The sequence below is a fragment of the Aporhodopirellula rubra genome (assembly GCF_014192335.1).
Lineage (GTDB): Bacteria > Planctomycetota > Planctomycetia > Pirellulales > Pirellulaceae > Rhodopirellula > Rhodopirellula rubra.
Genome location: NZ_JACHXU010000027.1, coordinates 57,672 through 115,342 on the forward strand (window position 1 = coordinate 57,672; position 57,671 = coordinate 115,342).

The 57,671-nt window shown below is 56.1% G+C and carries 37 protein-coding genes and 1 pseudogene (2 of these 38 cut by a window edge); 16 read left to right on the top strand and 22 right to left on the bottom strand.

Annotated elements, in window-relative coordinates; genetic code table 11:
- On the top strand, positions 1-882 hold the end of the coding sequence (gene cysN / locus FHS27_RS26315; protein WP_184308681.1) for a sulfate adenylyltransferase subunit CysN. The gene continues 1,062 nt to the left of window position 1, outside the view; the window shows 882 of its 1,944 coding nt (coding positions 1,063-1,944); its start codon lies off the left edge, out of view; it ends in the stop codon at positions 880-882.
- Positions 879-3,092 carry a M3 family metallopeptidase gene (locus tag FHS27_RS26320; protein WP_184308683.1) on the top strand — a complete coding sequence of 738 codons (2,214 nt, stop codon included), beginning with the start codon at positions 879-881 and terminating at the stop codon, positions 3,090-3,092. The genes cysN and FHS27_RS26320 overlap by 4 nt, the downstream gene beginning before the upstream one ends.
- A gap of 117 nt (positions 3,093-3,209) precedes the next feature.
- Here FHS27_RS26320 and FHS27_RS26325 read toward each other — a convergent pair whose 3' ends face one another.
- The 5 genes from FHS27_RS26325 to FHS27_RS26345 form a co-directional block, all read right to left on the bottom strand.
- Positions 3,210-5,066, bottom strand: a complete 1,857-nt coding sequence (locus FHS27_RS26325; protein WP_184308685.1) for a phospho-sugar mutase — start codon at positions 5,064-5,066, stop codon at positions 3,210-3,212.
- A 210-nt stretch (positions 5,067-5,276) separates the two neighbouring features.
- Entirely contained in the window at positions 5,277-6,203 is a 927-nt protein-coding gene (locus FHS27_RS26330; protein WP_009095125.1) for an ABC transporter ATP-binding protein, read from the bottom strand.
- Positions 6,204-6,517: 314 nt separating this feature from the next.
- Positions 6,518-9,265, bottom strand: a complete 2,748-nt coding sequence (locus tag FHS27_RS26335; RefSeq protein WP_246420969.1) for a hypothetical protein — start codon at positions 9,263-9,265, stop codon at positions 6,518-6,520.
- Entirely contained in the window at positions 9,259-9,585 is a 327-nt protein-coding gene (locus tag FHS27_RS26340; protein ID WP_009103384.1) for a DUF6793 family protein, read from the bottom strand. Before FHS27_RS26340 ends, FHS27_RS26335 begins: the two co-directional genes overlap by 7 nt.
- 307 nt (positions 9,586-9,892) lie before the next feature.
- Positions 9,893-11,581 carry an RNA polymerase sigma factor RpoD/SigA gene (locus FHS27_RS26345; protein ID WP_009103382.1) on the bottom strand — a complete coding sequence of 563 codons (1,689 nt, stop codon included), beginning with the start codon at positions 11,579-11,581 and terminating at the stop codon, positions 9,893-9,895.
- Positions 11,582-12,109: 528 nt separating this feature from the next.
- Between FHS27_RS26345 and FHS27_RS26350 the strand changes: the two genes are divergently transcribed.
- On the top strand, positions 12,110-15,340 hold the full coding sequence (locus FHS27_RS26350; RefSeq protein WP_184308687.1) for a [protein-PII] uridylyltransferase family protein: 3,231 nt from the start codon (positions 12,110-12,112) through the stop codon (positions 15,338-15,340).
- A gap of 53 nt (positions 15,341-15,393) precedes the next feature.
- Positions 15,394-16,473, top strand: coding sequence for an ABC transporter ATP-binding protein (locus FHS27_RS26355; RefSeq protein WP_315854703.1), 1,080 nt, complete (start codon positions 15,394-15,396; stop codon positions 16,471-16,473).
- 147 nt (positions 16,474-16,620) lie between these two features.
- Here FHS27_RS26355 and FHS27_RS26360 read toward each other — a convergent pair whose 3' ends face one another.
- From FHS27_RS26360 to FHS27_RS26380, 5 genes are all read right to left on the bottom strand, one after another.
- Positions 16,621-17,910, bottom strand: coding sequence for a beta-ketoacyl-[acyl-carrier-protein] synthase family protein (locus tag FHS27_RS26360; protein WP_184308689.1), 1,290 nt, complete (start codon positions 17,908-17,910; stop codon positions 16,621-16,623).
- 6 nt (positions 17,911-17,916) lie between these two features.
- Entirely contained in the window at positions 17,917-18,423 is a 507-nt protein-coding gene (locus FHS27_RS26365) for a 3-hydroxyacyl-ACP dehydratase FabZ family protein (protein WP_009103373.1), read from the bottom strand.
- A 4-nt stretch (positions 18,424-18,427) separates the two neighbouring features.
- Positions 18,428-18,817 (bottom strand): acyl carrier protein, encoded by a 390-nt coding sequence (locus tag FHS27_RS26370; RefSeq protein WP_009103371.1) that lies wholly within the window; start codon positions 18,815-18,817, stop codon positions 18,428-18,430.
- Between the two features lie 35 nt (positions 18,818-18,852).
- A complete protein-coding gene (locus FHS27_RS26375) occupies positions 18,853-19,377 on the bottom strand; it encodes a 3-hydroxyacyl-ACP dehydratase FabZ family protein (RefSeq protein WP_184308691.1) in 525 nt (174 codons plus the stop codon).
- Positions 19,378-19,472: 95 nt separating this feature from the next.
- Positions 19,473-20,939, bottom strand: coding sequence for an aminotransferase class III-fold pyridoxal phosphate-dependent enzyme (locus FHS27_RS26380; RefSeq protein ID WP_184308693.1), 1,467 nt, complete (start codon positions 20,937-20,939; stop codon positions 19,473-19,475).
- A 255-nt stretch (positions 20,940-21,194) separates the two neighbouring features.
- On the opposite strand from FHS27_RS26380, the gene FHS27_RS31225 reads away from it, so the two are divergent.
- The 3 genes from FHS27_RS31225 to FHS27_RS26400 all read left to right on the top strand — a co-directional run bounded on the left by FHS27_RS31225 (position 21,195) and on the right by FHS27_RS26400 (position 25,335).
- The gene (locus tag FHS27_RS31225; RefSeq protein WP_246420971.1) at positions 21,195-22,133 is read left to right on the top strand and encodes a hypothetical protein; all 939 of its coding nucleotides are present in this window, start codon (positions 21,195-21,197) and stop codon (positions 22,131-22,133) included.
- Between the two features lie 18 nt (positions 22,134-22,151).
- Positions 22,152-23,636, top strand: coding sequence for an MBOAT family O-acyltransferase (locus tag FHS27_RS26395; protein ID WP_184308695.1), 1,485 nt, complete (start codon positions 22,152-22,154; stop codon positions 23,634-23,636).
- A 91-nt stretch (positions 23,637-23,727) separates the two neighbouring features.
- Complete coding sequence (locus FHS27_RS26400; RefSeq protein WP_184308697.1) at positions 23,728-25,335, top strand: sugar porter family MFS transporter; 1,608 nt, start codon at positions 23,728-23,730, stop codon at positions 25,333-25,335.
- Between the two features lie 135 nt (positions 25,336-25,470).
- Here the strand turns inward: FHS27_RS26400 and FHS27_RS26405 are convergent, their stop codons facing one another.
- Entirely contained in the window at positions 25,471-26,697 is a 1,227-nt protein-coding gene (locus FHS27_RS26405) for a DUF1559 family PulG-like putative transporter (protein WP_184308699.1), read from the bottom strand.
- 307 nt (positions 26,698-27,004) lie between these two features.
- Between FHS27_RS26405 and FHS27_RS26410 the strand changes: the two genes are divergently transcribed.
- On the top strand, positions 27,005-28,252 hold the full coding sequence (locus FHS27_RS26410; RefSeq protein ID WP_246420973.1) for an MFS transporter: 1,248 nt from the start codon (positions 27,005-27,007) through the stop codon (positions 28,250-28,252).
- A gap of 28 nt (positions 28,253-28,280) precedes the next feature.
- Here FHS27_RS26410 and FHS27_RS26415 read toward each other — a convergent pair whose 3' ends face one another.
- Positions 28,281-29,627 carry an MFS transporter gene (locus FHS27_RS26415; RefSeq protein ID WP_184308701.1) on the bottom strand — a complete coding sequence of 449 codons (1,347 nt, stop codon included), beginning with the start codon at positions 29,625-29,627 and terminating at the stop codon, positions 28,281-28,283.
- A 795-nt stretch (positions 29,628-30,422) separates the two neighbouring features.
- Between FHS27_RS26415 and FHS27_RS26420 the strand changes: the two genes are divergently transcribed.
- Positions 30,423-31,334 (top strand): helix-turn-helix domain-containing protein, encoded by a 912-nt coding sequence (locus FHS27_RS26420; protein ID WP_184308703.1) that lies wholly within the window; start codon positions 30,423-30,425, stop codon positions 31,332-31,334.
- Between the two features lie 34 nt (positions 31,335-31,368).
- On the opposite strand, the gene FHS27_RS26425 is transcribed toward FHS27_RS26420, so the two are convergent.
- The 6 genes from FHS27_RS26425 to FHS27_RS26450 all read right to left on the bottom strand — a co-directional run bounded on the left by FHS27_RS26425 (position 31,369) and on the right by FHS27_RS26450 (position 41,074).
- On the bottom strand, positions 31,369-33,189 hold the full coding sequence (locus FHS27_RS26425) for a sodium:solute symporter family protein (protein ID WP_184308705.1): 1,821 nt from the start codon (positions 33,187-33,189) through the stop codon (positions 31,369-31,371).
- 46 nt (positions 33,190-33,235) lie between these two features.
- Entirely contained in the window at positions 33,236-35,338 is a 2,103-nt protein-coding gene (locus FHS27_RS26430) for a family 20 glycosylhydrolase (protein WP_184308707.1), read from the bottom strand.
- A gap of 88 nt (positions 35,339-35,426) precedes the next feature.
- A complete protein-coding gene (locus FHS27_RS26435; protein WP_184308709.1) occupies positions 35,427-36,215 on the bottom strand; it encodes a glutamine amidotransferase in 789 nt (262 codons plus the stop codon).
- A gap of 339 nt (positions 36,216-36,554) precedes the next feature.
- Entirely contained in the window at positions 36,555-36,842 is a 288-nt protein-coding gene (locus FHS27_RS26440; RefSeq protein ID WP_184308711.1) for a hypothetical protein, read from the bottom strand.
- A gap of 96 nt (positions 36,843-36,938) precedes the next feature.
- Positions 36,939-39,314, bottom strand: coding sequence for a sulfatase-like hydrolase/transferase (locus FHS27_RS26445; RefSeq protein ID WP_221225408.1), 2,376 nt, complete (start codon positions 39,312-39,314; stop codon positions 36,939-36,941).
- Positions 39,315-39,451: 137 nt separating this feature from the next.
- On the bottom strand, positions 39,452-41,074 hold the full coding sequence (locus FHS27_RS26450; RefSeq protein ID WP_246420975.1) for a sulfatase-like hydrolase/transferase: 1,623 nt from the start codon (positions 41,072-41,074) through the stop codon (positions 39,452-39,454).
- Positions 41,075-41,134: 60 nt separating this feature from the next.
- Between FHS27_RS26450 and FHS27_RS31230 the strand changes: the two are divergent.
- Positions 41,135-41,345: pseudogene (locus FHS27_RS31230) on the top strand (hypothetical protein); the annotation flags it as partial.
- A 589-nt stretch (positions 41,346-41,934) separates the two neighbouring features.
- On the top strand, positions 41,935-43,335 hold the full coding sequence (locus FHS27_RS26455; protein ID WP_184308715.1) for a Gfo/Idh/MocA family protein: 1,401 nt from the start codon (positions 41,935-41,937) through the stop codon (positions 43,333-43,335).
- A 131-nt stretch (positions 43,336-43,466) separates the two neighbouring features.
- Here FHS27_RS26455 and pgi read toward each other — a convergent pair whose 3' ends face one another.
- From pgi to FHS27_RS26470, 3 genes are all read right to left on the bottom strand, one after another.
- Positions 43,467-45,095 (bottom strand): glucose-6-phosphate isomerase, encoded by a 1,629-nt coding sequence (pgi, locus tag FHS27_RS26460; RefSeq protein ID WP_184308717.1) that lies wholly within the window; start codon positions 45,093-45,095, stop codon positions 43,467-43,469.
- Between the two features lie 145 nt (positions 45,096-45,240).
- Positions 45,241-46,236, bottom strand: coding sequence for a universal stress protein (locus tag FHS27_RS26465; RefSeq protein WP_184308719.1), 996 nt, complete (start codon positions 46,234-46,236; stop codon positions 45,241-45,243).
- Between the two features lie 36 nt (positions 46,237-46,272).
- On the bottom strand, positions 46,273-47,631 hold the full coding sequence (locus FHS27_RS26470; protein ID WP_184308753.1) for an ArsB/NhaD family transporter: 1,359 nt from the start codon (positions 47,629-47,631) through the stop codon (positions 46,273-46,275).
- 257 nt (positions 47,632-47,888) lie between these two features.
- Between FHS27_RS26470 and FHS27_RS26475 the strand changes: the two genes are divergently transcribed.
- From FHS27_RS26475 to FHS27_RS26490, 4 genes are read left to right on the top strand one after another with little or no spacing between them, the layout of a single operon-like run.
- Positions 47,889-48,413, top strand: coding sequence for a sigma-70 family RNA polymerase sigma factor (locus FHS27_RS26475; RefSeq protein ID WP_315854704.1), 525 nt, complete (start codon positions 47,889-47,891; stop codon positions 48,411-48,413).
- Positions 48,410-50,119, top strand: a complete 1,710-nt coding sequence (locus FHS27_RS26480; protein WP_184308723.1) for a LamG-like jellyroll fold domain-containing protein — start codon at positions 48,410-48,412, stop codon at positions 50,117-50,119. The genes FHS27_RS26475 and FHS27_RS26480 overlap by 4 nt, the downstream gene beginning before the upstream one ends.
- On the top strand, positions 50,106-53,165 hold the full coding sequence (locus tag FHS27_RS26485; RefSeq protein ID WP_184308725.1) for a DUF1553 domain-containing protein: 3,060 nt from the start codon (positions 50,106-50,108) through the stop codon (positions 53,163-53,165). Before FHS27_RS26480 ends, FHS27_RS26485 begins: the two co-directional genes overlap by 14 nt.
- Before the next feature lie 5 nt (positions 53,166-53,170).
- Positions 53,171-54,619, top strand: coding sequence for a DUF1501 domain-containing protein (locus tag FHS27_RS26490; RefSeq protein WP_184308727.1), 1,449 nt, complete (start codon positions 53,171-53,173; stop codon positions 54,617-54,619).
- A gap of 115 nt (positions 54,620-54,734) precedes the next feature.
- Here FHS27_RS26490 and FHS27_RS26495 read toward each other — a convergent pair whose 3' ends face one another.
- Complete coding sequence (locus FHS27_RS26495) at positions 54,735-57,209, bottom strand: PSD1 and planctomycete cytochrome C domain-containing protein (RefSeq protein ID WP_184308756.1); 2,475 nt, start codon at positions 57,207-57,209, stop codon at positions 54,735-54,737.
- A gap of 316 nt (positions 57,210-57,525) precedes the next feature.
- Here FHS27_RS26495 and ahcY point away from each other — a divergent pair, with 316 nt between their 5' ends.
- Positions 57,526-57,671 carry the start of an adenosylhomocysteinase gene (gene ahcY / locus FHS27_RS26500; RefSeq protein ID WP_184308729.1) on the top strand. Its footprint extends 1,195 nt past the window's final position, so 146 of the gene's 1,341 nt are visible here — the first part of the coding sequence; its start codon is at positions 57,526-57,528; the stop codon falls past the right edge of the window.

Genomic DNA, 57,671 nt, shown 5'->3' on the forward strand with positions numbered 1-57,671 from the left:
CACACCACGCAAACGTTGCCGGGTAACATCCAAACGTTGAAATACCGTGTCGACGTCAATACGTTGCACCGAACTCCCGCCCCGACTCTTGAACTGAACGAAATCGGACGCGTGGCGATCGAGTTGTCCGCCCCGATTCACATGGACCCTTATCGACGCAACCGATCTACCGGTGCGTTTATCTTGGTCGATCGGATCACAAACTCCACCGTTGCCGCGGGGATGATTCTTGATCGCGGTGCGACCGGGAAAACGCGTTCGGTATGGGATGATGATATTGAGGCCGCGTCGGGTGACGAAGAGACGGAAGTCTCGGCCGTTTCGGCTGAAGAGCGAGCGGCACGGTTCGGTCAGAAACCCGCCACCGTTTTGCTCACCGGATTGACCGGCAGTGGAAAGACTTCCATCGCCAAAGCAGTCGAGCGGAGACTGTTCGATGCGGGCCGCGCCGTTGCCGTGATCGATGGCGAGCAATTGCGTCGTGGACTTAGTCTCGATCTCGGATTCACCGCCGAAGACCGGAGCGAGAATCTGCGTCGTGGTGGGCACCTCGCTCACACGCTCAACGAAGCCGGATTGATCTGTTTGGCGTCGATGGTCGCGCCTGCTGAAGGCGTTCGACAAAAGGTCGGTAAACTGATCGGGGACACGCGCTATCTTGTGGTCCACGTCGCCACGCCTTTGGAAGTTTGCCGCGAACGCGATACCAAAGGTCAGTATGCGAAAGCGGACGCGGGTGAGTTGTTGAACTTCCCTGGTGTCACTGCCGAGTATGAGCCACCTTCCTCGCCGGACCTCGTTGTGGATGCCTCGGCGTCGTCGATCAGCGAATGTTCCGACGCGATTATTGAGTTGCTGAAGGCTCGCGAGTTTATCAAATGAAGCATCGTTCTCTCGCCACTCTCTTGATGATATCGGCCGGTGCCGTTGCATCGGCCGCGCCACCCGCCTCATCCGATCCAACCGAGAAGCCCGTGACTGTCACGCCCGAAACCGTGAAAACCTCTCCGCTGTTGACTCCTTGGACTGGTCCGTACGGTGGGGTCCCGCCGTTCAAGAGTGTGCGTGTTGACGAATTTTCAGCCGCATTTGATCTCGCGATTGAACAAGCGAACCAGGATATCGAGGCGATCGCAAATAATCCTGAACCACCCACGTTCGAGAACACGCTCTTGGCTCTCGAAATGGCAGGCGAAACGCTTGACCGACTCGAAACGGTGTTCGACGTTCACGCTTCCAATTTGAACGTCGGGCCGATTCCCGATATCGAAAGGGCCGTCAGTCCCAAGCTTTCTGCTCATGCTGACTCGATCACCCAAAACCGAAAGCTGTTCGCGCGAATCGAATCGATCCACAGCGACGTCTTCGAAAAGAAAACGGTCGAACTGAACGATGACGCTCGGCGATTGCTCGATGAAACCCACAAGGATTTCATCCGCATGGGCGCACGCCTGTCCGAGGCAGACAAAGCGAAATTGTCGCAAATCAACTCGCGACTCGCTCGACTGTTCACCGACTTCAATCAGAACGTGCTCGAGGAAGAAAAGGGGCACGTCACGTGGATCGATGATGAGAGTGGTCTCGCCGGATTGTCCGAATCGGCGATCGAGTCGATGGCGGCTGCTGCCAAAGAGAAAGGCGGCAAGTCGGCGTACGCCGTGACTAACACGCGGTCGTCGATGGACCCGTTTTTAACTTATGCCGAGAATCGCGATTTGCGAGAAAAGGTATGGCGTAATTTCTACTATCGCTGTGACAACGGCGGTCAGTACGACAACAAGAATATCATTCGTGAGATTCTGCATTTGCGTGGTCAGCGCGCCGAATTGCTCGGCTATCCCACGCACGCGCATTGGCGGATGGAATCCACCATGGCGGCCCAGCCCGAAGCGGCGATGGAATTGATGATGAAGGTTTGGCATCCTGCGATCGCACGGGTTGCTGACGAAGTCGCTGATATGCAGCGAATCGCTGACGCCGAAGCGTCCGCCGCGGGGACTCCGAAGATCAAGATCGAACCTTGGGACTATCGCTTCTATGCGGAGAAGGTCCGCAAGGAGAAATACGATCTCGACATGGCAGAAGTACGCCCCTACCTGCAGCTGGACAAAATGCGTGAGGCGATGATGTACTGCGCCGAACGTTTGTTCGATTTGCAGTTTGAACGCGTGTCAGGTCTGCCGACATTCCACCCCGACGTGACCGTCTACGAAGTCACGCGAGGCGGCGAGCACGTCGGGTTGTTCTATCTCGATCCGTTTGCCCGTGAAGGAAAACGAAGCGGCGCCTGGATGACCGATTATCGCGAGCAATCCGGAGTCGGGCTCTCCGCAGACGACCGCAGTATTCCTGTTAGCACACCGATCGTATCAAACAACAGTAACTTCATTGCGTCATCAGGGGACGGTCCGATTTTGATCTCCTGGGACGATGCGACGACGCTGTTTCATGAGTTCGGCCACGCTCTTCATGGGCTGTCCAGTCGTGTGCGGTACCCTTCGCAATCCGGCACCAACGTCGCTCGCGATTTTGTGGAGTTCCCGTCGCAAATCCTGGAACACTGGCTGTCGACGCCGGACGTGCTGAGCAAATTCGCGACGCATTATGAAACCGGCGAGCCGATGCCGGCGGACTTGCTCGAGAAGATTCAACGCTCGGCCAAATTCAATAGCGGATTCGAAACAACCGAGTATCTCGCGTGTGCGATTCTCGACATGAAGTTGCACGAAACCGATGCGAGTGAGATCGACATCAGGCAATTCGAGTCCGAACAACTCGCCGCGATTGGAATGCCGAGCGAATTGCCGATGCGGCACCGGTTGCCTCACTTCAGCCACCTGTTCAGCAGCGATGCGTATTCGGCAGGTTATTACAGCTACCTATGGAGCGACGCGTTGACGGCGGATGCTGCGGAGATGTTCGAGCAGTCCGGCGGTGGTTACTTCGACGAGACCGTTGCCGGGAAGTTGCGAGATCATGTACTTAGCGTCGGTAACACGATCGATCCGGCCGAAACGTATCGTGCGTTTCGTGGACGTGACGTCGACACGGCGGCGCTACTGAGAAAACGCGGCTTCGGATCGGCTGAGTAAGCTACGAGTAACCGTGTATGTCGCAATCGGACCGTGATCACGGTCCGATTTTTTTTGGGCATTGCCGTTTTTCGCGACGCCGACCGAAATGTTCGGCGACGCGATTTTCGGCTCGTTTTAGGTGACGCTGACGCGGGCGAAGTCGCGAACGTCGTTTTCGATCGCACGAATACGATCGGCCAGTTTCGTGGACGCGGCCTCGAGGTCCTGCGATTCCGCAGCGTCCAAACGTGTGAAGATGTAGAACTTCACTTTCGGTTCGGTGCCGCTCGGCCGAACGGCGACGTAGTTCCCCTCTTCCTCCATGTCCATGATGATCAGGTTTCCGACCGGGCCTTCGAGCGGCGCGGTTTCGGGGGATTCTGAAATCGTGGTAACGGTCTGGTTTTGGTAGTCGCGGACTTGTTTGATCGCCATACCACCAAGGCTCTTCGGCGGAGCTTCGCGGAACGCTTTCATTAGCGACTTCATCGCCGCCATGCCTTCGCTGCCTTCCATGAAGACGTTGATCAGGTTTTCGCTGTGGTAGCCGTAACGCTGATACAGTTCCCCGAGGTAGTCGTGCATCGACTGCCCTTTGGCTTTCAATTCGGCCGCCAATTCGCTAGCCAACATGCAGGCGACGGCGCCGTCTTTGTCGCGTGCGTAAGAACCGACGAGATATCCGTGTGATTCTTCACAGCCGTAGAGGAAATCTTCTGGGCCTTCGCGGTCCATGGCTTCGGCGATGTACTTGTATCCGACCAGGAGGTCGCCGACACAGCGAGCGCCGTGTGCCGTCGCGATGCGTCGAACGAGTTCGGTCGTGACCAGCGTTTTAACCACGTAGGAGCGATCGTTGATCTTTCCGGCGGTGGCGGACTTATCGAGCACGTAGTTGGCCAGGAGTGCCGCGATTTGGTTGCCAGTGAACGTGCCCCACTCGCCGGCGGTGTCGGTTGTCTTCGGGGCGGCAATGCCGAGGCGGTCGCAGTCCGGGTCCGTTGCCATGACCAAGTCAAAACCTTCGATACGGGCCTGTTCGATCGGCTTTTCGAAAACGGCTGAGTTTTCGGGGTTGGAAACGTGTCCCGGTACATTGGGAAAGTCGCCACTAGGTTGGCGATGGGGTTCGTACACCGTGACGCTTTCGAAACCGTCGCGTTGCAGCAGCGGAACCACAGCAGCCTCACCAACACCATGCAGCGGTGAGTAAAGGATTCGCACTTCACGCGGTCCTGAAAAACTGCATGCCGAGGCGGCATCGAGGAACGCGGCGTCAATTTTGTCGGTGACGATTTCGATTTGGCCGTCTTTCAACGCCTGTTCAAAATTGCCACGTTTGATTTCTTGGCAACTCATGACGCCGTCGATGATCGCTTTATCGTGCGGCGGCAAAACTTGAGCACCGCTGGACCAGTAAACTTTGACCGCGTTGTCGCTCGGTGGGTTGTGGCTGGCGGTGACCATGATGCCGCAATCACATTCGAGGTAGCGAACCGCGAATGAGAGTTGGGGTGTGGCGCGATAGTCGTCGAGCAAGTAAACCTTGATTCCTGCGGCGACCATGACTTCGGCACACAATTCGGTGAAGTGTCGCGAGCGATGTCGGGTGTCGTAGGCGATCGCACACGAGAGTGGCTTCTTTCCGCCGTGATATTTGACGACGTAGTCAGCGAGACCTTGGGCACTTTCGCCGATCGTCCGGTCGTTGATGGCGTTGGATCCGATTTCATACATCCGTCCGCGTCGGCCACCGGTACCGAACGGGATGATCGTCCAAAAAACGTCATCGAGTTTTTGCCACTGTTCTTCGTCGATGTGCCGGAGCACGCTGTCGCGATATTCGCGGTACCGGTTCTCCGTCAACCAGCAACGGATGTTTTCCGCCGCACCGGTGGTGATGCGTTCTTCCTGCACGGCCTGTTCGACGTGGGCCAATGCGGTTTGGACGCGAGGAGAATCGGGGGCTGCGGGCTCGGGCATCGTTGACATGAGAAGGTTCAGCTTGGTTGAAGGAAAATAGAAACGTGGACCTGAGCGTCGGACCGACTACCGCCGACCGAACGATGTTCGTCTAGCCTTTGCAGGCATTGTTCCATCGGCCAGTTTAGAACTTTCCACGCCCATCGACCAGTTGCTGATCGGCTCCCGCAATTGCTAGCCGAGTTTGCCGGCAAGGCTCAATTGGTAGACCAAATTGAATTAGCTGACCAAACCTTGGGTCACGGTCATGAAGACGTCCTCGAGCGTCGGGTCGCGGTCGTTGAAGGATCGCATTTTGACGCCTTGTTGAATCAAGTACTCGAGCAGTTGGGCCAAACCTTCATCATCGGTCTCGAGTTCCGCGATCACGCGGTCAGGTCGGATCTCCAAATCACGCAGCGCCGGGCTGCTTCGGAGGATTGAAATGCCCGCATCGCCGTTTTCGGTGAATGATATCTCCACCATCCGGTTGCGGCGGATTTGGCGGTACACCGAATCGATCGGACCGTGCATCAGCAATTGGCCTCGTTCGATGATTCCGATGGACGTGCAGCAGTCGGCCAATTCGGTCAAAATGTGACTGCTGATCAAAATTGTTTTGCCCATTTTTCTGAGCTCTTTGAGCAGCGCCTTCACTTCGACACGGGCCCGCGGGTCCAGTCCGCTGGCAGGTTCATCAAGAATTAATACTGGCGGATCGTGGACGAGCGTTTTCGCGAGACAGAGTCTCTGTTTCATTCCGCGGGAGAGCCCGTTTACGAAATCATCGCGTTTGTGTCCGAGATCCAGCAGTTCGAGCACGTTGTCGATAATCGGGCCTCGTGCGGTGCGAGCGATGCCGTACGCTACTGCGAAAAAATCGAGAAATTCCCAAACCCGCATCCCGTCGTAGACCCCGAAGTTGTCGGGCATGTAGCCGATCGAACGACGCACGCCCATCGGATCACCCATCACGTCGAATCCGGCCACCTCGCCGCGTCCGCGGGTGGCTTTGAGAAGGGTCGCGAGGAAACGAATCGTCGTGCTTTTGCCCGCTCCGTTAGGGCCGATGAAGCCGAACGTCTCTCCTGCCTCGATTTGCAAATCGATGTTCTCGACGGCGGTGAATTCACCGTAGTCTTTGCCGAAACCTTCGAGCGTGATCATGGAGTGTTCTTTGATTCGGCTGGAACGAAGTAGAGACCGATTGCCGGTGAAGCGGTCCCGGGAAACCGGTTCTTGCTCCTGTTTAACTCACCGCCCTTCCCTGTGCAACGTTGTTGCCTTTCCCGTGCATCGCATTTGCCTGCCCCGTGCATCGTATTCAGTTAGTAACGAACTCGAGTCGGTCTTCCTGAGTTTACGGCAAGCAGGCAGTGTGATTGCGAACCGAAAACCATGTTCGGTTGAATGTTTGACTTGATACGCGGTGGAAAGCCGAGGTTGTCGGTGCGTTGTGGCGATGTTCTCGTTGGTGTGCGTTACTTGGGTTTGCGAATCAGATCGTTGACCAGATTGGCATCCGGGAGTGCTCGGGGACGCGGCGGCATGGTCAGGTGAGCCAATATCAATGTTTGGGCCCGCACCTGTTTGCAGTCCGGCGTGATGGTTAGATCGCCGAGAGGTTTTTCGACTCGGGCCACGAGCCTTGCTGAACCCGGTGGGATGATGCCGGGCGATAGCATCCGCTGCATCCAATCGGTCAGCCCCATCGGTAAGTCTGCGGGGACAACGAGGGTGCCCTCCGATTGCAACCGAATCGATTTGCGACTTCCCGGTGCGAGAGTGCCCATGTTCGCGATGCGTGTCGTTCCGTCGCCCGTCCGTTCGATTACAAACGCATCGAGTAATTCGAGTGAAGACTCGTTAACGATCGACGCCTGGTCGATGGAATTGTCCTCGCCGGAAGATGTGTCTGTCTCCGGTGCACGTCCTTGTACTCGTATAGTGCCTTCGATATCGATCATCTGTTCGGCGTGGAGGACTCCGTAGGAATTACTGCCGATCGAAACGTTGTCGAGCGAGGGGCCTGCGTCGAATCCGAATTGCAGTTCGGGTTCAATGTTGCCGAACAGGTTTGTCTCGGTGTCGTTTTGTGGACGCCGCGTTCGGACGACTTCGATCGCGGCATCAGGGGTTGCAAAGTCGACTCGGTAACGGCTGGCCAGCGAGTTGTACAAGCCGATTACGCGGGTGAGGTGACCGCGTGAGTAGTCCTTGGGCAACTCGAGCATCGCGAGTTCATTGCGACTACGGGCAAAACCGACGTCCAGTTGTGCCGCCCTCGCTACCCAAAATGCGCCGAGAATCGCGAGCGGCACCACCGCCAACCAAGCCCATTCCAACCGTCCCAGTAATCGAAACACGATGTAGTTGACCGGGATAAGAACAATCAAATAGATCAACAGGCTGCGGAACACGAGAGACGAGTCAGGGATCGAAACACCGATTTCCTGGCGCAGTTTGTCACGTCCCCACGCAACCATTGGGCTGTCGTTTTTCCAGCCGCCCAACCCTGTGACAGGGTGCGCCCAAAGGTCACCGCTGAGCCATGCGGCCAATGGGGCTGAGGCTCTCGAGGCGGGCGTCGCGGTGGCTGTTTCCGTATCCGTTGCGTCTTTGCCGTCCGCGTTTCTTTCGCTTGTGTTGGTGTCCGATTCGTTTGCGTTACTGTCAGGGATACGAGCAGGCATTCTTGAATCACGAGCGAAGAAACGAACACCGGTGTTGATCGAGGGATGAACCGTTTCGGTTTGAACACCGACGAACGTTTGATGCACCGGTGGCAATCCGGTCAGTTCCGCTTGTAGATCGTCCGGTGACAAAGTGGCCGACGGATCGTTGGGAAGTGTCGGTACAGTATTACCGCCGGTGACCGCATCCGGATTTCCCAAATGAAAAACACGTGGAGGGCGGGCGAGAATGGCTGCGTTGACGAAGCTGTCGTAGGATTGCCACGACGTTAACCAATCGCTCATCAGGTCAACGCGAAACTGCACGATCCGTCCGCGTCCAATGCGTTGCTCAACGAGCAATCCGCCGGCACCGATCTCGACTGCGCCGGGGCGTTTTTCGCCGGCAACGGCAACCTGCGTCGAGCTTTTTTCAATGTCGGACGTGACGGTTGCGACGGACAGATCTGTGTCGATGTTGTGTGAGCGAACGAAACGTTGGGCCTCGCTCGTATTGAGTTCTTCAACGCCGCCCGAAGTGATGGGTAAGAGGTCGCGGAACGAGCGGTCTGAGAGTGAGTCCACTCCGGCCGGACCGTTAACAATGAGGAGGCCGCCGAAGTGCAGCCAATCAAGGATCGCCGTTCGCTGTCCCATGGTCAGCGCCGTAACTGGAACGTCATCCCAAAGCAGGACTGCCGTTGAGGTCCAATCCATTGCCGTTTCGGCGATCGGCACAACACCTTGCGTTGGCGGGATAACGATTCGGTAGTTGTCGCGATTCTGTGTGAACGATTGCTCACTGCGGAAAGGGCTGGCCCAGTTCGCGGTCTGCAATCGGGTAAACCTTTCGGGGCGATCGCTCAGAATGACAAAGAAATACGTTTGTGCCTGCATCGCGGCGAAACGAGATGGCGGCAAGTCGAGGCGTCCGGTGGAATCATTCGACAGGAATTCACCGCCAAAGCGGATCGCATCGAACGTTTGGTTTCCGCGGTCGGGGACCAACAAACGCGTGTCGAGGCGGCGACGTTGGCCTTTAGGTAAGACAGCGGGACGACGGACGAGAGTGGATTTGGCGGATTCGAATTCCGCGGGTTCGAATTCACCGTCAAACGTAACTTCGGATCGGCCGACCTCTGCTCGTGTTTGCACGACACCGCGGCGGTCTTCACGGTTGCTTCGGATCGAAAATTCGGCGCTCGTCCAGTGCCCCGGTTTGACTGCCCCGTCGGGTGCACCGCTGTTACCCGCGTCCGGTCGGGACAGTGGGTACGCCTTCGCGGCAAGGGACGTGAAGGCGGGCTGTTGCTGTTCTAGCTTTTTCGCTTCTTCGTCTTCAGGTTGGCTCAGTCGGCAACCATCGCAACCGACGATCAGTGGCAATAGAACGATTGCGAACGTCCATAGACGATGGAAGAAATCGGTTCCATCGTTAGCAGGGCGATGTGGAGACTGCGGGCAATCGTTCGACACATTGTCGCGGCGGAGTGCCCGCGAAGATGCTCGTTCATCATTGTCGAATCGGGACCACGCTCGGGAGAGCGTGGTTACCATCCCATCACCATGTTCGATTCGATGGCTCGGCGAGCTTGATCGACATCACAACCGGTTTCCATGCGATACAAACGAATCGCGTTGACCTTGTCGCCGGCCGATTTGCTGAGGCAATCGCGTGCGATCATGCACGGGTCGAGTGTGCGGTCGGTCAGTCCCAAGGCACCTTTACTGATGACCCAGGAATCACGTGGACGCTTGGTGATCCGCAGCACTTCGTCTTCCGGATACGCATCGTCGACAACCTCCTGTGCGGAGGATTCGTCATCGGCCCATGTGATGATAATGTGAGCGTCGGTTTCGATTTCGAACAAAGGCATGGCGCTATCTCAAGAAGGGGCGAGCACGAGAGGTGAATCGCGGCACGGGCCGGCTTCGATCGCACTCGAATCCTCGGCCCCGCCGCATGCTCAGCATAGGCACCACCGCCGGTGTCGGCAAACGGGGAGGCCCCGACATCGCCGCAATTTGGTTTATTCTAAAGGAGAACCGAGCCGCGATGAGATAGCGGACAGGCGTTGCCTGAATCCCGCAGACGGCCGACGCTGAAACCGTAGTCTCGCGGTCGTCGGCTCGCTCATAGAACCCGTAAACTTAGAAACAGGCCGTGAATGACTGAAGGGATTTCTAGATCGCTTCGCTGCCTTCGAAAATCATCAATTCCGCACCGTCGAGGAAACTGACCAGCGATTTGGCACGGTACGGCTGCTGCAGTTTACGAACCGCTTTGCTTTCGATTTGACGCACACGCTCGCGAGTCACTTGGAAAATGCGTCCGACTTCTTCGAGCGTGTAGGTGTAACCGTCGGCGAGGCCGTAACGCAGGCGTAGGATTTCGCGTTCACGGTAGTTCAGGGTTTCCATCGCCAAATCGATTTGCCGCTTGAGCGCCTCGCGGTTGGTTTCCACCAACGGGTCTTGGTCGCGATGGTCTTGCAGGAACTCACCGAACGCGCTGTCTTCGTGATCGCCGACCGGTTGGTCCAACGACAACGGTTGACGGCTCATCTTCAGGATCACGCGGGTGTCGTCGAGCGTCAGGCCGCTGCGGGCACAGACTTCTTCCGGGGTGGGTTCGCGGCCGTGTTCTTGAACGAGATCACGCGTGATTTGGCGGATCTTGTTCATCGTGTCGATCATGTGAACCGGAACGCGAATCGTGCGGCTCTGGTCGGCGATCGCACGAGTGATCGCTTGGCGAATCCACCATGTTGCGTAGGTGCTGAATTTGTATCCGCGGGCATGTTCGAATTTATCGACCGCTCGCATCAGACCCGTGTTGCCTTCTTGGATCAGGTCCAAGAACGACAGCCCACGGTTGCGATACTTCTTCGCAATGGACACAACCAAGCGAAGGTTTCCGGCCGAGAGCACGCGTTTGGCGGCATCGTAATCGTCACGCAACGTGTCGCAGCGGTCAACGCGTCGTTGCAGCGTGCGGGGAGTTTCGTAGGTCAATCGCATCAGGTAACGCAGTTCGCCACGCAATTCTTCGGCCGTCGGCATTCCCGCCAGAGCGAGCTTTTGCGGTTCGGCGAGGATCTGACGGATCTCGGTCATGCGGAGTGCACTGCGACGCAATTTTTCGAAAATCGGCTGCAGTTTATTGGTCCGCAGGTTCATCTCTTCGACCAACCGAACTGCTTTGTTGCGGCGGATGACGAGGTTGCGCCATGCCGCACGACGCCGACGCATCGGTTGTGATTTGTTGACCGCGACCAGGTAGTCGCCGCGGTTTTGTGCGAGCAGATGTCCCAGAGTTCGGGTGTTGGGGACGATCCGTTTCATGATCGCCTTTTTCTCAGACGCGTTCGTTACGCTGACTTCGATCGTGCGGTCCAATCGCAGTTGCTTGTCACGGACCTGTTGCAGCAGTTTGAGTGCTGCCTGCAGCATGAAATCGGTCGCCATCATGCAATGCCGATAACGCTCGCGGGTGGCTTCGATTTGGACGGCCGCGGAGACTTCCTGGTCGCGAGTCAGCAAGGGGATCTGGCCCATTTGCATCAGGTACATGCGAACCGGGTCTTCGGTCGGGTCGTTGGGGATCTCTTCCCGGCGGGCGAGCAGGTCTTCTTCGGACATGATCGCGAGGTCGGATTCCTCGGAGATCGCGTCGGCGAAGTCTTGGCCCATGGTGCGTGACCGGCGGGAGACGGAGTCTTCGGCGTCGAATGCGTCATCCTGCAAACTGCGGCTGCTGAATTTTTTGCCCATCAAGCTTTCCTCGGTTCCCGGTTGATTCTCAAAGCGGTTCGAGGGAAGGAACCAAGCACTGTCAGTGCCATCAGACGATTGGGGCAAAGCATAAATCATTGCAAGCTGTTGTCACGAAAGAGGTTAGGTAAGATATCTCACCTGTGGGGATGGGATGAATGCGGCGTGACGTGTGGTGTCCACTCATCGTGATGTTGCATCCACGCAACACCTGATGGATTCCGCCCACTCGCCTCAACGTCTGGTCTTTTCATGCTCTTGACGTTCCCCCGTCCTCGCATGTCAAAAAGTAGGTCAGGTTTCGCGACATATCTAAAAAAGCGGCTGTTTCATTACGAAAATCGACTCCGCTACACCAATCCTTTGCGCCCGTCTAAACTCCGATTCATGGTGGTTGTTACTCTTGTTGTTCGCGAACTTTGAATGGATCCGGGGCAACATTTTTTGATCATCTGGGTGGATCGACTCAAATTCGTCGTTGCTCCGTTAGACTCCCCCTGCATTTGGAAAGTTCCCGATCACGATGACAGGACGACTTTGCTTGCAAAAATCCGCACCGAAGAGCCCGTTCGGGATGTTCCTTGAGCCTTTCTTGACGATGCCACTCGCCCCCGGGGATCGATAATTGTGACCGCAGCCAACCCTTGGACCGATTTCCAGCCGCTCGATGACTCGATTTTCGTTGACGTCCCGGGGGCATTCCGCTCGCTCAACGAGATCGCAGCCAGTGGTGCGCCCGAGGATTTGCTGGCTGGGCTTTGGAAGGCACTTCGCGAGCACCTCGGTTCGATCGATTCACCCGATGATTGCGTCCGATGGCTGTCCCGTTTTGTCGAGGTGTCACGGAGCCCCACTTCGTTGTTGGCGTTGTTCGAACGCGATCCTCAGGCGTTGCCGTCTCTGCTGCAAGTGCTGTCGACCAGCAACGCGGTCGCGGAGCTTCTGATCGGGGACCCGGAGAGTTTTGATCTGTTGCGTGCGAGCGACGGTCGACCCGCCTCACGTGAACTCCTCAGCGATGAACTCGGTGCCGAATTGCGAAACGTCGCGTCAATCCCTCGTGCCGCCGTTGCGATCCGGCGTTATGCGGGGCGTGAGATGTTGCGAATCGCCTATGGGGAGTTTGTCCGCGGGTTGCCGCCGGATCGTGCGGCCCGGCAAATCAGTCATCTCACAGATGCGGTTTTGTCGACGTCTCTGGAATTCACAATCCAACAGACCGCCGAGCGACTGCATTACCCTCAACGGATTGACGGTTCGAATCCGAAGTACACCATCATCGCGTTGGGGAACTACGGCGGTGAGGAGATCGGCTACGACTCTCCACTGGATCTCTTGCTGCTGTGCGATCAGATCGATCGAAAGAACGAGAGCCATCTCAAGTTCAACCGTCAAATCGCCTCCGGCCTGATCAGCCTCCTCGGTTCCAACCGTGGGCCGGTCGTGTCGATCAACCTGCGGTTCGTTCAGCAACCTGGTGAAGACGTTCCTGGTACCGATACGCAGCGTCTGAGCGATTATTCTCGCACGGGAGACGCATCCACTCGTCAGGTTGAGTTCCATGATGTTGTCGATGCGGCGGCTTATTTCGAGCGAGAGAACCAAACCTCCCATCGGCTCGCCTTTGTCAAAGCACGTGTGGCAGCGGGGGACCGTGAGCTCGGTGAACGGTTCCTTCAGCGGATCGAGCCGTGGGTATATCACCGTTTGCTCAGCCGCAGTGAAATCGCGGACATCCGAGTGCTACGGCGCAAACTCGAGAAACGTGCCTTGTCCGCGGATACCGAACACGGAACGCCGATTGCGGATTGTCCCGGTGGACGACGGGACATTGAGCTGACGATTCAGTTCTTGCAGTTGCTGCACGGCGGCGAGTTGCCGGAAGTCCGCGTGACCGGGACGCTCGACGCGATCGCGGCATTGAATCGTCACGGTTGTTTGACACAGCAGGAGGCGTCCATTCTGTCTGAGAACCATGCACGTTTGTGTCGTCTGGAGCACCATCTCGCGGTCCTCTTCGATCATCGTGTCACGCACTTACCCGACGACGATGCGGTCCGCACTCGGTTAGCGTGGCGATTAGGGGTTCGTTTGCCTAGCGATTCCCAGTCCGAAATGGGGGCGTTGGCGTATGGGGATCGTGAGCGGTTCGAGCATCTGCTTTCGGAAACGTTCGAAGTCAATCGAAAGATCATCAACCACCTCATGGTTCAAGACGTCGCGGCACGGCCTGTCGTTTCGTCGGGGGCGATTCTTCCCAGGGCGGATGCGGGCAAATCGATTGATAGCGATGATGTCGACGCCGTCGAAATCGAAACCGAGCTGATTTTGGATCCTGATCCGGATCTAGACACCTATCGCGAAGTTTTGAAGGGGCATGGGTTTAAAGAAATCGATCGAGCGATCGACAATCTTTCGGCGCTGAGTCACGAGACGGTTTCGTTTCTATCGCCGCGTCGGTGCCGGCATTTCTTTGCGGGAGTGGCTCCTGCATTGTTGCGAGAAATGTCGACGACTCCCGCGCCCGACAAGACTCTCGCGCGGTTGGTCGAGGTGACCGGTTCGATCGGGGCAAAGGCGACTCTGTGGGAACTGCTCGGCACCAACCACGCGACCTTATCGTTAATGATCCGGTTATGTTCGCTCGCGCCCTATCTCACCGGGATTCTGATTGAGAATCCTGGAATGATCGACGAACTCGTGGATTCATTGATCATGGATCGGTTGCCGAGTGCCGAGAGGCTCGACATGCAAACGATCCGGTTGTGCCAATCCGCCGACGACCTGCAGCCGATTTTGCAGACATTTAAGGCCAGTTGTCATCTGATGATTGGCGTCCGCGACTTCCTCGGTAAGGAGTCTGTGGATGCGATCGGAGAAGCACTCAGTCATACCGCTGAGGCGTGTCTGCGGCGGGTGATCGAGAGCGAGCAGGAAAGGTTGGCGGCGCGATTCGGCGACCCGATCGATAGCGACGGTGAACCGGTCGAGATGGTCGCCGTCGCGCTCGGTAAATTCGGTGGCCGTGAACCGAATTATCACAGCGACCTCGATCTGACGTTCCTCTACACCGCTGAAGGTGAGACGCGGCGTCGCGTCGGCGGCCCTCGGACGACTCTCTCGAACCGGCAGTTCTTTAACCAGTTGGCCCAGAGCGTGATTCGTAAAATCGATTCCGAAACGGATCGGCTCTACGAAATCGATATGCCGTTCGCACGCGGTGCGGATGAAACCGTGCTGACGCATTCGATTCAACAATTTTCGAAACCGTTTCGGCATGGCGGGGCACCGCTATGGCAACGTGTTTCGTTGTGTCAGGCTCGCCCTTGTGCGGGATCACGGCGTGCCTTGCAACTTGCCTCTGACGCGATCCGAAAGGCAATCGAGCAGACGCCTTGGCGTGACAGCCATTTTGCAGAAATGAAGGCTCTTCGTCACCGCAGTGAATCGACCGCCACACCCGGAAATCTGAAACGGGGAGTCGGCGGCACGGTGGATGTACAGTGCATTGTTGCGGCGGGAGTGTTGAAGTCGTCGAAACCCGGTTCCCCACACATCTCGACCGGGATCGTCGCTGCACTCGGCGATCTCGCGGACGCGGGCGTTTATGATCGATCGGACGTCGATACGCTGATTGAAAACTATCGCTTCTTGCGAACACTCGAGGCGAAGTTGAGGTTGATCGGAACTGCGTCACGACACGAGTTACCACTGTCGACAGATGGTGGCGTCAACACGCTTGAAATGAAACAGTTGGCAGTGTTGCTGGAAATGTCCAACCCCAGCGAGATCGTTCAGCGATGTGAAGAGACTCGGAAGTCAAACCGTCGGTTGTTCGACCGGTTATTGTCGGCGTGAACACCGTGAAAGATGAGGAACCAATTGCTGCGCCGAATTTGAAGTTGCGGGGTGTGAGCAAATCGTTCGACGGCGAACGTGTTCTCGACGGGTTGGACCTGAGTGTTTCCGAAGGGGAGTACGTCGTCGTGTTGGGGCCTAGCGGGTGCGGCAAGAGCACGCTGCTGCAGATCATCGCGGGCCTTGTGCCACTGGATGCCGGTACGGTTGAGTTCGCGTTGCAGTCGCTCGGGCGTGTGGCACCGAAAGACCGTGATGTTGCGTTTCTATTTCAAGACGACCGTCTTTACCCACATTGGACGTTGCGACAAAACCTTCGTATCGCAATGGACCGGTCTCCGGTGAAGTCAAGTGGCAACGACGTTATGTCTGAGCTGGCACGTCGTTTGGGCATCGATGGGCTGCTCGAACGACGTCCAGACGAAGTCAGTGGTGGGCAATTGCGGCGGGCGGCGTTGGTGAAAGCGTTGTTGCGTCAACCGGCTGTTTGTTTGCTCGATGAGCCTTTGTCGGCAATCGACATGATGTTGCGTGAAGACTTGATTGCTTTGTTGGCGGACTATCCAAGGGATCGCGGGAGTTCGTTATCGCAAACGTCCATCTTGCACGTCACGCATGACGGGGAAGAGGCGATGCGGTTGGCGGATCGGATCGTCGTGCTCGGGAGTGGGCGGGTCCTGCAGTCAGGCACCCCGGAATCAATCTATCGGTCGCCCTGCTCTCTAGAAGTCGCCAAGGCTATTGGAACTCCGCCTGCAAATCTGATTCCGCTGAGGTGGCTTCGTTCAGTGTTTGCGAGCAGCTACGAGGCAATCCTGCAATCGTTACCCGGTTGCGATGAAACGTCGTTCCTAGTGCTACGTCCAGAGAGCGTTGAGATCACCGATCAGTCCGTTGGCAATGATCAAGTGACGGTCGTGAGTGAAGATGCGTGGAATGTGACAGCCAGCGTGATATCGTCACGTTTTGTTGAGGGGCGTTGGCTGACGAGGCTGGCACCGGTTGCGGAGCCGGGCACGGTTTGGACATTCGCAACGCGGCATCGACCGGGAACGATAGGAAAGAACGTGGTTGCGCGGATTCCACTGTGCGACCTCGTTGCAGTTCCCGGAGCAACCGGATGCACGGCGTAGAATTACGTTGCGTCCAGAACGAGGGTGAACCGGAGAGGCGGGCGCATAGGCGTTTGCCACAATCGCGAGACGGTGCATCGCTTTCTGCGAACGTTGCTAACGCTCGTCAGCCCGCGTCTTTAAGGAAACGTTCTAAACGTTTCCCGTCTAGCCGTTGAATCGGCTGAGGCAGAGGGTCACGTTCTGGCCACCGAAGCCGAAGCTGTTGTTGAGGACATTCTTGAGGTCCGCTTCGCGAGCTTCGTTGGGCACGTAGTCGAGATCGCAGTCAGGATCCGGCGACTCGTAGTTGATCGTTGGCGGCAGAACGCCGTCACGAAGAGCCATGAGGCACACGATCATTTCGGTCACACCCGCCGCCGCGATGAGGTGCCCCATCATGCTCTTGGTGCTGCTGACGGGGGTTTGCAGCGCCCGTTCGCCGAAGACTTCGCGGCAGGCCTTGGTTTCGACGCGGTCGTTAACCTTGGTGCTGGTGCCGTGCGCGTTGACGTAGTTGATATCAGCGGGTGCCAGGCCGGCGTCGGCGATTGCCATTCGCATTGCAGCGATGCCGCCGTGTCCGTCCGGTGGAATGTCAGTAATTCGGTACGCATCGGCTGTCGTGCCGTAGCCGGCGACTTCGCCATAGATGGTGGCGCCACGTGCTTTGGCTGATTCGAGTTCTTCGAGGATGACCATGGCGGCACCTTCGCCGAGCACGAACCCGTTGCGTCCGGCATCAAACGGACGGCTCGCCTTGGTTGGCTCGTCGTTGCTTTCCGACAGCGCGGTGAGCAGATTGAATCCGGTCACGCCGAACGGGTGGATCATGCTGTGTGTGCCACCGGCGAGCATCGCATCGGCTTCGCCACGACGGATGATTTCAGTCGCTTCACCAACGGCTTGGCTGCTAGCCGCACAAGCGGTGAGGCAGTTGAAGTTGGGGCCTTGCGCGTTAAAACGCGATGCCAGGTGCGCGGCCGGCATGTTCGGTTCTTGTTCGAGTTCTTTGGCGGGATCGAGCAAATCGATTCCTGCGGCGATGAACCGTTTCGGATCGTAGTCGCCCGACGACAACGCGGCGGTCATCATGCGGCTGAACGTGCCGAAGTCCTGGTTACCTTCACCGCTGCCGAGGTAAACGCCGAAACGAACCGGATCCGAGATCGCGTCGAGCACGCCGCTGTCTTCGATCGCTTGCGTTGCCGCGGCGATTGCGAATTGGGTGTGGCGTCCCCGGCGAACGTGTTGCTCGCCGTCGTCGACTGCTTTGGTGATATCCCAGTTTTTGATTTCGGCGCTGATCCGGGTGGGGAACCCGGTTGCATCAAAAAGTGTTGTCGGAGCAACACCGCTTTGACCTTCTTTCAGACCGGACCAGACCGTCGTGACATCCCAACCCATGGGGTTGATCATTCCGATCCCAGTAACGACGACTCGGCGACGCGACGACATGGACGCTCAAAGGTTTTTGTAGTAAGGAATCGGTTTGCCTTCGGCGGTGACCGCGACATGAAAAAAGTTCATCAGTCGCAGCATCGCCCGGAGGTCACCGGGATTGAATAGAGGCCCATCAACGAGATGCCCCTCTTCTAAAAATGCAAACATCAGGTCGACTTCAGCCTGCAACTCGCCGTTGCAGTGGCTTGTTCCGCTAACGATCGCCCCGAGACCTTGCGTCCGACCGAGCCGGACATGGTAGTTCAGAGTGTCGCCGGGTTTTGCAGGTGCATGGTATTTTACCGTTCCGACCTTAGCCAAGACCACGCGTTTGGTGAATTGGAAATGCTCGTGAACGAGAATTCCACCCACCTGAGCGAGTCCCTCAATGATCAACGTCGGCGGCAGCACGGGGAATCCCAGACTGTATCCGTCGAGGACTTCCTCGTCGAGCGCAACGTTCTTGATGCCGCTGGCATGCGAACCGCTGACGAATTCGGTGAAACGATCGACCCAGAACCAACGCATAAGATTAAGCGTTGACCTTGCTGCCGACGTAGCTGCACAGGTCACCTACGGTGAGCAGGTTGCCGAAGTCTTGAACTCGTGGGTTTTCTTCGAATTTCGACAGGTCGGCCCATGGCATCCGGGTTTTCAGTTCGGTCATTCCGTCGGCCGTGACCACGCCGTCTTGGACGTATTGGCTGTTAGTCAAGATGTCTTCAGGCGACAGTTCTTCGCGAGGGATTTGGATGTCGAATGATTTTTCGAGTTTGAAAACGATATCGAGAAAGTCGATCGATTCGGCACCGAGGTCACCAACGAGGGTGGCGTCGCGGGTCGCTTCGTCTTCGTCTACTCCGAGAGCATCGACCAGCGCGGCTTGCACCTTTTCAAAAATTTCGTCTTGTGACAGCGACATCGTGCGTTCCTATTCTTGGTTTAACTAAAAAAGTATTAGGGGGTCATGGTTGGCGAGGTGTTTTCCCCTGGTTGCACGAGGGCAGCTACAGGAGGGCAATCGCCGTAAAGTTGGAAAAATTGCTCGCGAGCGAGACGTTTGAGGTCGGTGTCGGTATCAAGATGCTCAGGATCGCCACTAGAGCAGCTTTCTAAAATCAGACGAGCGGCCACCGTTGTGCGGTCACCTTTTCGTGCGATGGCCTTCACCGTGGTCATCGGCCCGTCGGTCTTGGAAATCTCGGCTTCGATCGTCAGCGTTTCGCCCGGCGAGAGGAAATCGCCGAATTTGACGTTGCGGACTTCCCGTACCAAAACCAGGGCGCTGTCGAAGTCCGGAGACATGCGAATTAACCAGACCGCGGCCTGGTGCAACGCCTCGAGCATCATCACACCGGGCATGACCGGGAAGCGTGGGAAATGGTCTTGGAGGTACTCCTCATCCGCGGCCAACGTGCGCTCGCCAACCAGCTTTTGGCCGGGTTCGAGTAGGGTGATGCGATCGAGTTGACTGTATTTCATGTGGGGAATCTTAGTGGTCCGCCCAAAACCCCTCAACCGGAGATTCAGCCCAGAAATGCCTGCTTCGCAAAAATTTCCCCTTCCGAACAGCTCTCCTAACCCAATTTTGCTTTCATTTGGGTCAGGCCTTGGTCGAGCAACGCGATCGCCGCATCAATGTGGGCGGTTGTGGTGATCGCCGGTGGGGGAAGGAAACGCATCCGAACCGGTGCTGCCCCGCAGAGGAAACCGAGCAGACCGAGGTCGTAAAGGATCCCCATCAACAATTTCGCTTGGTCGAGCGATCCGTCGCCGGGGGTAAAGCCGATCATCATCCCTTCGCCATAAGGGCCCCGAATCAAACCGTCATGCTTCGCCGCGAGCTGCTCGAGCTGAGTGGCGAAATACTGATGGTTGGCCATATTCGCGCCATCGGCGCCGAAACAGCCGCGTGATTCGAGCTGATCGAGTGTCGCCAGACCGGTTCGAATCGACGAGGTCGAGCCCGTGAATGTCTGGCTCAAAATCGGGGAGGTGGGATGGAATTCCTTGCGATACAGGGTCGCGCATACCTGAGTGATTTTGCCCACGGTGACAATGTCGGCGAACGATTCGAGCCCGTAGTGTTGGAACGCGAACGGCTTGCTCGTTCGGGAGAACGTTTGGATTTCGTCGAAAATGATCGGAATCCCGGCTTCTCGAAGCGGTCCGCATAACGCCGCGAAAAAATCGTGGCTGCCCGCGTAATAGCCGCCTTCGCCCGCAATCGGCTCGGCCCAGAACGCGGCGTGCTTCTTGGGATATCGGGCGAGCAGGCGTTTCAGCTCGTTAACCGCCCAACGCGTCGAACGTTCGGGAGCATGCGGGTCGAGAAACGGAAGGTAATCGACTTGAATGGCGAGCGGGATGCCGTCGCGATAGCTGGGCCGATCCGTCAGTGCCGCCAGAGCGATCGATCGCCCGGCGAAGGCGTTGTCAAACGCGATCACGCGGTTGGCCGGTTGGGCATGGTGAAACGCCAGTTTGAGCGCGTTCTCGTTGGCCATCGCGCCACTGGTCGACAACAGGCCGTGCTCCAACGGGGCACCCGTCTGGCTCGCGAGCGAGAGCAGCCTGCTCAGCATTTGGACGCTCGGCACGTTCTGTTGCAGGTTGCCCTGCATCACGGTGTCTTCGATCGCCGCATCAATGCCCGCGTCAATGATCGAGGGGTGAGAGTGCCCGCACCCGTGAACGCCGATTCCACCAATGAAATCCAATTTGACGCTTCCGTCGGCTAGCTCCACATAGGGGCCGTTGCCGAGCCCCGACGCAAAATAGGGCCACAAAGGTGGACCGCCTCGAGCCCGAACGTACTCCGCCGTGATTGTTTCATACGAGTCGCCGAGTTGAGCGTTGGCCGACGCGACGCGGTCCAGCCCATCTGCATGTTCTCGAACCGCCTCGGCGATCAGACGTTTAGCCTCAGCGATCCGGGGATCGTTCTGCAACGCTGTGGCATGCAACGGGGACGCGTTTTTCTGATCGCTCGGTGCGTCGGCGGGCGACGCGTCTACGGAGGACGAGGCGGCGGGAGATGTCATGAGTTTCGTTTTCGCTGAGAAACGCAGGGGCTAAGGGAGAGCAACGCGGCGACACATCATCGTCGGTCGCTCCGGGTTTGACAATCGATGATTGTTTGGGGTTCGGCATCCTAGGCAATTTGCGTCGCCTTTGTGTTTCCTTCCGATTGTTTTGGTCTTAGCGATCCTGCGTCGTCGATAAGCAATGCGGTAGCGAAGAAGTTTCGCGTACTCCGTTTTAACGAATGAGACCATAACACGATGATGGTAACCGCGATGAGCCGCAAACTGAGATTCAATCTGACGAGACTCCCTTCCACCACGCCAGCGATCGTTGCTTGCGTGATTGTGGTCGCGTGTTCTGGGCGAGCGACCGCTCAGGGCGTTTGGGCCGAACCCGCATGTGGGACCGAACCGGTTTGTGGCGTGGAGCCAGTTTGCGGTGCCGAACCAGTCTGCGGCGCGGAACCTGTCTGCGGCGCGGAGCCGGTGTGCTCCTGCAACGAACCTGTTTGCGGATGCGAACCATCGTGCGGGTTCGAACCCTCTTGTGGTCTTGAGCCATCCTGTGGTTTGGAACCGGCATGCGGTTGCGAGCCGGCATGTGGGTTCGAAACGGGAGGTTGTGGTGAACTCCTCGGTCCAGAGAAAGGCCTGCTCGCCAAAGCCAAATGGAGCAAGGCAGGTCCACTGCACTGCATGCTCGATAAGGTTGCCGGAGGAATTGAAAAATTGGTCACACATCGATGCAGCATGCCGCGACGGGCCAAACCAGATTGCCAATGTGCGACGTGCTCGCATACCGTCGGTCACATGTCCGAAACTTACATCGAGCAAGAGCCGATGTTGATTTCGCCGATGCAAGAGACCGTTCAACCGGTTCCTCATGTTCATCCTGCCGCACCCGTGATGCCGGCTCAACCTGCACCACGCACGACGATCCGGCGCGACATGCCCAACCCGCCGACGCTGCCATTGCCTTCGAACAACTTCGACCGTCCCGGTCGTGCGTTCGATGAATTGAATGACCCCTTTGAAGACGACTCGGCTAGTCACACGGCCCAAGGGCCGCGTGGTATTCTGCAGGCCACGTTCGCACAGGGTGATACGGAAACGCACAGCCACGCCGATTCCCTGGGTGATTCAGGCGTTGCACGTCGCCCCGAACAGGCTCAACAGGAAGTCGACGTTTACGCGGACTACTTCCGCGAATAAGGACCGGAAAGCTAACCGTTGAATTTCGCTCAAGCTGAATTTCTCATCTTCTTATGCGTCGTCCTGGTTGTAGCCTGGACGGCGGGGGCGAACGATCGCCGGATACGCAACGGTTTCTTGCTGGCGGCGAGTTACTATTTTTATGCCTACTGGGACTATCGTTTCTGTGGGCTGTTGTTGATTTCGACGCTGGTCGATTTCTTCGTCGCTCGCCGAATGGCGTCGTGTACTTCGCCACATCGGCGAAAAGGATGGTTGATCGTCAGTTTGATGGTCAACCTGGGGATGCTTGGCTTCTTCAAGTATTTCAACTTCTTCCTCGACACGGCCCGTCCGTTGATCGAGTCGCTTGGCAGTCACGCGGGCACGCTGAACGTGATCTTGCCTGTCGGCATTTCTTTCTTCACGTTTCAGACGCTCAGTTACACGATTGATGTCTATCGTGGCAAACTGCGCCCGACGTCCAGCCTGTTAGATTTCGCTCTCTACGTTGCGTTCTTCCCGCAATTGGTTGCCGGGCCGATCGTGCGTGCAACCAACCTATTGCCTCAACTCGCCGAAGTTCCTGAGTTTCGCCGGCGGATGATGTATGGCGGTTTTCAGCAATTGCTACGCGGTGCGGTGAAAAAAATCTTGATCGCCGATCGTTTGGCCGAGACCGTCGACGTGGTTTTTGCGGGAGTGGAGCTGTATAGCAGCGTGAGCGTGTGGATCGCGGTGATCGCCTACGCGGGACAGATCTACTATGACTTCTCGGGCTACAGCGACATGGCGATTGGGATCGCCAAAATGCTTGGGTATCGTTTCCCGGTCAATTTTCGGCATCCCTATCTCGCGACGTCGATGTCCGAGTTTTGGCGTCGTTGGCACATCACGCTTTCGACTTGGCTGCGCGATTATCTCTACATCCCTTTGGGGGGATCTCGTGGGTCGTCATTCGCGACGCAGCGAAATCTGATGATCACAATGACCCTTGGTGGACTGTGGCATGGTGCCGCAGTGACCTACGTGTTGTGGGGGCTGTGGCACGGGGCCGCGCTGGTTATCGAGCGATATCGTCGAGCCGCGTCGAGGCTTCCACGTGTCATTCGATCTCGTGTGGTGCGTTGGTTTTTGGTGATGATCGTTGTGCTGATGGGATGGGTCTTGTTTCGCAGTCCCGATTGGACGACGGCGATGCAAGTGTATCAGCGTTTGTGGATGCCTTGGCTGTCGGTGGCGATTGATGGATCAGCGATGGACGTATCAGCGATGAGCGGGGCAGCGACAGATGGAGTGGGGGCGTTGGGTGAAACGGCACGAATCGTTTGGTTGCCGCCACTGACGCTTTTGATGATCGCCATCATGGTGATCGAGCACGCGGTTTGGACAACACGATTGCGACGTTGCATGCGACTGCCGCCTGACGCGTGGTACAGCGGTGTGGCAACGGCGATGATGATTTGGAGTCTCCTGCTCTACGCCCCACGCGGTTTCCGGCCATTTGTGTACTTTCAGTTCTAGATCGCGTTGGCGGAGTGTCATTGCGCCTCGCATGCCGTTAAGTTGGCGTCGTATGTGTATAGGCTTGTCTCGCTGTGATGGATGAATTGATATGCCGAGTCGTTTGTTTCTGTGGGCGTTAACGTCTGCCCTCGCCGGTTTTTTGTTCGGTTTCGATACCGTCGTTATCTCGGGAGCCGAGAAAACGATTCAATCGTTGTGGTCGCTCGGTCACGCGCAGCATGGGCTCGCGATGAGCATGGCGTTGTGGGGAACGGTCATCGGATCGCTGGTCGGCGGTTGGCCGACGGATCGGTTCGGTCGTAAGTCAACGTTGCTTTGGATCGGGATTTTGTATCTCGTTTCCGCGATCTGGTCAGCTCTTGCGACGGACGTTTATTCGTTCATGATCGCCCGACTGATCGGTGGGATCGGGGTCGGTATCTCGACCGTCGCGGCGCCACTTTACATCTCGGAAATATCGCCGCCCGCTCGGCGTGGTCGGCTCGCGGGGATGTTTCAATTCAATATCGTCTTTGGGATCTTGGTCGCGTTCGCATCCAACGCGCTGCTCGCAGGAATCGGCGAGAACGCGTGGCGATGGATGCTCGGCGTCGAAGCCATTCCCGCGTTGATCTATTCGTTGATGTGTTTGAGATTGCCTGAAAGCCCCCGTTGGTTGATCTCCCGACGCGGCGATGAAACGGAGGCACGGCGCGTGATCCGATTGGCCAATCCGGATTTGACCGATGAGGAGGTGGAGAGATTGGTGCGGCGGATTCAAGACTCCGCGGACGAGAAAACAGCGTCAGAGCCGTTTTGGACAACGCGTTTGCGAATCCCAATTTTGCTCGCCTTCTTAGTCGCGTTCTTTAACCAGCTTTCCGGCATCAACGCAATTCTGTATTTCGCACCGCGAATTTTTGAGATGACCGGATTGGGGCAACAGGCCGCCTTGATCCAATCGATTGGCATCGGTGTGATCAATTTGCTGTTTACGTTCATCGGTTTGTATTTGATCGATCGGCTCGGACGCCGAACGTTGCTGTACATTGGATCGTTCGGATATATCGCGTCACTCGGGTTATGTGCCTGGGTGTTTTTTGCGTTTGCTCCACAGTTCCAGGTTGCAAACTCCGCGATCGCTGTCAAAGGATCGATTGCTGCGTATGAAAAAGCCGATGCGTTGCCAGTGCGAAACGAATCCGATTTGGCCAAGTTTCAATCCGATATCGATGAGTCCAAAGCGGCGCTCGTTACCGCGTCGCAGTCACCGGAATTCGAAGGTGATCCGGTCGAGTTTACCGGCACTGAAAGTTCCCAGACCGTCGTCGCCTTGGCCGATACCGCAATGTCACAAGCGAGTGACGAGTCAGGTTTCGGCGGAACCCTGGTGATGCTCGGGATCTTTGCCTTCATTGGTGCTCACGCGGTTGGCCAGGGAGCGGTGATCTGGGTTCTCATTTCAGAGATCTTTCCGAACCGACATCGTGCCGCCGGGCAATCGCTCGGCAGTTTCACTCACTGGATATTTGCCGCACTGCTGACGACGGTCTTCCCGTGGTTCATCGGTAATTTTCCACCGTCGTTCGTGTTCGGCTTCTTCTGTTTCATGATGGTGCTGCAACTCCTTTGGGTTGCCACAATGGTTCCTGAAACGAAGGGGGTGCCGTTGGAGGAGATGGAAGCCAAACTGGGGATCCGATCGGTCGAAGGTTGAGAGCGTTAACAAACCCTTCGACCGGTTGGCGATTGTCGCAGCAATAACACAGTCGCAGCAATAACACTGCGACTGTCGTGTGAGGTCGCCGTTGGATGGCGTCGTCTGGATCAGGCGTGGTTTGGTTACCGAGAATCAGCGATCGACTTGGTCCGTGACGACGAACTCGTTCCAAGGCACGTCGCTCTGTTTGCCTTGGGGAGTCAGCATCGCTTGGTAGACCCGGTAGTCGATCGAATCCATGATGTACCGGATCGCGCCGCTGGCCATCACGGCGTTCACACCGTCGTTGTGTGCCGATGACGGACGGGCGAGATCGCGGGCATCTCGCATATTGGAAACGACTTTGACAAACATATCCTGCGACGTGCTTCCTGACCCCGTCCCGCCTCCGTTGATGCGGTGAAGCGAATGGACCGCGATGGGGGCTTCGCCCACACTGGAATTCCAGGTGGGAGTTGTGGCGGCACCGGCGGCGTGATCTTCATAGTGCCACACAACACCGTGGATGTATCGGGCGGCTTCGATTTTCGGTGTGATGTTGGCGTCGAAAGGAACATCGTAGGAATTCGGCAGTGTGCTTGATTTGAGATCACTGCCGTTAATCAATCCAGCGCGATGCCACGGGAACGCTTGGACGTTTTCGGTGTACAGGATGGTATTGCCGGCACCGTCTTTGATGTCGTCGAGCCGAACTCTCGGTCCTTGCGACACGGATACACCGACGCCATCAGACGCGCGGACGCTCGAGATGTTGTACTTGGAATTGCCGATACCGTTGGTGCGGGATTGGGAGGTCAAAAAACTCACGCCCGCGATGGTGGACCCGTCTGGACGAAGGTGACACATGCCATTGTTTGACACGTAGCCGTTTTTGCCGTTCGATCCGGACACCACCGGATTGCTGGGGCACTGGAAAATTGCCAAGTTCGCCGCCGCGTACGGATGAAATCCATTTCCTTCAAACGCACCGTTCGTGGCGTCGGAGCCGTCAGACAAAATCGGATAGCGATCTTCGGTCCAACGTTCATAGGTTGGTAACGCTTCCAAGTAAGGCAGCAAGGCGACGCCCCACGTTCCTATCTTGCGGTGCGACTCGACGGTGGCACCGACTTCGCTCGATGGGTCGACGCCGCCGGCGAAAAATCCGAAGTCTTGGACGTACCCGGGAAACTGACCTTTGGACGACTCGTGGAGGGTGCCCGCCAATCCGAATTGTCGCAGGTTGTTAGAGCACTGCAATTGTCGAGCACGTTCTCTGGCCGCTTGTACTGCGGCGGTCGTTAAAGCGAGTAGAACTCCGATGATGGAGATCACGACCAGCAGTTCGACCAACGTGAATCCGAGGCGTTGACGTTTCATTGGATTGTTCCCAGGGCGAAGAGAAGAGGATTGGGAGGAGGGAAGCCGGCGTGTCAAAACGTACGCCGACTCCGTACTCGATTAGACCACCGCAAGATCTCACCTGCAAATTTTGGGGCCCGGGCGGGCGTCCGGGCGAGAGTTGAGCAATGGTGGCGGCAACCAATAACGGCACTTTGATCGTGCCGAGAGATCCGCTGCCATTGCACGCGAACCAACGCCGCTATCGTTCGGTCCTGGTTGTCGTAAAATCTTCAACATGACGGTCCAATCGATTGCGGTTGCAGGAAAATCTACCGAGCATTGCATGAGTAACCCCACCATCGCCCCTGTTTCCAGTGAGTCGCCTGCCTCGAACTCGCCCGGCCAATCAGCCGAGCAAACCGCGATGATGGTGCTGGCGTCGCTGAGCGTTGCTCACATGCTCAACGATATTATTCAGTCGTTGATTCCCGCTACCTATCCGTTGTTGCGAGATTCGCTGAGTCTGAGCTATGGCGACATCGGTCTGATCACGTTTTCGTTCCAACTCACCGCGTCGCTGCTGCAACCGGTCGTGGGAATGTATACCGATCGCAAACCGAAGCCGTTTTCACTGGCGATCGGAATGGGAATGACGTTGATCGGTTTGGTGTTTTTCTCGCAAGCTCGATCGCTCGTGACGCTGATGATGTCGGCGGCATTGATTGGCACAGGATCGAGTATTTTTCATCCCGAAGCATCGCGGATGGCACACCTGGCCGCGGGCGGGCGGCATGGATTTGCACAATCGTTGTTCCAAGTCGGCGGCAACTTCGGCACTTCGTTGGGACCGCTATTGGCGGCAGCGATTATTTTCCCGTTTGGCCAATCTTCCATCGCTTGGTTTGCGTTGATTGCGTTAGCGGGAATCGTCGTTCTGACGAAAGTCGGCGCGTGGTATCAAAAGAAACTCGCCACTCGTGTGGCGATGGGCAACGCGTCCAAGCCGCAACGACACGCAACGTTGTCGCGTCGCCAAGTTGGTGGTGCGATCGGAGTGCTGGTCGCGCTCGTGTTGTCAAAGTATGTCTATCTGGTCAGCTTTACGAGCTACTACGCGTTGTACATGGAGGAAACGTTTGACCTCACGAAACAACAGTCTCAGCTCTGTTCGTTCGCGTTCCTGTTTGCGGTGGCAGTCGGTACGTTTGCCGGAGGGCCGCTCGGAGATCGTTTCGGCCGAAAGGTTGTGATCTGGTTTTCGATTCTCGGCGTTGCACCCTTCTCGCTCTCACTACCGCATACCGGATTGGTGGCCACGGTTTTGTTGACAATCGTTATCGGAGCGATTCTGGCCTCGGCGTTTTCTGCCATTTTGGTTTTTGCTCAGGAACTGTTGCCCGGACGAGTGGGCGCCGTCGCGGGGTTGTTCTTCGGCTTTGCATTCGGAATCAGCGCGATTGCTGCGGCTCTATTGGGTGAGTTGGCCGACCGAACGAGCCTACAGTTTGTCTTTCAGGTCTGTGCCTATTTGCCACTGATGGGAATCATCGCCGCGTTTCTGCCCCGGATCGAACGACTCGAGGGCGGTTGATCGTACGACGGGACGAGCAAGCGTCGCCTTACACTTTGCAAGTCTCAAATTCGCCCGAATTGTCCGGTTCGACACAGGCGACAAGAAGCTCGCCCGCGTCAACGGACGCTTCTGCTGCCGCGGGAAGGCTGATGTCGAGGGCATCGATCGCGAGTTGTTCGGCCATTCGAAGGCGGCCGGCTAACCATAAACTCAAGATCGAAAAACCGGCGGCCATCGCTCCGACAATTTCAAAGTTCAACAGGCGACCATCGGTGGATTGAATGACGATTAACCCTCCGAGGTAAGACGCCGCGCCGCCCGCGATATGTTGGATCGATGAATTTGCGCTCAAGAACGCACCGCGATTTTTGGGGAGCACGCTGCCCGTCACCATTGCCATGGCCGGAATCATGCGTCCGACATTGCATACCATTAAGCTTCCAAACGTCGCGATCGTTAACAGCAACGCCCCTGCCGGCAATTGAGTGATGATCACCAGCATCACGGCTGAGATAGGAGCGATGCAACGGAAAACGAACAGCTTTCCGTTTTTGTCCGCGTAACGCCCAACCACGGGAGACGCAAACAACGTCAGCGTCCCGCCCGCGATGTAGACCAGCGGCAATTGTTGCTCGGTCATGCCGACGTTGCCGACAAAGTAGACGCTGAGGTAGGGGAAGACGAGAAAGCCACTCATCGTCAACGCAATGATGAGTGCGAAGGCGTTGAGGTGATTCATGTGGAGGAACGTCGAACGTAGTGATGTCAGCGTCGATGGGCGTGAGCCGACCGCATGGTCGTTGAGGAGTGGCAACGCAAACCATGCCAGCGCGAGCACGGGCAGTCCCAATGCCGATAAGGCGATAAAACTCATCTGCCACCCAAGGTTCGTTCCGATCAGCAATCCCATCGGTACACCGGCCACCGATGCGATGGCAAAACCGGTCATCATCGCGCCCGTTGCTCGGCCGCGACGGCTATCCGGAAAAACGTCACCGATGATCGCCATCGAGATTCCGCCCACAATTCCGCCGAACGCGCCCGCAATCACGCGGGAGATCACCAGCGATAGGTAGTTCATCGACAAACCACAAAACAGTGTTCCCAACAGAAAGCCGCTGTAGAGAAACAAGAACGCTGATCGTCGAGAAAACCGATCGACGGTCGCTGAGGCAATCAGTCCCGCGATTCCAGCGGCAAACGTGTAGGACGAGACGATTAATCCGAACGACGATGGGCCAATGTCGAGCGTACGCATCAGTTGCGGACCGAGAGGCATCACAATCATAAAGTCGACGATCGTGATGAACTGAACGGCTGCCAAAATAAGCAATATCAAGCGTTCGTTATGAACGGTTCTCGTCGCGCCTTCGCTCGGTTGTTGCACCATCATGATCGCTGGGCCTGAGTGAGGCCTCGTTCCTTCGTATCCGGTTCGTAGTATCTATCTGACTAGGTGTGTTGACGTCTCGATCTGACAGTCTAGCCGTGTGGAAAGTTCGGCAAAGATGTACTCAAAGCCATATTCCAAACGCCCCGGTGAACGAGTGCTCCTTGTGCGTAACTGACCAACGAAACCAAAACGGTGCTGTCGTTGTCGCCGTATGAAGGTCGTGTCGCGTTATCGCCTGAGAGCGGCCGGTAAAGTTCCGTAAGGCAGTGGGCGATGTGATTGGTCCAGCGAAAATCGAAAGCGAATCCGCGTATCGATTCGATTGCGTCAATCGAATTACATGCCAACGCATATAGGCGAAAGGGGGAATGAGTCCAGTCGCCCTGATCGGCGGTAACATGTCTGACGAAGTAGCGTGATCTTAACGGGAAGGATTGAATACCCAGGAGCCTGTCACCGGCAGATACGTGAGCCTAGCTCGTTCGCGGCGGATCCTTTTGTGACGAACGAAGGTAAGTCGTTAACCTGAGGTTTATAATTGGTGAGTGAAACAGGCGGTTCGGTATCCTCTGATGAACGCTCGACTGCAGTTGGTAAACCTGCTTTTGTGGCTCGAGTCGCAAGGGAAATTCTCCTGAGACCGAAAGTGCCGCAAGAAGTTTTTCACACCGCATCGTTTTCGAATCGAACGCATTCTTATGCGAATACATCGGTCACGAGAAATCAATTCCTACTCGCCTCTCTTTTACCCACCCACTTCGCACTCATTGACGTCCACACAGATCGAATGGATTGATGAACGCTCTGATCGAAACGCTTCCGCCTCGAACGTTTGAATCATTTCGTTGTTTTGATCGTCGGGAAAATCGTTTGCCCGCTCGATGGCACCAACACGCCGAGATCGAGTTGACCTTCGTGCCGAAAGGCTCTGGTGAGCGTCTGATTGGTGATCATATCGGACGATACACCGATTCCGATTTAGTGTTGGTCGGTGAGCACTTGCCTCACACTTGGGCGTCGGATGAATTTCGCGGGCAGCGGTACGACATGCATGAGGCCATCGTGCTGTACTTCAAACGTGATTTTCTAGGGAGCGGTTTCTTCGATATACCTGAAGCGATCCGAATCCGGGATCTACTGACGCGGGCAAAACAAGGCCTCTGGTTCCCTCCGGAATTTGCCGAAGAGATCGGAGCGAAGATGCAAGAAATCTTAGCTCAACGAGGGATGCTCCGGATCGCAGAGTTGCTGCAGTGTCTGGAGATGCTTTGCGAATGTGAAAACACCGTCGTGTTAGCAAGTGAAGGATACCAGTGCGAAGCGAACAGTCGCAACGATCCGAAGATGAGCCAGGTGCTTCAATATATCATCGAAAACTTCACCGACTCGCAGTTGCAGATTAACCAACTCGCAGAACTCGTCGGGATGAACCATTCTGCGTTTGCGAGGAGTTTTCGAAACACGATCGGACACACACCAACGCAATACATCAACCGGTTGCGTGTCGGATTCGCACGACGTCTCTTGCTCGAACAAGATCTCAGCGTGCTGAATGTTTGCTACCAGTCGGGCTTCGCCTCTGTCTCACATTTCAACAAACGATTCAGGGCAGAATTCAGTATGTCGCCACGTGAATTCCGCGAAGCCCATTTGCTCGTTCATGACAGCTCACGAGCGGTTGCGGGGCACGAAGCGAAGACGCGATAAAATCTTGCTGGCTACGAAAATGATTGATTGCTCATCAATCTGTTTTTGTCGCTGCGTTCTCGGAAGTGTTCGTGCGGTCGAGTTTTAGCTCAGGCCACGTTTTCAGCAGCACTACCACGGCGATCACTCCAACGCCCATGCTCAACGCGAACGAAAGCCACTGGCTGTAAAGGAAGGATCCGGTTCCAAACAGGGTCGCGTAGACGAGAAAAGTAGAGGCAAACATCGCTTTCAAACCCGCGACAATCGAATCGCTCGATGCCAGGACTGCGCCATCGGCGATCAATTGATTCCGAATCGGGTTCCAGCCTGAACCGCCCGGCCGAATCTTTTCATAGAAACGACATAACGTTTGCGTGTCCGTCGCGGGGGTGAGTACGGTCACGAGTAACCAGGCTAGGGTGGTGATCGCAACGCCGGCAATCAGTTCCTGCCAAGACTCGAGTTTTGCCCATCCCAGTTGTGGATAGCCGAATCGGAAGAACATGGCGACGGCGAATGAAACCGCCATGCCGGCGATTTCGGTGAACGCGTTCATCCGCCACCAAAACCAACGGAGGATGTAAATCAGTCCCGTTCCCGCACCAATTTGCAGGATGATACTGAATCCGTCCATGGCGCTTTCCAGTGTCAACGCAACAAAGCCCGCGATCATCATCAATCCAACCGTCGACCATCGGCCGATCGAGACGAGTTGCTTTTCCGACGCGTCGGGATTCAAGAACCTGCGATAAAAATCGTGGGCCAGATAGGAGGCACCCCAGTTCAAGTGAGTTGAGATGGTCGACATGAACGCCGCAATCAAGCTGGCGATGACGACCCCCAATAACCCGTTTGGCAAAAACGTGAGCATCGCGGGATAGGCCAAATCGTCTTTGACGATTTTAGGATCAACCGCCGGGAATGCGGTTTGAATACTGTCCAGAGTCGGGAACACAACGAGTGACGCTAGTGCAACGATAATCCATGGCCACGGACGTAGTGCGTAGTGCGCGATTTGAAATAACAGTGTTGCCGTCGTGGCGTCGCGTTCACTGCGTGCCCCGATCATTCGTTGGGCAACGTAGCCGCCTCCACCCGGCTCGGCACCGGGATACCAACTGCTCCACCACTGGACCGCCAACGGGATGATCAGCAGCGGAACCAATGCATTGACATTTGAGAAGTCGGGCAACAGATTGAGTTTTTCGCTGACGTTTTCATTCGCCAGGAGGCTGTCGAATCCGCCAACTTCGGGCAGGTTGCAAATCACAACGGCCGCCCAGACCGCACCTACCATCGCAACGACAAACTGAAAGCAATCCGTCAGAATCACGCCACGCAGTCCGCCCAGTAACGTATAAACGACCGTCACCGTTCCGGCACACAAGACAACTTGCAGCGGAGAAGCACCGAGTAGGATCCCGCCGAGTTTGATCCCGGCCAAAATCACGTTTGCCATCACAAGGCAATTGAAAACGACCCCGAGATAGATCGCTCGAAAACCTCGCAAGAAGCCTGCCGATTTCCCGCTGTAGCGGATTTCGTAGAACTCCAAATCCGTCAGGACGCCACTGCGTTTCCATAACTTCGCATAGACAAAAACGGTCAGTAAACCGGTTAACAGAAACGCCCACCACACCCAGTTGCCGCTCACGCCGTTCTTGCGGACGATGTCGGTGACGAGGTTAGGTGTGTCGGCGGCGAACGTCGTTGCCACCATCGACAGACCCAGAGTCCACCAACTCATTTGACCGCCGGCCAGGAAGTACTCGGAGAAGCTTTTTCCAGCACGTCGGCTGACGAGCACTCCGATCAGCATCGAAATTGCGAAGAATGCCGCGATGATGGCATAGTCAACAGCGTTGAGTGTCATGGGTTACTCGGGGTGATGCGTGAGGTGCGTGAGACTCGTTGCTGTTCTAGCGAACTTGGACTTCGACGATCTTGGAAAACGCATCAAAGACGTAGCCAAGGTTACCGTGGCTGATAACTCGCACAAAGCGTGCGTCGCGTTCCGGGAACGTATGGTCCACGGACGGCGTTGGCTGTTTGGGTTTCTCGAGGCGTGATCCGACTTCTTCAAACGTTTCACCATCAGCCGAAACTTCGACGGTGTACTTTTCGTACGAACCGCTAACCGTGTATGCGACCACGGTCACATTGCTGACGCGTTGGACGGTTCCTAAATCGATCGTCATCTTGATAGGCTCAGGAACCGCAGGATAACCCAGGTAGAAATCGAGGTTGTTCGTGCTGCCATCGGTGATTCGTCCGATCGAAAAAGGTGGGCCGGATGATGCCGATGTTTCAACGGGTTTGCCCAATGCGAGGTTTTCGGCTGGGGCGACCGCAATGAAATTGGCGCGGCTTCCATGACTCATTTGCTTGCCGTCCATAAATGCGGCGGCACGCACGGTAGTGTTCTTTGACAGCGAGATTGGTTGGAGATAGAGCGTCGACGTGGAGCGAGGCTCGGAGCCATCGAGCGTGTAGCGTATCTCGACGTCGCCCTCGGCGTGAAACGCAATGTTGGTCTCGTTGTGAAAAACACCGTCTTCAGGAACGACCAGATTGGCGGCTTGAATTCGGACGGGGTAATAAGCCGCGACGCGAGCGGTTTCCGTCTTTTGTGTTCGAGCCGAGAATTCATCAAAGTCGCGTTCGACTTCAGGATTCCACGCAACCTCCGCGAACGGAATCAATCGTGGGATGACTTGTGCAAAGTAGTTTGACTCGCGTCCTTCCCACCAGGGCATGCAGAAACCGATTAGGCGATCGGTGGGTTCTACTTCGATCGGATTGTTGTACGTTGGAATCCACGGATTCATGTGTTTGAATCGGGTGATGGAGAGCGTCTCGTAGATATGTTGCGGTGACGCCATCGTGAAGTTCGTCCGCGGGTAATGATCCACTAGATACAGCGGATCCCATGCTGCGTTGATGACATGATAGCCGTCTTCGAGCATTTGATCGGCGGGGTAATTTATCGTGCGCCAGTTGATGTGAATCACGTCAGTGTCGACTTTGTTGGCACCGGTGCCCGGACTCGGGCCCTCCCAGACCAAGGTTTGTTTGCCTTTGGTTTTCAGGTAGGCGTTGAGTTTGTTGATGAGGTCACGCTGCAAATCCTCGGGGACACCGAAGGCTTCGTCGCCGCCGATGTGGATGTACGGGGACGACGCAAAGACTTCCATCAACTCGTCGAGGAGCGTTTTGATGCCACTCAATGCGACTTCGCTTTTCACCAGATCCGTTCCCGTTCTTCCGAATACTTCCGGATAGATTCCTCGCAGTTTTTCAGAGTGCCCTGGTACTTCCAATTCCGGAATGATCGTGACACCACGAGCGACCGCGTACGCTTCGATTTCTTTGAACTGGTCGGCCGTGATGAGTCCATCCCACAGTTTCGGAAACGCCTTTGAGGGAAATGCAAAACGTTGATCATCGGTGAGGTGAAGCTGCATGGAGTCCACTTTGTAGAACCACAGCAGATCGATCGTCTCTTTCAAAAGCTCGACGCTATGTGGGTTGCGGCCCATGTCGATCATGAAGTTTCGATACGGCAACTTCGGTGAGTCGTTGATTGAGAGTAGCGGCAGTTTGCCTGGACCTTGTGTGCCGATGAGTTGCAGAAGTGTTGCTGTCGCGTGTGTGAATCCCTTCAGTGTGGATGCACGGATCTGGATTTGATCGCCAAGGGTCTTGAGAGAATAGGACTCCGCGGGCAGGTCTGAGTCTGCGAAAACCACAAGGGTCGCGTCATCACCATCTGTCAGGGCCAGGCGGTGTTTGCCGCTGGTTGTTCGCTCGATCAGTTCACCAACGATCTTCAAATGCTCTTTCCAAGAAGAATCCTCGGGCGCCGAAACGGTGATCACATCGGGGAGAACCATCACTTCGTCAGCGGTGATCGACAATTCGGTAGGTGTCGGTACCAGTGGCAGGTTTTGGCCGAAGGCGGTCGAACCAATGGTGGTTAAGCCGATCATGAACGAAGCAACGAACAAGCAAAGATTTTTCATGGAGAGTCTCGAAAGCGGTGATGTCGAATTCAAATGCGGAGTTGACCGGACGAAGTGTTGAGAATGCTGGGATAAAGTTTGCACGCTGTCAGTATTCGGTCGTGAATACTTGCTGCCAGAACTGGCGGTACAGAGGCCATTTGACGAAGTTGATTCCCCAGTGCGGGCTCGCACCGGTTGTCCACGCAGTGACGCGGCCTTCGCCAAAATGGTGTGCCGCGAAAAGCGGGTGCCAGCGTCCCGCGTATGCGATGTCAATAATCGACTCGCTACTTTCTCGCGGCAGGGTTTCGTTAAATCCCAGCAGCGGCGGAAGCGTGTCGAAGTCGATGCCTGCAACCGCTGGATGATTCAAATCGTTTACCCGAGTCGGAAAGGCTTCGGTCGATTCGAACAAATCGTCCGTTTCGAGACACTGCACGGGGAGGACATCCGCGAACAAACTGCGGCCCCATCCGCCTTTGCCGAGCTGACCACTAAACGAATACCATCCACCGTTCATGTGAAAATGACCGCCGGCTTCGACCCATCCCCGAAGAATATTGAAACGATCAGGGAAGGTAACGTATTCAGTTTCCCATTTGGCTCGATTGAAGAAGTCGGGATGCAGCATCATGCATTTGGTTTCAACATCACCAAAGATGATCACGTCCGCCCATTCGAGCCGGCGGTCAAACGCCTCCGGTGAAAGGTTGTAAAGTTCCCAAGACGGCTGAGTGATTACTTCGGCTCCATCAATCTCACGAACCGCGTCTACCAATGGTTGGCCATAGTTGAGGACTTCCACATTTTTCTTTGCCGAGAGAAATGGCGATTCGATGAATTCGTTCCCCGTGTGGATACACCAGTTGCCAACATGCCAAACGCGTTTTGTCATAAGTTGCTTCGAATGCGGAAGAACGAACAGTCAGTTGGACCTATGAAGCACCGTGTCGGTGGAATTGAGCGGTTTTCAATCATGAGTTCCAAACCGAGTGCACATCTTCATCGAAACATCCGCGAGAGTCTGCCTCTCCGTTGCCAATTAATGATTCAGAATGTGCGCGGTCGGACGCGAAACCGCAGAGAATGCGATTGGCACAGAGGGGGCTGATAGCCACATGTCCCTCCACTGCAATGTCTATACAGCAGCGAGTGGCCGCCGTGAGGTACGGATATCCGATTCGATTGCTTGACGAAGCAAGTCGAGTGATACCGTTACAAGCATCACCGTTAGTCACACCACGTGCGTGCCTGTCAAACGATTCTGCAATCGTTGGTCGAGATCAATGTCGACTGCATTCAGTTTGCCCCATCGATTGGAATGGCATGTTGTCGCCGTCGGCGACATGGGGTCCTGTGGCGAACCGATGTCAAAGGTTCCATCGAGAGTGACCCGGTTTGGAGTGCACTTTTCGAAACGACCTTCACCGACCATTTGGTCATTCGCAAACAGAGTCACGGTGGCAGTGGCGTACGGTTTGTCAGAGTCTGTTTTGTAGACCATCCTCAGGGGGCGACGCATGTTAGCTCAGTCTGCCTAAAGTGCGCGTCGCCCAGCCGGCAAAGGCGAGTGATTTCACCCACGTGGCAAGTGATGAAGCAAACGTTTTGCGTGTTGTTACTTTGTTAACTCCACCGTTAGCTTATGGATGTCGCCTCCGAATTCGAACGGGGCGCGGTCAAAGTAGTCGCGGGCAACGGGGGAACCGAGATCGACTCCGACGTCAAACGTCTCGCTGGCACTGAAGGCGGCAGGGACCGAACGTTTGGTGGTCATTTTTGCGACTTCGTTACCGTCCACGGACATCTGCACGCTCAGTGGTGCGCCGGGGCTTTCAAGCGTGGAGTTGACTACGATCGTGTGTCGACCGGGCTGCAATCGTTGTTTGGACCGAACGATAGAACGCTCGATGATGAAAAGATTGTATTCGTACGTCAGGTACCCATCGTCGAGATAACAGGTTAAACCGCCGGCCGCTCCACCCAGTGCGTAGAGCACTCCATTTTCGTTCTCGGCGATTTCCAGGTCGATGGTGACGACGTTGCTTTTCTTGCCAAGCCCAGGTGCGGTGAATTCTGGCATGCGACGAGTGTTGGCATTGAACGTCCAACTGTTGTACGGCGAACCTATGATGTCCTCAGGGTGAATCCGAGTCCACAACGCACCGCCGATAGGCAAGTCTTTGTTCTCGGTGGCGACAGCCAGGAAACGCTTTTTCATCGACGCCAATCTGTCGGGATGGACCGTGGCGAGATTGTTGGCCTGTGAGAAATCATTATGTAGGTCGTAGAGTTCCCACTCATCGTTGTCGGAGTCCCATGTTTTGATCTGCTTGGGGGCGTCCTCGGGATTCCAGGGACGTAGTGGACCGAATGTGCACGCCATCCAGCCGTCGAGATAGATGCCACGGCTCCCGTTGTTGTCGAAGAACTGCTCGTGTTTCTCGGACGACGCGGCCGGATCGTGGAAGGTATCGGCAAAGCTGACGCCATCGATTGGCATTTGAGCGTGCCCGTCGACGAACTTGGGTGGAGTGATGCCGAGCACTTCAAAGAGCGTAGGTGCAATGTCGACGACGTGTGAGAATTGTGAACAAGGAGTCTCGCTTGCTTTGATAACCTTGGGCCAGGAAACCACCATTGGGTTTCGGGTGCCTCCGAAGTAAGACGCTGTCAGCTTGGTACCTTTGAACGGGGTGCTGCCGGCCCAGGCCCAGCCCGCGTGATACATGTTGTCGACCTTGGCAGATCCCAAGGCGTCGAGCCCTCCGAGTTCATTGAGCGCGGTTTGTTGTTGCTCGAACGTGCTGGACAACAGGTTTTGGGCGAGCAATTCACTGATGGTTCCGTTGTTGCCTTCGGCGCTCGAACCGTTATCGCCCCAAATGTAGAACACGATCGTGTTCTCTCGCTGGCCTCGCTCTTCCAATCCATCGACCAGCCGCAATACCTGTGAATCGGTGTGTTCGACGAAGCCGGCGAAAACTTCCATCAGTCGACGTTGGAAGGCACGTTCCGCTTCGGGGATGTCATCCCATGCTTCCAACGAAGGGTCACGGTCAGTCAATCTGGTATTAGGCGGAATGATCCCCATTTCCAATTGGCGTTTGTGAACCCGCTGACGATAGACGTCCCAGCCATCGTCGAACTTGCCCTTGTATTTGTCGGCCCATTCTTTGGCAACATGATGGGGACCATGCACCGCACCGGGAGCCCAGTACATCAAGAACGGTTTGTCGGGAGCGAACGCTTGATGGTCGTCGAGCCATGCCAACGCTTCCTCGGCCATCCCTTCGGTCAAGTGGTAGTTTTCTGATTTCGGCGGTTCGATGTGGTTTAGGTTTTCGGTCAATCGAGGCTCCCACTGCGAGGTCTCTCCCGCCAAGAAGCCCCAGAAGTGTTCGAACCCATAGCCGGTTGGCCAGCGATCAAAGGGCCCCATCGACGTGGTTTCAACGGCAGGTGTGTTGTGCCACTTACCAAAGGCAGACGTTTTGTAACCGTAGTTCTTAAGCACTTCCGCGATTGTGGCTGCCTGTTTCGGAATCACGCCGGTGTATCCGTCAAATGCAACGGCTCGCTCGGCGATCGTTCCGTAGCCAACGCGTGTGTGGTTGCGACCAGTCAACAGGGATGCCCGCGTCGGTGAGCAGATCGACGTGGTGTGGAACTGGTTGTAGCGAATCCCTTCGCTGGCCAGTTTCTTCAACCCCGGCGTGTGCACCTCGCCGCCAAAGACTTCCGAAATTCCGAATCCAACGTCATCCAACAGGACGATCAGGATGTTAGGTGCATCGGCTGGAAGACGCTGAGGATCTTCGGGCCATTTCATCGTCGAGTCTTGCAGTCGCGGCTTCGCAACGCTGTTCATTGGCGTTGGCGGGAACGGCAAAACCGATCCGTCGTTTGGGATCTCTGCCGCGAACGAGGTGGTTCCTGCAAGGATGAGAAAAAGTAGCGAGAGGGTTTTCTGATTGTTAGCAGGAAACAGCATGTTTGAAAAATCGCAAAAAAGAAGAGAAGTAAAAATCTATGCGTGATTGGTGTCTTTACCCGACTCGTTCGATTGGGCGGGCGGTCAGTTAACCGACCAGATGCATGGCGTGGGGACTTCGTGGAGGTCGACCGAGCCTACAATCCGACGTCTTTGGGAGGGAACTTTTTCAGCGTGGCGGCATGAGCTTTAATTTTTCCGAGCACGCTGGCTAACCAAGCGTTGCGGCGATGGCCTACTGGAGATTGTTCCTTGGGATCGATGTAAAGGTTGAAGTACCAACCCGCCAAGCCCGCATCTTGGACCGTTGAATAATCGATGTGCATGTGCTCGGACTGTGGCACGATAACTTTCATGTGCAGTTTGTACTCACGCATGCGACATGCCATCAATTGGCTGCCCCACCAAAAGTAGACGGCTTCGCGGGCGGACTCACCGTTGTCTGAGAGAAGGAAGGAGGTTTGGTCGATGAAGTCGTAATACTTATCGTCGGCGAGTTTCTCGGTTGAAACGCTGGCGAGGTTCAATGCGACTCCGAACAGGTCCATCAAGTCAAATAGTCCGTCGCACTCTCGGCCTGGTTGAATCATCCCCTTCCAATAGGCGATACCTGGGACTCGCACTCCGCCTTCAAACGTGGTTCCTTTGGCGCCGCGAAAGGGCGTGTAACCGGCGTCCGGCCATCCGTCCATCTGTGGTCCGTTGTCGGATGTAAAGAAGATGAATGTGTTCTCCAGAACGCCCACTTCATCTAATGCTTTTACGATGTTGCCGACATGCAGATCCACTTCCGCAACGGCTTCCTTGTAGAAATATTTTGCTGCACTGAGGGGGCCCAGGTCGGGATTTGGGAAGTTGTCGCAGTGGACCTTCATGAAGCAGTGTTCGATAAAGAATGGTTTGTCGTCTTGGGCCAGTTCCTTGATTCGATTAATGGTGAATTCTGCGAGTTTAGCGTCCGCTCGCCCCATGTCTTGCGTGGAATTGATTTGCTCGAGCGTTTCTGTCCGTCCTCCCTTGAAGCCGTGTTGAAGATGGTCGTCGGGTTTGATCGTTTCGAACGCAGTCCTGAGTTCGGGATCGTTTACGAGGTCCGGAAATCGTCGGCCGTCTTTACCTTGGGTGATCTCCTTCTGGGCTGAGTAGAACCCGTAGAACTCATCAAAACCGATGTCATGTGGACGCATGCCTTTGGGTTCGCCAACATGCCATTTACCGGTGAGAAGCGTGTGGTACCCCGATTCGCTGAGTAACGCGGCCAAAGAGGTTTCATCCGCCCACGGGTTTTTAGTCAGCTTATCCCCGGCGAGAATCGGTCGCGTCAGGCCGGTTCGCACGGGAAGACGACCGGTCAGGATTGCCGAACGAGTCGGTGTGCACGTGTGTTGTGAATAACACGAGGTGAGCTTTAAACCGTCACGTGCGAGTTGATCAATGTTGGGAGTCGCAGCGCCGATGGCCCCGCCACCGCCGTAGCAGCCTGGGTCGCCATATCCCATGTCATCAACGATTAGCCAGAGGATGTTAGGTTTTTTGCCAGCTTTTTCTTCAAGGGAAGCTAGCTTTTGCTTTGCGGTCTCGTCCTGTTCAGGGCGCGGGATCGAGGCTTCGCGATTGGAATTCGTTTGAATCGATCGGTCAAAAGTAGCCGTCGGGTGGTCGTTTTGTGTGGGCCTCGATGGTGACTGAGCAGCGGCAGGATTGATGCCAAGGCTCAGCGTGCAACCGAGAAAGAGTATGACTGTGGCGATGCGAATCATCGAAGATAGCGTGATGGGGAGCATGGAAGCAGTCGCAATCAAAGGAGTAATGGAGAAGAAATGTCTGTGGAATTGCGCCGATCAATTGGAAGCATCCCAGTCATTGTTAAGAGATGGTCTCGCGGAGGGAAGAATCAGCCCTCGCAGCTTCCTTTTTTCATCGGGGGCAACCGACGGGGAGACCATCATGAATGAAATTAGTCTTTTGCAATCTCTTGGGCAAGTTTCAGCGTCGGAGACCGGGAGAGTCTTTCGAGATCCTATCCCCGGCCCACAGCTCTCGAGAGAAGTGCCCAATATGTGCATGGGCAATGTAGAGAGGCGGACGAGTGGTCCTGTCGTACCATCCCAATGTGCGGCGTCGTGAACCAGATGATTATGTTATTCGACGAAGGACCAGGTGATGTGTTTGCAAATGGAAAATCAGTTGGCGGTCCTCGGAGATGAATGCTGTGATCCGAGTTAGGTCAGCGGCAGTAACGAATGAATAATAAGAACGTAAATCCGTACGCATCAAGCATTGGCGACGTCTTTACCAGTGCTGGTTGCGAAACAGGAGATGCGACGCTCTCGATGTCGCCGTGGATTTTAAGAGGTTGGATGGATGAAGTTGTGCTGCCCTTGGAAGTTCGTTGGTACTGGGATTTTGCTCGCATTGGGAGTTTGCTAGGGCGTGCGAACCAGGAATGGACGCCACTGTTGGTGCGGAGACTAGGTCGGACGTCGTGTGGGTGATTTGCGGGAGGGGGCGGTCTGCGACAATGCGTGCACTGCAAAGTGCCGGATTGCGGTGTTAGATCTGATATTATGGCGAATCCATCCCGCCAACATTTCCTGCCTTTCGAATGCGTGGAGCAGCCATGACCACCCTCAATACGCCCGCTAACACTGTCGTCTCGACATCTCAGGCATCGGATCGACGTCGTTTCTTGCAAGCCACCGGGGTCGCGGTCGCAGGGGCCGCAGTCGCGGGAAATGTGGTGCAGGGGGAGACGGCCCGGTCAGTCCATGTTGCTGAAGACAGCATGATTCGGTTGGCCCTGATTGGTTGTGGGAGTCGTGGAACGGGCGCGGTGGTCAATGCTCTCGAGACGAGCAATCAAGGACCGATCTCTCTTTACGCAACGGCTGATTTGGACGCGAAGAACGTTGAGCTACGCCTGCGTTCTCTTAAGCACAAGTATGCCGACAAGATCGACGTGCCCGAAGAACGCCAATTCATTGGTTTTGATGCCTACAAGAAGGCAATCGATGTTCTTAAGCCGGGAGACATCGCGTTATGCACGACACGTGCGTACATCCGTCCGGTCCACGTTGAGTATGCCGTTAGCAGAGGCATCAACGTGTTCATGGAGAAACCATTCGCGACCGATCCGAGGGGACTCCATCGAATGCTGCGTGCGAGCGAGTTAGCGGAAAAAAATGGTGTAAAGATTGCAGCGGGTTTGCAATGCCGGCATTCACCCGCTCGCGCCGCCTTGATCGATCGAATCCGTGAGGACGCGATCGGAGACATCTCGTATATCTGCGCAAATCGGTTGGGCGGCCGTCGATGGTTGGGCGACCAACGAGACAAATCAAACGTTCTGACTGAACAATTGCGATTTGGGAAAACCGGATTGTTGTGGATTGGTTCAGGACACATGGTGGATTTCTTAATCCATCAAATCGATGAGTGTTGTTGGTTGATGAATGATTGGCCGGTGTCATGTCACGGTATGGGTGGTCGTGAAGTCGGCAGCACTGATCGTGGTCAGAACATGGACACCTATTCGATGGAGTTCACTTTCGCCAATGGCAAGAAAGCGTTCTGCGGGTTCCGGCGCGCCCAGGGTGGTTTTAATGAGTTTGCGACGTTTGTGCACGGCACGAAGAAGGCCGCGCAGTTTTCCGGTAAGGTGCACAAGGCGACCGTCCATGTGTACAAGGACCAGGTCATTAGCGACAACAATATCGAATGGTCGCCAACGCCGGACGCACATAACCCGTGGGACTACGAATGGATCTCGCTCATCAATAGCATCCGCAATGACTTGCCTCACAATGAAGGCAAGCGTGCGGTGTATTCTGACTACGCGAGCTTGATGGGACGCGCCGCCTCGCATCTCAATCGGGTCGTTACGTGGGATGAAATCGTCAATTCGAAGTTCCAGTTTTGTGATCGACTCGACGAATTAACGGTCGACAGCGCGCCGCCAGTCGTGGCAGGCGAAGAAGGCTATTTTCCGCAGCCTGGGACTCGTAATTGGAAAGAAATCTAGCACCGGATTGAGCTCTGTTGCCATTTGTATTCACGAAAAACGCCACCTTTCATAGGAAGGGTGGCGTTGGTCGTTTGCCAGCATCCGTCAGGATGCTGGCGATCGTATTGCGACGCCCGTAGCGGGGCGGGCTATCGACGCATCTTGCGATAACGCTCGATCAGTGCGTTCGTTGAACTGTCGTGTTGCAGTTCACCATCGCTTTCACCGGAGAGTTCTGGGATGATCGCTTTGGCGAGCACTTTCCCGAGTTCCACGCCCCATTGATCGAACGCGTCAATGTTCCAGATCACGCTTTGGACGTAGACGCTGTGTTCGTAGAGTGCCACCAATTTGCCGAGCATGGCGGGAGACATTTCGTCGCCGAAGAGGGTGTTCGATGGACGGTTGCCTTCAAAGACGCGGTGGGGGACGAGCCAGTCCTGCGTGCCTTCGCTCTTGACCTCTTCGGCAGTTTTGCCGAACGCGAGTGCTTCGCTTTGTGCGAGAACGTTGGCGATCAGGATGTCGTGATGAGATCCGATGGGGTTGAGTGATTTTCCGAAGGCGATGAAGTCGCACGGAATTAAACGCGTGCCCTGGTGGATCAATTGATAGAACGAGTGTTGGCCGTTGGTGCCGGGTTCGCCCCAATAAATCAGGCCGGTTTCGTAGTTTACTTTTCGCCCGTCGACGGTCGTCGACTTCCCGTTGCTCTCCATCGTGAGTTGCTGCAGGTAGGCGGGGAATCGCTTGAGGTACTGTTCGTAGGGAAGCACGGCGGTGGTTTCGACGCCGAAAAAGTTGGAGTACCAAACCGACAACATGCCCATCAGGACGGGAAGGTTTTTCTCCAGAGGCGCGGTGCGGAAGTGTTCGTCCATTTGGCGGAATCCGCTGAGCATTTCGCGGAAGCCCTTGGGCCCGATTGCGAGCATCGTGGACAATCCGATTGCGGAGTCCATCGAATAGCGACCGCCGACCCAGTCCCAGAATTCGAACATGTTGGCGGTGTCGATGCCGAACTCGGAGACTTTTTCGGAGTTGGTCGATAGGGCGACGAAGTGTTTCGCGATGGCCGATTCGTCACCGCCGATCTGATGCAGCAACCACGCGCGGGCGGTGTTGGCATTGGTCATCGTTTCGATCGTCGTGAATGTTTTCGATGCGACGATGAAGAGGGTTTCCATCGGATCGAGGTCCACGACCGCTTCGGCGAAATCGGTGGCATCGACGTTGCTGATGAAACGGAACGTGAGATCGCGTTGGCTGAAGCTCTTGAGGGCTTCATATGCCATCACCGGGCCAAGGTCCGATCCGCCGATTCCGATGTTGACGATGTTGCGAATCGGTTTGCCGGTATGGCCGACCCAACTGCCATTGCGGACGCGGTCACAAAAGGCTGACATTTTGTCGAGCACCGCGTGGACTTCGGGGATCACGTTTTCGCCGTCAACGAGGACGTTGGCATCGGCGGGGCTGCGGAGGGCGGTGTGCAGGACCGCACGCCCTTCGGTCAGGTTGATCTTTTCGCCGGAGAACATCGATTCAATGCGGCTGGGCAATTCGCAGGCACGTGCGAGATTGAGCAGCAGGTCGACGGTTTCGGCGGTGATGCGGTTTTTGGAATAGTCCAGGTACAAACCCGCACCCTCGACGGTCAACGTTTTGCCACGCGCCGGGTCGGAGGCGAACAGATCCCGCAGATGCGTGTCCTTAAGTGTTTCGAAGTGCGAAGAAAGGGCTTGGAATTGTGGCAGGTTCTTGAGAGTGTCGGGCATAGGTCGTGTCGGTGGCGAGGTGGCGGAATTGGGAGCGACTATGTTTTAGTTCAACGTGCGGATTCCTCGAAGGGTGCTGATTTCGCGGAAGGTGACGCTCGTTGCACAAGGGGATGGAACGCGGGCGAATTGGCGAGAAACGGGGCTATTCTTCGCTCTTCACATGTCCGGCAACGACGAGGACCGGGTGAGGGCTGCGGCGGATTCGGTCGATCACGAACCCCTGTGTGAATCGGTCGTCTACTTCGAGCGGCAAGACGATCAGCTGTTGGTGGGTATCCGAAAGTGGGTGTGGAGGGGCCATTTCACCGGGTTGCGGCAAGAGGTGGTATTGGATGCCGAGGTCGTTTGCGGTCTTGTTCATCGCCGCGTGTAGATTTTGGTGCGTTCGGGCGAGGACGTCCGCGAGCATTCCGACATCGAATTCTTTATCGGGGTCGACGGACTCGAGGATCGCACGCACGTTTTCGAAGTGTTCTTTTTCGACGACGAGATTGAGCGAGACTTCGCCTTTGGGTTTTGCCAGTCCGAACGCCCAGGCGGCTGCGCGGTTTTCGACATCACATTCACTGCCGACGAGCATGCTGACTCGCTGCGAGCATTCGGCGAGTGCTTGATCAGGATGTCGGATCACGAGAAACGGTACCGAGCATCGTGAGAGCAGCACATCGACGACCGTGCCCACGCTGTCGGCGCCGACTTTGCCGAACGAGCGGCCGAAGGGGCACGGCACAATGAGAAGATTGACGTCGTGGGTCCTGAGTGAATCCAGGATCGCTTCGAAGGCCTCGCCCGACGGCCTCGAAATCGCGCGGGCACCGGTAATTTGTCCGGCCGTTTGCGTCGCCAAATCGCTCGGCGGGTGAGGAGACGATGGGGTGGGCGGTGCTGCGTTTGCGTCGGGGGAGCTGTCGTCCGTGGCGGTCTCGCGAGCGTCGAGCACCAACGTTTCGGTGTTGCAAACGTTACGCAGGTGATTGGCCGATGCGATCGACGTCGGGTCTTGGTCGGACCCGTCGAGTACCAACATCACTCGAGCGGGGCGGATCGGCGTCAAAGGAGTCGCCGATCCCACGCGGGCACGCTCGAACAGTCGCATCGAGTCGTCTACGTCGCGGTCAAAGTCAGATGCATCGTCCATCGCTGGTGAGCCTGAATAGTTGAGAAAAGAGGGAGGTTAGGACTGAATCGCGGGAATCCATCCCTGCCAGTGCAACATCATCACATAGAGGATTGCACCGATGACTTGGATCAACATGATCGCGCCTCCGAGTTTCAAGAACGTACCCCATCCGACGTGAACGCCGGCTTCCTTTTTTAGGGCGTAAATTGCAATCACGCAGGAAATAGAACCGATCGGGGTGCCGTTTCCGCCGAGGTTACAACAAATGATCAGCGTCCACCACAACGGCTCGGCAGGCACGCCCGTGTCACCTCCGGAGATGTCTTGGACGATCGGGATCAGGGTCGCGGCCACCGGGATGTTGTCGACGATCGAGCTGGCGACGGCCGAGAAGACGCCCATCAAAGGGATCAGCAATGCGATTTGATTTCCCGAGAACGCGATGACCTGTTCGGCCACCCATTTCAGTGCGCCTGTTTCTTTGACGCAGCCGATGATCACAAACAGTCCCATGAAGAACAGGATCACGGTCCAGTTCACTTTGCCGATCGCGTCCTCAACGCCTTTGCCGGAAAACAACAACGCCGCCGTTGCGCCAACCATGGCGATGAAATCCATTCCTACCCCGAGCGGTTGTGCGAGTGCGAACCCGCAAACGGTCGCGATCAGGATCGTGGCACTGCGAAAGAGCACGCGTCGGTCTTCCACCATCGCCCAAGGGTCGAACCCTTCGATTTGTTGTTTGAGTGCCGCTTTGTCCGATTCGGATTGTTTCCATGGAAGATCGTTGCGAAAGAAGAATCGCAGCCCGATGATCGCGATAACCAAACTGAGCGCCGCGTAGGGAAGCGAGACTTTCAGGAAATCGACGTAGGGGATCGAGGCTGCCGTGCCGATCATGATGTTCGGCAACCCGCTGGCAAACGTCGCGATCGCTCCACTGTTGGCACAGATTGCGACCGACAGAAGCAGAGGCATCGGTTTGTAGCCGAGCGAGCGGCAGATCACGAGCACCAAGGAACTCAGGATCAACATCGCCGGGACAATGGTCAGGACGCTGACGAAAAGGAACGTGACCACACAGAGGGTTACGAAAAGCGATCCGGCTCGTCCTGCGGTCAAACGAACGATCCACATGCTCAGGAAGTGGAACAGGCCGCTTTTGCCGACGACGTCGACGAGGATCCCTGTGCCGATGATGACCCCGAAAATGTTGAGGTCCTCTTTGATGAATTCGTAGACCTTTGAGTACGGGAACAAGTCCAATGCCATGCTGAGAATGATCAACACGGCGGCGCCACAGAGCGCCGCGACGGTCTTGTGAAACCTCTCGACCGCGACACCCACAAACGTCGCCATCATCACGCCGGCAAACAGCAGCATGACCCAGGCGGGTGACGACGCGGTCGGCATCTGGGTCAGTGACGACGCCAGCGATCCCCAGGTCGATACAGCGTCCCTAACTGGTTCGCAGGTCACGTATTCAGTGAGAAGCATCAGGGTGGGTCTCCGTGGTGAATCGACGTTGGGCACACACGTATGCCAGAAAACACCGGGCATTTTGCCTGATTTTGGTAATATGGGCCATCCCGCTGTAACCTTCGCGGATGTGGTGGAAATAGCTTCGATCACGAATCCACGTGACGGGAATTTATGCGACGAGAATTTATGTGACCGCAGAAAACCGAACCGAACAATTTGTACAGCACCTCACCGAGCATCAATCTCGGTTGTATGGGTATGTGTACTCGTTGCTGGGGAATCATTCCCGGGCGAGTGATGTGGTGCAGGAAACCAATTTGGTCCTGTGGAGAAAAATCGATGAATATGATCCGGCGAAACCTTTCTCGTCTTGGGCGTTCGGGATCGCCCGGTATCAAGTCCTCTCGAGTCTTCGGGACCAGGGACGTGAGCGGGTTCTCGTTGACTCAGAACTCGCCGAACAACTCAGCGGCATTCTCGAAGTCGAAATGGATCGCTTGGACGACTATCGGACGCCACTGCGACATTGTCTGGCCCGACTCGACGAAGAGCACCGGGCGCTCATCCATCAGCGATACTTTCGGGAGCAATCGATTGCTGATATTGCCGCCGCCCTCGGGCGAACCAGTGGCGCGGTGAAAGTCGCACTAACGCGTGTGCGGCAAAAACTCTTTCGATGTGTCTCCGAACAATTGAATCTGAACGAACTGTGAACAATCCATTCGAAGAACTCGAAGGCCTCCTCAGCGAATGGGAAGCCGGAACCCTCGATGACCGGGGTGTCGAACGTTTTCGCGAAATACTTCGTGACGACGAAGCGGCACGCGTTCATTTTGCGCGACTGCAAACGTTCAACATGGTTTTGATGTCGGAAGCGGGCAGTGGTGAGAGCATGGCGATGCCAACGCAGACGCAATCTCGCGCGGTACCAGAGACAGTGGCAAAGACGGCGGAGTCGTCGGTCGGTGCATCGACATCGGAGATCGCTAACGTTCCGGATCGTTCGGCACGAGTGCTGGCATTCGTTGTCGGTGCCCTTGCCGCGAGCCTGTTAGTGGCTGCATTTCTATGGCGACCTGGTCGGGACGCGGCTTTCGCGGGAACGGACGAGCGTCCCAGTGCAACCAGTGTTGATGAGGGCAATGCGCCAGCGTCTGAGCCATCTTCCCGTGGTGTTGCGATGGTGACTCAGTTGGTCGGTGTCAACTCGCATGCTGACGGGCGAGCGTTAACCACCGGTCAGGCTTTGGTGCCAGGTGATTTTGAAATTGAACGTGGTTTGGTGCAAATTGAGTTTTTCTGCGGAGCGACGGTGGTCCTTGAAGGACCCGCGCAGTTGGAGTTGGTTACGTCGGATCTCGCTCGATTGAGTCATGGCAAGTTGCGCGCTCAGGTGCCGCCGGCGGCTCAAGGGTTCACGATCGAAGCGGACGACTTGCGAGTGGTGGATTTGGGAACCGAATTCGGTGTCGCGGTATCGGCAGACGGAGCGGACGTCGAAGTGTTCGATGGTGAGGTGGAGGTGCATCACGCGAACGACCCCGCTCGATTGCTAGAGAAAGGCGACGCGGTGATGCATGACCGGGGCGGTTCGTTCGAAAAGGCGACCGCGCGGCCGGATCGATTTGTCGATATCGAATCGTTTCATCAGCAAGTTTCCACACGTCAGTCGAATCGTTTTGAAGCGTGGAAACGTTGGTCTGAATCTTTTCGCAAGGATCCGCGGTTGATCGCGTATTACGACTTCGACGATCCCGGGAGATGGAATCGGCGATTGCCGTGCCGTATTGAGCCGGTCAATCGCGGGCTCGACGGGGCAATCGTGGGCGCTGTGCCATCGAAGGGGCGTTGGGATGATAAGAGTTCGTTGGAATTCAAACATCCGGGCGACCGCGTCCGGGTGTCGATTCCCGGCGAATACCGATCACTCAGCTTTTCCGCGTGGGTGCGAATTGACAGCCTCGACCGTTGGTACAACTCGCTATTCCTCACCGATGAATACAATGAGGGGGAGCCGCATTGGCAGATACTCGATACCGGTCAATTGTATTTCTCGGTGCGCAAGCAAGGTGCGGGAACCGGAACGAATAACAAACGTAAGGTTCTCTCGCCGGTTTTTTGGGAGCCGTCTTTGAGCGGAAAGTGGCTGCATTTATCAACCACGTACGACGTTGATCAATGCGTTGTGCGACACTATCTCAATGGCGAGTTGCTTCACGAGCAGTCGATCCCGCCGGATCAAGTCGCGACGACGACTCGATTTGGTCCCTCGACGATCGGAAATTGGACACGACCCAATCGCCCCGATCTCGACTTTGCGATTCGTAATTTGAACGGCAGTATCGATGAGTTTGCAATTTTTTCGGAGGCACTCTCCGCGTCAGAAATTCAGGAGATGTACGATCATGGAAAACCCTAAGAATTTCGATGCGAACCGAGAGTCGAACTCGACCGGTACTCTGGTCGCGATTGTGGCGTGGCAACGCCGAGGCGAATTCGGTCGAGCGGGAATGTTTCTGTCTATCCCGTTTGGGGCGGCGTTGTTGTGCGGCGCCGTCATGCTGTTGGGCACAGTGATGTGGGCACCGGGGGCTCACGCGGAAACGAAATCGGCGGAGGACATCATCGCCGGTCAGCGTCTCTTTACATTGAAGGTGTTGCCTCTCTTCACCGAGAAATGTTTTGGTTGTCACGGAGCCGACGCCGAAAAACGTCGGGGTGATTTTGACATGCGGACCCGCCAAGCGTTGTTGGACGGCGGCGAAACCGGAGACCCCGCGATCGTGCCGGGCGATCCAGACGAAAGCCTCTTGGTGCATTCGATCGAATGGCAATTCAACGAGATGCCGCCCAAGGAGAATGACCGACTGTCACAATCGCAAATCGATGCGGTACGACAGTGGATTCGTCTCGGCGCGCCGTGGCCGGACGAGGAAACGCAAGCCGCGATGCGTCTCGAAGAGTCCACACGTGAGGTTACGGCGGATGGTGTCCTCGTCAGTACGAGTGGCGGCACGTCGGAGCAATGGACACTGCGGCGTTATGACGTTGATGATTTGTGGGCGATCCAGCCAATCCGAACGGAATCACACGTGTCCCGCAGCGACGCGATCGACACGTTCATCGGCCGACGAATCGAAGAAGCGGGTTTTTCACCGGCACCACGGGCAACGCCGATCGAACTGATTCGGCGAGCAACGTTCGATCTTACCGGGTTGCCGCCATCGCCCGAGGAAGTCGATGCCTTCGTCGACGCGAGTGAATTGAATCCGAGGGCGGCGTGGGAGGAATTGGTGGATCGTTTGCTTGCCAGCCCACAGTATGGCGAGCGTGCGGCGCAGCATTGGCTCGATGTCACTCGTTACGCCGATACCGGCGGGATGGCCAACGATTACGAACGGTCCAACATTTGGCGATACCGCGACTACGTGGTGCGATCCTTTAACGAGGACAAGCCCTACGACCAATTTATCGTTGAGCAAATTGCCGGCGACGAGTTAGCGGACGAGTCGGTTCGTCGTCGCCTGGTCGATGAACTCGGTGACGATGCGGAGGTGGATGAAATCGAACGCCGTGTTCATCAGGTTCGGTTGCGAGGGGAGTACACCGCTGAGGAAGCCGAAGCAATCGTCGCGACCGGCTATCTCCGGATGGGCCATTGGGATAACGCGATGATCGAAAAGGACGAGGCACGTCAGATCTTTCTCGATGACATCGTGAACAACGTCGGGCAAACGTTCTTGTCGACAACACTGCGATGCGTGAAATGTCACGATCATAAGTTTGATCCGATTCCGACACGTGATTATTACCGGATGTATTCCGCATTCTCGGCAACTCAAATGGCCGAACGTCCGGTGCCGTTCTTGCCTGCAGAAAATCGAAACGGATTCGACGAAGGCAAGCTTCATGTCGAGCGGATGCTCGAATATGCGGAGACCAAGATGAACGACTTGATCACAAAGCAGGAAGCGGCGGCGCGAAAGTGGTTCGAGGAACACGATCTTCCTTACAAGAATGAAGACGAGCGAAAGAACCTGCCGGATGAGGAAAAACCGCCTCGGCATATTGGTCTGAATCACATCGAACAGGGGCGGCTCAAGGTTCGCAAGCAAGACGAATGGATTTGGAGGCGTCGACTCGAGCGATACCAGCCTATGGCGCAGAGTGTCTTTAACTCGGCGGACAAAGGGATCGCGATCGGTGCTCGGAAATTGCGGATGCCCCAAAAGGTCAATCTCAACCAGCGTACGGAATCGTATATCTTGACCGGGGGCGCGTTGACCGCGCCTGGGGATGCGGTTGGCCCCGGCGTGTTGAGCATGACCGCGTTGGCGGTGAATGCTGGCGAGACACGTGAGGATGCCTATCGGCTTACCGACGAGATCAACGGACGGCGGTTGGGGCTTGCCCGGTGGATCGCAAGCGCGGACAACCCGTTGACTGTCCGCTCGATTGTGAACCGCCTTTGGCAATCGCATTTCGGGACGGGGCTAGCAGCGAACGCAAATAATTTTGGTGGCAAAGGTGCCAAACCGACGCATCCCGAAGTACTCGATTTTCTCGCGGACGATTTCTTACGCGGTGGATGGAAAATCAAGCGGATTCATCGTCGGATCATGATGTCCGAGGCGTATCAACGCAGCAGCTATCACCCGAACCATGACGCTCTGGCTGACGTTGACCCAAACAATGAGTTGTTGACGTCGTTCCCCATCCGCCGACTCACAGCGGAAGAGTTGCGAGACGCGATGCTCGCAATGACGGGCGAATTGAATCTCGAAATGGGAGGTTTGCCGATCAGTCCGGAAATCAATATGGAGGTGGCGTTGCAACCGCGAATGATTCAGTTTTCGCTAGCCCCGGCTTATCAACCGTCGAGGTTGCCTGAACAGCGGAATCGTCGCTCGCTCTACGCGTATCGGGTTCGCGGTCAAGCCGATCCGATGTTGGAGTTGTTCAATCAACCGAATCCGAACGAGTCGTGTGAGCGTCGTGACGTCGCCGCAGTTTCTCCTCAGGCGTTGACGCTACTAAATAGCGATTTGATGACCGATCGATCGATTGCGATGGCACTGCGGTTGCAAAATGGTGCGCCGGAGAAATTCACGGACGACGAACAGGATCGCGAGATGTCGACCACGCTACTGGTGGAAGCTGCGTTTCGAATCATGCTCGGCCGAACACCGCGACCGGACGAGTTATCAAGGCTGAGTGAATACGTCGCGGACATGCGGGTCTATCACTCGAACGTTGAACCGGTTCCCACGCAGTATCCCACCGAAATTACTCGTTCGCTCGTTGAGGAGTTCACGGGGAAGCCGTTTGAGTACACCGAGATTCTGCCGGTATTTGAGGATTACGTCCCTGACGACAAGGCGGCCGATGTTCGTCCGGATACTCGCGCGTTGGCAGATCTTTGCTTGCTCTTATTTAATACCAACGAATTCCTATACATCCGGTAGAAACTATGTCTCATTCCATTTGTTCACGACCGGCTTCGACGTCCGCGACGCGGCGTAGTTTTTTGTATGGGCTCGGTGCGTCGCTCGGTTCGGTCGCGTTAACCGACCTTCTCGCGGCGGAGTCCGCCGCGGACGCGACCGCGATCAGTGCTGCCGCAGGTGGTCCGTTGTCTCCTAAACCACCGATGCATCCCGCCCGAGCCAAGGCGGTCATCATGCTGTTCATGGAAGGCGGTCCCGGGCAAATGGACACATTCGACCCGAAGCCAGAACTAACCCGTCTTCACAAGACGGAGTCGAAACGGACGACCGGTCAGGAGAAGGGATTTAAGTTCTTTGTCGGCAGTCCGTTTGGATCACGCAAAGTCGGCAACGCCGGATTGGATATGTGTGATCAGTGGACGCACATGGCGGACCCGTTTGTCGCCGACGAGTTGTGTAACTATCGCGGGTTGCAGGCGGAGTCGTTGAATCATCCCGAAGCGTTGTTTCATATGAATACCGGCAGTCGGCTCGGTGGCGATCCTGCCCTCGGTGCGTGGTCGACGTACGGGCTCGGCAGCGTGAACCAAAACCTGCCTGGTTATGTTGTGATGACGGAGTTAGCGCTTCCTCAAGGAGGTTCGGGGAACTGGAGCAACGGTTTCCTGCCTGCTCATTTCCAGGGAACTCGTCTGCGTCCGGAAGGTTCACCGCTTTTAGATTTGTCACCGCAATCGTTCAAGAGTCGCGAGCACCAACGCCGTGCCTTGGATGAACTCGCGTTGTTGAATCAATCGCATCTCGAGTCCATTGGTGCCGGACGCGGTGATCTCGCGGCACGAATGGAAAGCTATGAATTAGCGTATCGGATGCAAAGTGAAGTGCCCGGTGTGATCGACCTAAACCAGGAGTCGCAAGCAACGCTCGCGATGTATGGGATGGATGACCCCGACACCGAAACGTTCGGACGCCAATGTTTGATGGCCCGGCGATTGGTCGAAAACGGTGTGCGATTTGTTCAGATTTTCAGCGGTGGTTGGGACAGTCATGACTATCTCGAACGTGGGCATTCGTCGCGGATTAAGAGCGTCGATAAACCGATGGCGGCCCTCATTCGAGACTTGAAGCAGCGTGGCATGCTCGACGAAACGTTGGTGATTTGGACTGGGGAATTCGGACGCACACCGGATAACAACAAACGCGGTGGTGTCTATTCACTCGGACGAGGACACAACAATAACGCGATGACTATGTTGATGGCCGGCGGTGGCGTCAAACGAGGTGCCGTTGTTGGGGCGACAGATGAGATCGGCTCCACGGCGGTCGAATGTGTGCATCCGATTCGTGACCTACACGTGACGTTGCTGCATCTACTCGGTCTCGATGACAACAAACTGACGTACTTTCACGGCGGTCGATACAAGCAACTCAGTCAGTTCGGCGGCGAGGTGATCACGGAATTGCTTGCCTAGGACGCATCGAAACAGAGTTCCCGCTCGCATGTTGTTTGGGAGACTGTTTTTAGCGAGAACCCTTCGCAATATGTGGGGCTGTCATGGGCGGAACGGTGCGTCGATGAAAACGGGTTTAGAAAACAAAGATAAACTCATTCCAGTTGAGCACACTCAGTGCGTAGAGTGATTCGGCGCGGTAAGGCGGGACGCCGTGGTGCGTCATGAGGTCTTCGAGCAATGCGATGCCGTCGTCGATTTCGTCCGTAGTGGCTTTGCGGCCGAGGACGCGGTGGACGACGGCGTTGATAAACAACTCTTGGCTCTCAGGTGTTGTGTTGGTTGGGGCTGATTCGCCGTGAATGTCGTTTCGGACCGCCTCGGCGAGTTGGCTTGCTTTTTCGTGGATGAAATGGCTGTTGAGCAGCGACATGGCCTGCCCTGGTTGCAAGGTCGCAAACCGGGCTTCGCATGTCGTGTCGGGTTCGGGGAAATCAAACGCCGAGAGCATCGGCGTCAGTAGCGAGCGTTTGACGTGAATGTAAACGCTGCGGCGATTTCGTTCTGACTCGCTCGATTTACCCCATCCTTTGCCTGGCCGGGATTGACCCGCGAGGACTTCGGGAGATAGGTCTTCGTAGAAACTCGGACCGTAGGGTGTTGGGTTGAGAGTTCCTGCAACGGCGAGAATGGAGTCGCGGACCTCTTCTGCGGACAACCTTCGTGGGTCAAATCGCCAGAATAAATCGTTGCCGGGATCGATCGTCGCGGTGTCGCCGACGGCTTGCATTTGGTTGGGCGTCAGTGTCGCTGCAACGCGATAAGTTTGGCTGGTCATGATAAAGCGGTGCATCGCTTTGATCTGCCAGCCGTTTTCGATAAAGACGCCCGCGAGATAGTCGAGCAAGAGAGGGTGAATCGGTGGCGTTCCGAGTTGGCCAAAGTTATTGGCAGACCGCACGATGCCGCGACCAAAGTGATGTTGCCAGATCCGGTTCACGATCACGCGAGAGGTCAGGCGATTGGTAGGTGATGTGATCCACCGGGCGAGTTCGAGGCGGCGTTGGTCGTCATCGAAATCAGATGGTTGTTCCTCGAAGATTTCGGGGAATCGCGGGGTGACGAGATCGGTGGGCGAGTGCGGATTGCCACGATACATCACGAACGTTTTTTCGATTTGTCGTTTGCGAGCGAGCCCAAGGATTTGGTCACGCGGCGGCAGATTTTTGCGGTGTTTGGTTACTGCTTTTAACTGTTCTCCGAGGCTCGCGTATCGCACGCGTTGTTCGTCGGTGAGGTGCTGGTCGAGTTTCTCTCGCAGGATTCTCAGTCGGTCTCGTTTGGGGCCCTCGGTGGCACGTTGGTCGGCCGCCGACATGTGCACGATACCCGCCTGTTCGATGCGTTTGAGTTCCGCTTGGATTCTCGCCTCGTCTTCATCGCATTGGCGGTACTGTTCGATCAAATTCGGTGAGCTGACATCGACCTGGTTGTTACCGGTCATGTTGCTTCGCGTTGCGTAGGAAGTGACGTCAGCGAAAAACGCGAGCATGCCGTAGTAATCCGTTGTCGGAATCGGATCGATTTTGTGATCGTGGCAGCGAGCGCAATTGATGGTCAGTGCCAGGAAGGCTTGGCCGGTCGTCGTCACCAGGTCATCGAGTTCGTCGTAGCGTGCTTGCAACGGATCGGCGGGTTCGTCGTCCCAGATTCCGAGGCGGTAGTAACCCGTTGCGGTCAATGACTCCGTGGATGGTTGATCCAAGAGATCGCCGGCGAGTTGTTCGAGAACGAATTGGTCGTAGGGTTTGTCGTCGTTGAAAGACCGAATGACGTAGTCGCGGTACTTCCATGCGTTCGGCTTCGCGGCGTCGCGTTCAAAGGAATTGGTTTCGGCAAACCGCACGAGATCGAGCCAGTGTCGGCCCCATCGTTCGCCGTAGTGATGCGATGCCAAGAGTCGGTCGATCAGTCGTTCGTAGGCATCAGGTGCCGAGTCGGCAACGAACTGCGCGACTTGTTCGGGAGTGGGCGGCAGGCCGGTCAGGTCGTAGGTGACTCGCCGAATGAGGGTTCGTTTGTCGGCGGGAGGGGCCTGCGTGAGTCCGACGGAGTTCAGTCGGCTGAGGACGAACGCATCGATCGGATGGACGTCGTTCGCGTTTCCGCTGGTGTGGGCCGATTCTCTCGAGATTTCTGGCACGACCGGGGTGCTAAGTGGCTCGAACGCCCAATGGCGACTGAACGTGGCGCCTTCGTCGATCCATTGTTTGAGCGTAGCGATTTCGCTTTCGTTGAGCCGGTCGCCTTCGGGAGGCATTTGTTCGTATTCGTCGTCGGTCAGGATCCGTATGATCATGCCGCTGGCTTCGACATCGCCTGGGACGATCGCAAACTCACCGGAATCTGCTTCGGCCAGTGCCAGGTCGACTTGGTGAAACGCGACCCCCGATTCGGCTTCATCGGGACCGTGGCAGGCGAAGCACTTTCTGGCAAGGATCGGTTGGACGTCACGAGCGTAGTCCACCTCAGCCTGCGCGACGGGGGCGTGAAACGTGGCGGCGAGCACGGCCGTGGTCAGAAACGTGGCGACCAAAACGAGATGGCGCACGATTCGGGGCTGGTGAGGCGAAATCATGGCAGTGATGGCGGGAGGTCGGAGAAAGGCGGGAGCCGAAATGCTCGGCCTAGGGGACGGAGTCGATTGGGGGCGACACCGAAATGGCCCGCAAAAGTCATGGAAAATGCTGGCGAATGGGGATGGCAATTTCTCAGCGTTGGGTACAATATTTCGCTTGCGAATCGGGCCAGCGGGAGTCCCTGTGATCGGTCTGGTGAGCGCCCCTCACGTGTAGAAATCTGCACAAGAGATACGTTCACGTCACCCATTTTATCACACTGCTTCCCCAAAAAAACGAGAGAAAAGCATGTCCCAAGTCGCTACTGAACGACTTCCTTACAAGGTTCGAGACATTTCGCTGGCCGAGTACGGTCGCAAAGAAATCGAGATCGCCGAAAACGAAATGCCCGGTTTGATGGCCCTTCGTGAGAAGTACGGCGAGTCAAAACCGTT

Bases quoted from the DNA above. Each gene is read 5' to 3' on its own strand.
- FHS27_RS26320 (WP_184308683.1), top strand. From the start codon at position 879: ATGAAGCATCGTTCTCTCGCCACTCTCTTGATGATATCGGCCGGTGCC.
- FHS27_RS26325 (WP_184308685.1), bottom strand. From the start codon at position 5,066: ATGTCAACGATGCCCGAGCCCGCAGCCCCCGATTCTCCTCGCGTCCAA.
- FHS27_RS26330 (WP_009095125.1), bottom strand. From the start codon at position 6,203: ATGATCACGCTCGAAGGTTTCGGCAAAGACTACGGTGAATTCACCGCC.
- FHS27_RS26335 (WP_246420969.1), bottom strand. From the start codon at position 9,265: ATGGTAACCACGCTCTCCCGAGCGTGGTCCCGATTCGACAATGATGAA.
- FHS27_RS26340 (WP_009103384.1), bottom strand. From the start codon at position 9,585: ATGCCTTTGTTCGAAATCGAAACCGACGCTCACATTATCATCACATGG.
- FHS27_RS26345 (WP_009103382.1), bottom strand. From the start codon at position 11,581: ATGATTTATGCTTTGCCCCAATCGTCTGATGGCACTGACAGTGCTTGG.
- FHS27_RS26360 (WP_184308689.1), bottom strand. From the start codon at position 17,910: ATGTCGTCGCGTCGCCGAGTCGTCGTTACTGGGATCGGAATGATCAAC.
- FHS27_RS26365 (WP_009103373.1), bottom strand. From the start codon at position 18,423: ATGCGTTGGTTCTGGGTCGATCGTTTCACCGAATTCGTCAGCGGTTCG.
- FHS27_RS26370 (WP_009103371.1), bottom strand. From the start codon at position 18,817: ATGTCGCTGTCACAAGACGAAATTTTTGAAAAGGTGCAAGCCGCGCTG.
- FHS27_RS26375 (WP_184308691.1), bottom strand. From the start codon at position 19,377: ATGAAATACAGTCAACTCGATCGCATCACCCTACTCGAACCCGGCCAA.
- FHS27_RS26380 (WP_184308693.1), bottom strand. From the start codon at position 20,939: ATGACATCTCCCGCCGCCTCGTCCTCCGTAGACGCGTCGCCCGCCGAC.
- FHS27_RS31225 (WP_246420971.1), top strand. From the start codon at position 21,195: ATGAGCCGCAAACTGAGATTCAATCTGACGAGACTCCCTTCCACCACG.
- FHS27_RS26400 (WP_184308697.1), top strand. From the start codon at position 23,728: ATGCCGAGTCGTTTGTTTCTGTGGGCGTTAACGTCTGCCCTCGCCGGT.
- FHS27_RS26405 (WP_184308699.1), bottom strand. From the start codon at position 26,697: ATGAAACGTCAACGCCTCGGATTCACGTTGGTCGAACTGCTGGTCGTG.
- FHS27_RS26410 (WP_246420973.1), top strand. From the start codon at position 27,005: ATGAGTAACCCCACCATCGCCCCTGTTTCCAGTGAGTCGCCTGCCTCG.
- FHS27_RS26415 (WP_184308701.1), bottom strand. From the start codon at position 29,627: ATGATGGTGCAACAACCGAGCGAAGGCGCGACGAGAACCGTTCATAAC.
- FHS27_RS26420 (WP_184308703.1), top strand. From the start codon at position 30,423: ATGAACGCTCTGATCGAAACGCTTCCGCCTCGAACGTTTGAATCATTT.
- FHS27_RS26425 (WP_184308705.1), bottom strand. From the start codon at position 33,189: ATGACACTCAACGCTGTTGACTATGCCATCATCGCGGCATTCTTCGCA.
- FHS27_RS26430 (WP_184308707.1), bottom strand. From the start codon at position 35,338: ATGAAAAATCTTTGCTTGTTCGTTGCTTCGTTCATGATCGGCTTAACC.
- FHS27_RS26435 (WP_184308709.1), bottom strand. From the start codon at position 36,215: ATGACAAAACGCGTTTGGCATGTTGGCAACTGGTGTATCCACACGGGG.
- FHS27_RS26440 (WP_184308711.1), bottom strand. From the start codon at position 36,842: ATGCGTCGCCCCCTGAGGATGGTCTACAAAACAGACTCTGACAAACCG.
- FHS27_RS26445 (WP_221225408.1), bottom strand. From the start codon at position 39,314: ATGCTGTTTCCTGCTAACAATCAGAAAACCCTCTCGCTACTTTTTCTC.
- FHS27_RS26450 (WP_246420975.1), bottom strand. From the start codon at position 41,074: ATGATTCGCATCGCCACAGTCATACTCTTTCTCGGTTGCACGCTGAGC.
- FHS27_RS26455 (WP_184308715.1), top strand. From the start codon at position 41,935: ATGACCACCCTCAATACGCCCGCTAACACTGTCGTCTCGACATCTCAG.
- pgi (WP_184308717.1), bottom strand. From the start codon at position 45,095: ATGCCCGACACTCTCAAGAACCTGCCACAATTCCAAGCCCTTTCTTCG.
- FHS27_RS26465 (WP_184308719.1), bottom strand. From the start codon at position 46,236: ATGGACGATGCATCTGACTTTGACCGCGACGTAGACGACTCGATGCGA.
- FHS27_RS26470 (WP_184308753.1), bottom strand. From the start codon at position 47,631: ATGCCGACCGCGTCGTCACCCGCCTGGGTCATGCTGCTGTTTGCCGGC.
- FHS27_RS26485 (WP_184308725.1), top strand. From the start codon at position 50,106: ATGGAAAACCCTAAGAATTTCGATGCGAACCGAGAGTCGAACTCGACC.
- FHS27_RS26490 (WP_184308727.1), top strand. From the start codon at position 53,171: ATGTCTCATTCCATTTGTTCACGACCGGCTTCGACGTCCGCGACGCGG.